The following is a 57,037-nucleotide window of genomic DNA, read 5'->3' as shown; positions in this document are numbered from 1 at the left end:
GTCCGTACGGGCGCCCCTGCCGGACGCGGCGGCCGGTGCGTAGCGTCGTCGGCACGACCGAGGGGACCGCGCCGTCGTACCGGCGGTCCGGACCCGCCGTACGGAACGGGGAGCAGAGTGATGATCTGGTTACGCAGGGGACCGCGCCGATTTCGCAGGGGATCAGGCCGATTTCACGGAGGATCGTGCCAGGGGGACGCGGTGTGGCAGGCCGGCGAGTGCACCGCGCAGCCGGCCGGGCTGGTGGCCGAGGATCCCGGCCCGCCCGCCTCCGGCTTCTCGCTACTGCCCTGGCTGCTGATGGGGATGGGCGCGTTCTCCAACCTCTTCCAGGGCCAGACCGCCAACCCGTGGATCGGCGGCCTGGGCCTGCTCACCTTCAACTCGCTCTACATCTACGTGGCGTTCCGCTCCTTCGTGAAGGAGACGCGGACGGCGCTGTCGACGCGGGCGGCGCTGGCCATGATGGCGCTGCTGACCTGCGGTCTCGCCATCGGCTACGGCGGCAACTGGCTGCTGTTCTTCCCGCTGCTGGGCCTCGCGACGGGGGCGGCGCTGCGCGGGCCCCGGCTGCGCTGGACCGGCATGGGCGTCGCCGTCCTCGCGGCGTCGGTCTGCTGCGCCCGCGAGGGCTGGAGCGGTCTCGGCGTCGCCTACGCCACCTGGATCTCGACGATGGTGACGGCGGCGATCCTGTCGCTGTCGGAGGCGGTACGGGAACTGCGTGCCGCCCGTGAGGAACTGGCCCGGCGCGCGGTCGAGAAGGAGCGGCTGCGGTTCTCCCGCGACCTGCACGACCTGCTCGGGCACACGCTGTCGGTGATCGTGGTGAAGTCGGAGGCGGCGCGGCGGCTCGCGCCGCGTGACCTGGACGGGGCGCTCACGCAGATGACGGACATCGAGTCCGTCGGCCGGCAGGCGCTCACGGAGATCCGCGAGGCGGTGACCGGGTACCGCGAGGGCAGCCTCGCCACGGAACTGGACCGGGCCCGCTCGGTGCTGACGGCGGCCGGTGTCGAGCCCGTGATCACGCGGTCCGGCCCGCCGCTGGCCCGGCAGACGGAGGCGCTGCTGGGGTGGGTGGTGCGGGAGGCCGTGACGAACGTCGTACGCCACAGCGGGGCGAGCCGCTGCGAGATCACCCTCGACGGCACCCCCGAGCGGGCCGGCCTGACGGTCGCCGACAACGGCGGCACCCGGGGCGCGGAGACGCCGGGGACCGGTATCGCCGGTGGGGCCGGTGGCGCGGGGGGCGCCGACGGTGGCGCCGGCGCGGGCGGCCTGGGCGGGGCGGGCGGTGGCACGGGCCTGAAGGGCCTCATGGAGCGCCTCACGCTGGCCGGCGGAAGCCTGCGGGCGACCGCGTCACCGCACGGCTTCACGATCACCGCCGAGCTGCCGGCGGACTCCGCGGAATCTGCGGACTCCGCGAAGTCCGCGTCCCTTCCGCCCCAGCCGCAGTCGCCGCTGCCGACGGGCACCGCGCCCGGAACGCCGTGACCGACGGCGGCCGACGGGCCGACCCGTCGCCCTGCGCCCGGCAGCCCCACCTCGCCCGCGGAAAACCGGGAGACCTGGTCACCGCCGCCGATGGCACCGCGTCCCGGACAGGCGGGCCAGGACGCCGTGGGTCGGCCAGGCGCAACGGGCCGGGGCGCCGCGAGCCGGCCGGGCGAGCCGGAGTGTCACGGGCCGGACGGGCAGCCGGGACGTCACCGGCCGACCAAGCGGGCCGAGACGTCACGTGCCGGCCGGTGCTGGCGGGCGCGTCCCGGACAGGCGGGCCGGGAAGCCACAGGCCGGAGGAACGGCCGGAATGTCACGGGCCGGAGGGGCGGCCCGGGGTGTCACGTGCCGGATCAGGACGGGCGGGGGCGCCGCGGGCGCTCTACGCTTGGGCCGTGGACGAGATACCCCGGGATCGCCGGCCGGGTAAGTGCGTGCGGGTTCTGCTCGCCGAGGACCAGGGAATGATGCGGGGCGCCCTCGCCCTGCTGCTCGGCATGGAGGACGACATGGAGGTCGTCGCCCAGGTCGGGACGGGCGACGCCATCGTGGACGCCGCCCTCCTCCACCGCCCGGACGTGGCTCTGCTGGACATCGAGCTGCCCGGCATGAGCGGTCTGGACGCCGCCGCCGCACTGCGCGACCAGGTGCCCGACTGCCGGGTGCTGATCCTGACCACCTTCGGGCGCCCCGGCTATCTACGGCGGGCCATGGAGGCCGGAGCTGCGGGGTTCCTGGTCAAGGACGGGCCGGTGGAGGAGTTGGCGGCCACGATCCGCCGGGTGCTGACCGGCGAGACCGTGATCGATCCCGCGCTGGCCGCGGCGGCGCTGAGCGCCGGGCCCAACCCGCTCACCCCCCGGGAGTGCGACGTCCTCAGGGCGTCCGCGGACGGCGCGACCGTCGCCGACATCGCCGCCCGGCTGCACCTGTCGGAGTCCACCGTCCGCAACTACCTCTCCTCCGCGATCGGCAAGACCGGCACCCGCAACCGCACGGAGGCGATGCGGGAGGCACGGCAGCAGGGGTGGCTGTAAGCGCACCCACGAAGCCCGTACGCCCCCTTCATCAGGCCCCGTCCGCCCGGCCTCCCCGCGTCATCTGGCGGAGCCCCGGCGCGGCAGCCACGCCAGCATCAGTACCGTCCCCGCGAGCAGCACGCCGGCCCCGGTGCGGAACACCAGGGCGTATCCGTCCGTCAGCGCCGCCGGGGTGTCGCCGCCCGCCGAACGGGCCGCCGCGATCGTCGACATCACCGCGAGGCCGAGCGAGCCGCCCATCGTGCGTGAGGTGTTGATCAGCCCGGAGACCAGACCCGCCTCCCCCGGCGCCGCCCCGGACGTGGCGAGCGCGGCGAGCGGGGTCGCCGTGAGGCCCGCGCCCAGCATCATCAGGATGCCGGGGAACATGATCTCCGTCAGGTACGCGCCCCGCGGGGTCATCGCCGACTGCCAGCCGAAGCCGGACGCCGCCACCAGGGTTCCGAGCGTGGCTACGGTGCGCGCGCCGAGCACCCGCATGAAGCGGGGCGCCGCCTTGGATCCGAAAAGCACGGCCAGGGAGCTCGGCACCAGGGCGAGACCGGCCTGGAGCGGGGTGTAGCCGAGCACGTTCTGGGCGTACAGCGTCATGAAGAACCACATGCAGAACATCGCCGAGCCGCACAGGAACATGGCGGCGTTCGCCGACGACACCGCCCGCGCCCGCAGCAGCCGGAGCGGCATCAGCGGGGCCGCCGTGCGCGCCTCGACGGCCAGGAAGAGCGCGATCAGGGCGAGCCCGGCGGCGAGCGGCGCCAGGGTGGCCGCCGCCGTCCACCCCTCGGCCTCGGTCTGCGAGATGCCGTACGCGAGGGTGGCGAGCCCGGCCGTCACCAGCACCGCGCCCGGCAGGTCCAGGCGCCGCCCGTCGCCGTCGCGGCTCTCCACCAGCCACCCGCGGGCCCCGGCGAGGACGACCGCCCCGACGGGCACGTTGATCAGCAGCACCCACCGCCAGGACAGGCCGTCCACCAGCAGTCCGCCGACGAGCCCGCCCGCAGCGCCGCCGCCCGCGCCCACCGCGGTCCAGGTGGCGATCGCCCGGGCCCGCGCCGGACCCTCGGGCACGGCGGAAGTGAGGATGGTGAGCGTGGAGGGCGCAAGAACCGCCGCCCCGAGCCCCTGCACGGCCCGCGCGAGCAGCAGTTGAGGGCCCTCCTCCGCCAGCCCGCCGCCCAGCGAGGCCAGGGTGAACAGGGCGAGCCCGACCAGGAACATCCGCTTGCGCCCGTACAGATCGCCGGCCCGCCCGCCGAGCAGCATGAACCCGGCGAAGGCGATGGCGTAGGCGTTCACCACCCATTGCAGCCCCGGGGCGCTCAGCCCCAGGTCGGCCCGCATGGACGGCAGCGCCACATTGACGACGGAGACGTCGAGGACGACCAGGAACTGTCCGGCGCACGCGAGCGTGACGACCAGCCAGGTGGGAGGCGCGGTGCGAGGACGTGGGGTGCGGGTGTCCGCTGCGGCTCCGAGCATGGGCTCCATGCTCTCAACCCGGCGGCGCACGGTGCATCGGGATTTGGCTCCGGAGCCGCCTCGGCCGCAGGACCTAGGACCCGGTCGGAGTGAGGGGTCACCGTGTCGCGTCCTCCGAGCTGTGGGCCGTCGCGCCGTGAGACCGGTAGGCGGTCACCTCCGCCGACTTGTAGGCCGTGTCCTGGGGGGCGAGGCACACGAACCAGTCGTCCGGTGATCCTCCGGCGGACCGGATGCCCTGCTGGACGCCGCCGTTCGCGCCGTTCACCGCGGTCCGGTGGAGGCTGGTGCTCGTGCCGTCCTTCCAGACGCAGGTGACCTGCCGGACAGCCTTGGCGACCCGGCCGACCACGAGGCGCGAGGCCCCGGAATCGGGCACCAGCGGCAGCGCGCCGGCGTCGAGGTCCGTGCCCGCCTGGACCTCCGTCCCGGGGAGCGTGTTCTCGATCACCAGGGAGCTCTTTCCGCCGTAGCTGCGGTGCACGAAGTACGCGCGCTTGCCGACCAGATCGGAAGCCCTGTCGACGTCCGGCGGGTTCTCGCCGCGCGCCCGCATCGCGTCCAGCTGGGCCTGCGCCTCGACCTCCGCGCTCGGTGCCGGCCACATGTCGAGGGTGACCTTCCATTCCTTGCCGTTCTCGGTGCCGGCCGCCAGCACGGTCCGCCGAGGCGCGTACAGCTCCGGCATGACGCCCGACGGCGGTGGACTGGTCGCCGGCTCCGCCCCGCGCCCGTCGCCGCCCGGCAGGCCCGCGAGTGCCAGAGTGCCCGTCGAGCCGACGATCGCCAGGGCCGCCGCCGTGGCCACCGCCCAGCGCCGGGCCCTGCGGCGGCGGCCGCCGCGGATCAGAGCCTGGGTGGGGGCTATACCGATCTCGGCCTCGTCCGCGGCCTCGGCCAGCAGGAAGGCGATGTCCCTGTCCGTCATGTTCGCCATGTCGTGGTTCGTCTCCCGGTGTGCGCTCATCGCTGCCGCCCTCCCCCGCTCGTCACCATGTCCGCCAGTCCCGGTATGGCGCGGAGCTTCGCGATCCCCTTGGCCGCGTTGCTCTTGACCGCGCCGACCGAGCAGCCCATCGCCTGCGCCGCCTGGGTCTCCGTGAGGTCCTCCCAGTAGCGCAGGACGACCGCCTCCCGCTGCCGCGGGGGCAGCTGGGCGAGCGCCGTCAGCAGGACGCCCCGGTCGTCGGCCTGTGCGATGCGGTCGCCGGTGTCGGCGACCTCGCGCACCAGGCCGGAGTCGTCCTTCGGCGCCAGGAACTCCCGGAGCTTTCTGCGGTGCTTGCGGGCATGCGCGTTGATCATGACTCGTCGTACGTACGCCTCCGGGTCGTCGGCCGAGCCGACCCTCCGCCAGGCCACGTAGACCTGCTCGAGCGTCGACTGGACCAGGTCCTCGGCGGCGTGCTGCTCCCCCGTGAGAAGAAATGCCGTCCGCATCAGCCGCGGCCAGCGGCCGGTGACAAAGCCCTGGAACTCCCTGTCCCGAGCCTGCTTGCGATCCCCCATGGGCACCTCCTAGATGTCAGAAGGAGTCCATGAGCCGCCCGGATCGTTGCCTCGGACCCGAAGCGGACCCCGAAGCGGACCCCGAAGTGGACCCCGAAGGGGACCAGAAGTGGACCCCGAAGCCTCCCGCCCGGGCCGATTCCAGGGCGGCGGCCGAACTGACCGCGGGTCAGATCTTCATGGGCAGGTCAAGGATTCGTTAGGGACCCGAAGCAACGGAATAGTTGCTCACGCATACGAGGTTTACCAGGCACTTATCTCACTGGAGGCCTCATCCCATGACCCACACGACGAACGACCAGCCCGCCCGGGCGGCGAGCGGGGCCGTGGTCCCGGTCCTCGCCTTCGCGGGGATCGTTGTCGCGGTGATGCAGACCCTGCTCGTCCCGGTCATCAAGGACCTGCCGCAACTGCTGGACACCGCGCCCAGCAACGCCACCTGGGTCCTGACCTCGACACTGCTCTCGGGCGCCGTGGCCACCCCGATCATGGGCCGCCTCGGCGACCTGTACGGCAAGCGGCGGATGCTCGTGGTCAGCCTCGCGGTGATGGTGGCCGGCGCCCTGGTCAGCGCGCTCACCAGCACGCTGCTGCCGATGATCGCCGGCCGTACCCTGCAGGGCTTCGCGATGGGCGCGATACCGCTCGGCATCGGTCTGATGCGCGACATGCTGCCCCGCGAGCGGCTCGGCTCGGCCATGGCCCTGATGAGCTCCTCGATCGGCGTCGGCGGCGGGCTCGCCCTGCCGCTCGCGGCCCTGATCGCCCAGCACGCCGACTGGCACGCCCTCTTCTACGGCGCCGCCGGCCTCGGCGCCCTCTCGATCGCCCTCACGCTCCTCGTCGTACCCGAGTCCCCGATGCGTGCCGAGGGCTCCTTCGACCTGCCGGGCGCGCTCGGCCTGTCCGCCGGTCTGGTGCTGTTCCTGCTGCCGATCACCAAGGGCAGCGACTGGGGCTGGTCCTCGGGCACCACGCTCGGCCTGTTCGGCGCGGCGGCCGTCGTCCTGCTCCTGTGGGGCGTGATGGAGCTGCGGGTCCAGGCCCCGCTGGTGGACCTGCGCACCACGGCCCGCCCCGCGGTGCTCTTCACCAACCTCGCCTCGATCATGGTGGGCGTCAGCTTCTACGTCGTCTCGCTCGTCCTGCCCCAACTGCTCCAGCTGCCGAAGGCGACCGGTTACGGCCTCGGCCAGTCGATGGTGGTCGCCGGTCTGATCGTCGCGCCGCTGGGCCTGACGATGATGTTCACGGCGCCGGTCTACGCCCGCCTGTCGGCGCGGTACGGCCCGAAGGTCACGCTCATCCTCGGCATGGTGATCATCGGGATCGGCTACGGCGCCGGCCTCGGCCTGATGAGCGCCCCCTGGCAGAGCCTCGTCATCTCGGTGATCCTCGGCGCGGGCATCGGCCTGGCCTACTCCTCGCTCCCCGCCCTGATCGTCGGCGCGGTCCCGGCCTCGGAGACCGGCGCCGCCAACGGCCTGAACACCCTGATGCGCTCCATCGGCACGTCCGTGTCGAGCGCCGTCATCGGCATGGTGCTCGCGAACACCGCGAACGACGTCGGCGGCGTCGCGGTCCCGACCATGCACGGTTTCCGGGTCTCCTTCCTGATCGCGACGGGCGCGGTCGCCGTCGGCCTGCTGATGGCCGTGTTCCTGCCCCGGCCCGACCGGGCGCCGCGGCTGCGCGCGAGCAGCGAGGAGGAGGCGAACCTGGCGCGCGCCGAGGAGGCGCTGCGCGGCTTCCGCGGCCGGGTACTGGACGCCTCCGGCGCCCCGGTGGCCCGCGCCAAGGTCACGCTCATCGACCGGCGGGGCCGCCAGGCGGGCGCGACGCTGTCCGCGGAGGACGGCGGCTACGCCCTCGTCGTGCCGTCCGGCGGGGCGTACGTGCTCGCCGTGCGGGCCGCCGGGCACGGCCCGCTGGCCTCGTCGGCGACGCACGGCGGCGACGAGGGCGCGGTGCAGCTGGACCTCCCGCTGCCGGGCACCGCGGTCTCCGCCTAGCCGGCCGGTCCCTCGCCGGTCCCTCGCCACACGGACCGAAGGCCCTCGCCGCACCCCCTGTCGCCCGGCGGCAGGGGGTGCGGCAGCATGGGGCGCCGAGACGACCGCTACCGAAAGGCGCATCCGATGCCCGCGGCACCCAAGCCGGAGATCCTGGCCGCGTTCGAGGCCGCCAAGGGGTTCATGCCCGTGCACGAGGGCCTCGCCCTGTACGCGGCGGCCGTCGAGGCGGGCGCGCTCGGGCTGCCGCTGCTCGAGGTCGGCACGTACTGCGGCCGCTCCACGATCCTGCTCGCCGACGCGGCCCGCCAGGCGTCGGTCACCGCGCTGACGGTCGACCACCACCGCGGCAGCGAGGAGCAGCAGCCGGGCTGGGACTACCACGACCCGGAGACGGTGGACCCGGAGCTCGGCGTGATGGACACCCTGCCGACGTTCCGCCGCACCCTGTACCGGGCGGGCCTGGAGGACCACGTGGTGGCCCTGGTCGGGCGCTCCCCGCAGGTGGCGAAGGTCTGGGCGGCTCCGCTCGGCCTCGTCTTCATCGACGGCGGCCACACCGACGAGCACGCCACCGCCGACTACGAGGGCTGGGCCCCCCAGGTGGCCGAGGGCGGCCTGCTGCTCATCCACGACGTCTTCCCGGACCCGAAGGACGAGTTCACCGGCCAGGCCCCGTACCGCGTCTACCTGAGGGCGCTCGCGTCCGGCGCCTTCACCGAGGTCTCGGCGACCGACTCGCTGCGCGTCCTGCGGCGAACGGGGGCGGGGATCTGACGGCGCGGTTAGAGTCGCAGACGTGTCGTACGTAGGACCGGACTTCGATCCGCCGCAGCCCCGCCGTTCCCGCCGTCCGCTGACCGTCGCCCTCGCCGCGCTGGTGCCGGGCGCGCTGCTCGGGTGGCTGGCGTACCAGGCCGTGGGCGCCCCCGGGGACGACGGCGGCCGGGACCGGGCGTCCGTCGCCACGTCCGGGTCCGCTTCCGCGCCGGCGTCGTCCGGCGGCCCGGGCTCCCGCACGGGATCGAAGGGGTCCGCGGGGTCCACGGCGTCCGCGACGGGCGACGACGAGCGGCCGGCGTCGCCCGCGCCGTCCTCCGCACGGTCCGCGCCCGCCGCCTCCGGCCCCCTCAAGGGCAAGGTCGTCGTCATCGACCCGGGGCACAACCCGGGCAATTTCCAGCACACCGCCGACATCAACCGCAAGGTGAACATCGGCACGAACCTCAAGGAGTGCGACACCACCGGCACGTCCACCAACGCGGGTTACTCCGAGGCCCGCTTCACGCTGGACGTCGCCCGGCGGCTGCGGACCGTCCTGCAGAAGCAGGGCGTCACGGTGAAGTTCACGCAGGACGGCGACCGTCCTTGGGGTCCGTGCGTCGACGAGCGCGCCCGCATCGGCAACGCCGCCCACGCCGACGCCGCGATCTCCATCCACGCGGACGGCGCCGCGGCCGGCGACCGCGGCTTCCACGTCATCCTGCCGGGCGCGGTGCACGCGGGCGCCGCCGACACCCGTCCGATCGTCGGCCCCTCCGCCGATCTCGGCGAGCGCGTCGCGGGCAATTTCGTCCGCGTCACCGGCAGCGCGCCGTCCAATTACATCGGCGACGGTACCGGTCTCGTCACACGTAAGGACCTGGGCGGTCTCAATCTCTCAACGGTTCCCAAGGTGTTCATCGAGTGCGGGAACATGCGCGATAGCAAGGACGCGGCACTGCTGACGAGCGGAGCCTGGCGACAGAAGGCCGCGCAGGGGATCTCTGAGGGAATCGTGAGTTTCCTGCGCGCTTCGTGACCAGCACGCGCGACTCGGCGAACACACGTGCCCGGCGGACGATACTGTCTACCGACGACGAGACGACCTGAGAAGGACCTGAAGTGAATATCCGCTCCCTCACTCGAGGCGACGGCGTGGTGATCGGAGCAGCGGTATTGCTGTTCATCGCGTCGTTCCTCAAGTTCTATTCCGCCGACGGGTTCAACTGGAACCAGAACGCGTGGGACAGCCTCGGCACCGGTTTCGGCCTCTACATGGGCGGAGTCATCGGTGCCGTTCTGATCGTCGTCAACCGTTCCCTGCCGCAGCCGCGCAAGGTCGCGGGCCTGGACCTGGGTGCGGCGGGCGCGGCGTTCGCGATCCTCACCGCGTGGACGCTGTTCTGGACCCTGGTGGACGTGCCGGACGGCGTCAGCGCCGGCGCGGGCCTCGTCCTCGGCTTCATCGCCGCTCTCGTCCTGGCCGGCGCGGCGGTCGCCACCCCGTTGGTCCCGGCGCTGCAGGCCGCGCTCGTCCCCGCTCCCGGTCCCGCCGCACCGCAGCCCTACGGCGGTCAGCCGCAGGGCGGTTACGGCTACCCCGGCGCCGGAGCCGGCGCCCCGGCGCAGCCGTACGGCGGCCAGCCGCAGCAGGGCCAGCCGGGGCAGCCGGTGGGCGGCCAGCCGCAGCAGACCCCGCCGCCGGCCGCCGACTTCTCGCCGTTCTGGTTCGCCGTGCCGGTGGCGCGGCCGCTGTTCGCCGAGGACGGCTCGCCCACGCCGATCGCCGAACTCGCGCCGGGCACCTGGTACCTGGCGGTCGAGCAGCGCGGCCCGGGCCTGATCGCGCAGACGCAGGACGGCCGTCGCGGGGTGCTGCAGGACACCTCCGGCATCCAGCGCGGCTGACCGCCGCGGCCGTCGTACGGCCCCTCGCCCTTCCGGGCGGGGGGCCGTTGTCGTACAGTCGCAGCCCCGGCGATTACTGACGGTCCGTCAGAAAGGTGGGCGCCATGCGGCTCGGTCTCGCGCTCGGCTACTGGGGACGCGGTCCCCGCGCCGACCACCTGCCGCTGGCCCAGGAGGCCGAGCGGCTCGGCTACCACTCCGTGTGGACCGCCGAGTCGTGGGGGTCGGACGCCTTCACCCCCCTGACCTGGATCGCCGCGCACACGTCGACGATCAAGCTGGGGACGGCCGTTGCCCAGATGGCCGCCCGTCCGCCGACCACCACCGCCATGCACGCGCTCACCCTCGACCACCTCTCCGGCGGCCGCCTGATGCTCGGCCTCGGACTGTCCGGGCCGCAGGTGGTGGAGGGCTGGTACGGCAGGCCGTTCCCGAGGTCGCCGCTGACCGCGACCCGGGAGTACGTCGACGTCGTACGGCAGGTGCTGCGGCGCGCGGCGCCGGTCGCGCTCGACGGCCGGTTCCACGCCCTCCCCTACCGGGGCGACGACGGCACCGGGCTCGGGAAGCCGCTGAAGCCCATCACCCACCCCCTGCGGTCCGGCCTGCCCGTGCTGCTGGGCGCGGAGGGCCCGAAGAACGTCGCGCAGACGCTGCGGATCGCCGACGGCTGGCTGCCGCTGTACTGGTCGCCGGCCCGGCCGGAGGCGTACGGGCCCGCCCTGGAGAAGGTGCGTCCCGGATTCCTCGTCGCCCCGCTGGTCCAGGTCCGGGTCTGCGACGACGTGGCGGAGGGCCTCGCGCCGGTCAAGGCCATGCTCGGCTTCTACATCGGCGGCATGGGCCACGCCGCCCGCAACTTCCACGCCGACCTGATGGCCCGCATGGGGTACGAGGAGCAGGCGCGCCGGATCCAGCGGCTGTTCCTGGACGGCAGGCGGGAGGAGGCCGTGCGCGCGGTGCCGGACGCCTTCGCCGACGAGATCTCCCTGGTCGGGCCGCCGGAACGGATCGCCGAGCGGCTTCAGTCGTGGCGCGCGGGCCCGGTGACGGACCTGCTGGCGCTGGTCCCGGACCGGCGGACGCTGCGGGTGCTGGCGGAGCTCAACTCCTAGCCGCTCAGCGGAAGATCGCGACCGGGTCCAGGGTCAGTTCGCGGGCCTGCCGGTTCCAGCTGCGCACCTTGCCCAGGCAGCGGGCCTGGAACTCGATGCCGTCGGAGTACTCCTCGTCCCGGAACTGCTCGCGCACGTCCCGCACCGCGCAGGTCATCCGGATGTGCGCGGGCTGCGGGTCGTCGCCGTAGCCGGCGCGCAGCACGATGTCGCCGCCGTCGGGCCGGCTCGCGGTGAACCGGGCGGTCACCCACACGAACTCCGACATCACCTCGCTCAGCGCCATGTCCTCACGGCGCCGCTGGCGCAGTCTCGCGGCGACCGCGCGGTTGGGCTGCAGCACGCCCGTGGTGAGGTCGGCGTCGACCAGCACCTTGCCGTTGGCCGGGGCCCGGCCCCGGTGCCGGCGGAGACGTTGTTGCGGTCGGCGACCTCCTGCAGCAGGGACAGCGGCCCGGCCGCCGCCACCAGCAGCGCGGCCCACAGGCGGTGCGGTAACCGGCCTCTGGTTCTTCGGCGTACGGTGAGCCGTGGCTCGTCGACGGTGACGGATCTGGCGTCGGACACCTGCGCTCCTGCCTTCCGGGGGCACGATCGTCGGGGACGACGTCGAACGCCCGGCGCCGGAACGGTCAGCTCCACGTGTACGGCGGTGACATGGCCGCCGTACGAACGATACGCACAGGGGAACGAGCGGGGAACACCCAGGGGAACGCGCGGCAGCGGTCCGGGTTTGGTCCGCGCTCCGGCGGCAATCCGAGGGTTATGTCCCCTCGATATCGCAACGGTTCGAATTCGGCCGGGACGGTCATCGCGATCGTCGCCGACGTCATGGCCGGCATCCTGGGCCTGTGGATCCTGATGTACCTGCTGGACGCCAACCGGGCCAACGACTTCGTGCAGTTCGTGCACGACGCCGCCCGCTGGCTGGCGGGCTGGTCGTACGACCTGTTCACGTTCGACGCGGCGTGGGCACGGGTGGTGGCCGGCTACGGCCTGGCCGCGGTCGTCTACCTGTTCGTGGGCCACGCCATCGCCAACCGCGCCCAGCGGCACTGACCGCGCCGGGGTACTGACCCCGCCCGGCGGCACCCACGGCCGCCCGGTGACACCGACGGCCCGGCGGCACCGACGGCCGGGCGGCGTCACCGACAACCGGGCGGCGGCGGTCTCAGTCGCAGCAGTCGGGGTCCAGGCCGGACGGCAGGAGGTCGCCGCCGAAGACCGTGCAGGTCGCCTCGTGGCCGCCCAGGGCGGCGACCGCGAGGAGCAGTGAACCCGCGGTCCAGGTGGTCAGCTCCTGGGGCCAGATCACCTCGTCCTCGAAGACGTACCCCGTCCAGTACAGGCCGCTGTCCGCGTCCCGCAGGTGCTGGATCGCCTGCAGCACCTCCAGCGCCCGGTCGGACTCGCCCATCGCCCAGAGCGCCAGGGCGAGTTCGGCCGACTCACCGCCGGTCACCCAGGGGTTGGGGACCACGCAGCGCACCCCGAGGCCGGGGACCACGAAACGGTCCCAGCCCTCCTCGATACGGGACTTGGCCTCCGCGCCGGTCAACGCGCCGCCCAGCACCGGGTAGTACCAGTCCATCGAGTAGCGGTCCTTGTCCAGGAACCGCTCCGGGTGACGGCGGATCGCGTGACGCAGCGCGCCGACCGCCAACTCCCAGTCGGGCTGCGCCTCTTCACGCTGCTCCGCGATGGCCAGGGCGCAGCGCAGGGCGTGGTGGACGGAGGAGCACCCGGTCAGCAGGGCGTCCGTGACGGCCGTGCCGTCGTCCTCGCGCTTCCAGCCGATCTGGCCGCCGGGCTGCTGCAGCCGGAGCACGTACTCGATCGCCGCGTACACGTGCGGCCACATGCGGTCCAGGAAGGTGTCGTCGCCGGTCGACAGGTAGTGGTGCCACACGCCGACGGCGATGTAGGCGACGAAGTTGGTCTCCCGGCCGCGGTCGGTGACGTCGGCGAAGTCGCCGTCCGCGTAGGCCGCGTACCAGGAGCCGTCCTCGTTCTGGTGCCGGGCGAGCCAGTCGTAGGCCCGCTCGGCGGCCTCGTGCTCGCCCGCCGCGTCCAGCGCCATCGCGGCCTCGGTGTGGTCCCACGGGTCGAGGTGGTGTCCCCTGAACCACGGGATCGCCCCGTCCTCCCGCTGCTCGGCGAGGATGCCGCGGACGGTCGCGGCGGCCTGCTCGGCGGTGAGGACCCCGGGCAGGACGAGGTGTTCCGTCCGGGGTGTGGTCACTTGGCGTCCACCCGCGGCAGGTGGGGCTTGGTCGCGTACGCCACGAAGCTCTTGCCGATCAGCGGGTTCAGCGCCTGCTCGGCGACCCGGGTGGCCAGCGGCTTCTTCATGATGTCCCAGACCAGCAGCTTGTGATACGCCCGCACCGGCAGCACCTTGTCGTTGTCGACGCCGAACGCGCACTTCAGCCACCAGTACGGCGAGTGCAGCGCGTGCGCGTGGTGCGTGCCGTACGGCTTCAGGCCGGCCTCGCGGATCTTCGCGAGCAGCTCGTCGGCCTTGTAGATGCGGATGTGGCCGCCCTCGACCTCGTGGTAGGCGTCCGACAGCGTCCAGCAGACCTTCTCGGGGCCGTAGCGCGGCACGGTGATCGCGATGCGGCCGCCGGGCTTGAGCACCCGCACCATCTCGGCGAGCACGCCCTTGTCGTCCGGGATGTGCTCCATCACCTCGGAGATGATCACGACGTCGAAGGACTCGTCGGGGAAGGGCAGCGCCAGGGCGTCGCCCTCCATGGCGGTCGCGGTGGCGCCCTCGGGGGCCTCGCCGGCCTCCTTCATCGCGGCGAACCACTTCGCGACCTCGCGGATCTCCTCGCCGTTCTGGTCGAGCGCCACGACCTGCGCGCCGCGCCGGTAGCACTCGAACGCGTGCCGGCCGGCACCGCAGCCGAGGTCCAGGACGCGGTCGCCCGGGGCGAGCGGGAACCGGGAGAAGTCGACGGTCAGCACGTGGCCCTGCTTTCGCGGTTGGTATCGACGTCGGTCAGGTAGGCGGCGGCCTCCGCCCGAGTGGCCGCTTCCGCTTCCACCTGGGCGGCCGGTTCGGCGTGCGGACGAGCGGCGGCCGCGGGGTTCGGCCGTGCGGCGGCTTCGACGTTCGGCCGTGCGCCCGTTTCCGTTTCCGTTTCCGGCCGGGCGGCCGCTTCCCCGGCTTCCGCCCGGGCGGCGGTGGCCACCGCGCCCGCTCGGCCGCTCGCCTTCACGGCCGCGGAGCGGCCGGAGGCGGTGCCGGAGGTGGCGGTGGCGGGACCGGAGGTGGCGGTGGGGGGAGTCGCGGAGCGGGCGATCGCCTCGCGGTAGCGGGCCACGGTGCCCTCGGCGGCCCGGGCCCAGGTGAAGCGCCGCAGCACCCGCTCGCGTCCGGCGCGGCCCAGCCGCGCCTGCAGCTCCGGGTCGCCGAGCAGCCGGCTCAGTCCGGCCGCCAGCGCCCCGGAGTCGCCGGGCGGCACGGCCAGGCAGGTCTCGCCGTCCCGGCCGGCCACCTCCGGGATCGCCCCGCCGGTCGTCGCGACCAGCGGCGTCCCCGTGGCCATGGCCTCCGCCGCCGGCAGCGAGAAGCCCTCGTACAGGGACGGCACGCAGGCGGCCTCGGCCGAGCGCACCAGGTCGACCAGTTCGGCGTCCGAGATGCCCTTGACGAACTCGACGGCGCCCTCCAGGCCGTAGCGCTCGACCGCCTGCGCGACCGGCCCCTCCGCGGGTCGCTTGCCGACGACGACGAGGTGGGCCGCCGGGTGCTCGGTGCGCACCTTGGCGAGCGCCTCGACCAGGAAGACCAGGCCCTTGAGCGGCACGTCCGCACTGGACGTCGTCACGATCCGGCCCGGCACGACGGGCACCGCCGGGTCGGGCGAGAACAGGTCGGTGTCGGCGCCGATGTGGACGACGTGGATGCGGTCGTCGCGCACGCCGAGGTGGTCGACGATCTCCTGGCGCGAGGTGCCGGAGACGGTGAGCACGGACGGCAGCCGGCGCGCGACGCGCTTCTGCATGCGGGTGAAGGCGTACCAGCGGCGCACGGAGTACCTGCGCTGCCATCCCTCCGCCGCGTCCAGCTCCAACTGCCGGTCGACGGTGATGGGATGGTGGATCGTGGTGACCAGGGGCGCGCCGATGTCCCCCAACAGGCCGTAGCCGAGTGTCTGGTTGTCGTGCACGATGTCGAACTCGCCGCGGCGGGAGCGCAGATGGCGGCGGGCACGCAGGGAGAAGGTCAGCGGCTCGGGGAAGCCGCCGGTCCACATGGTGCCGACCTCCAGCGCGTCGATCCAGTCGCGGTACTCGTCGCGCTTCGGGGTGCGGAAGGGGTCCGGCTGGCGGTAGAGGTCGAGGCTCGGCAGTTCGGTCAGGGACAGCCGGCCGTCGTAGTCCTCGGCCTCGTCCAGAACGGGGTACGGTTGCGAGCCGATGACCTCGACCCGGTGCCCGAGGCGGGCCAGTTCGCGCGACAGGTGCCGTACGTAGACGCCCTGGCCGCCGCAGAACGGGTTCCCTTTGTAGGTGAGGAGCGCGATGTCGAGCGGTCGCTCGCCGTCTGCGGCACGGTCCCCGAGAGGGCCCGCCTGACTGGCCTCAGCGGTCACTCTGGGCCCCCTTCTGGCTGCACTGTCCCGCGAGATTACGCCGGGACGCTAATCTAGAACAAGTTACAGACTTGATCGTCCAGGAGGCTCTGAATCTACCGGCAGGTAGGGGTGCTGTGACCAGTGGATCAGGTGATTCGCGCCACGGCCGACGCCCTGTCATGCTCGGTCCGATCACCTGCCCTCACCGAATGTCACGGAACGGTGCCCATGCCCGCGGAAGCCAAGGTGTCCAAGGTGTCCAAGGCGGAGACCAGTGCCGCGCGGCCGGCCTCCGCGCCGCTCACCGAGCGCCAGGAGGCCCGGCGCCGCCGCATCCTGCACGCGAGCGCCCAACTGGCCAGCCGGGGCGGTTTCGACGCGGTGCAGATGCGGGAGGTCGCGGAGTGCTCGCAGGTGGCGCTGGGCACCCTCTACCGGTACTTCCCGTCCAAGGTGCACCTGCTGGTCGCCACGATGCAGGACCAGTTGGAGCACATGCACGGCACGCTGCGCAAGAAGCCGCCGCAGGGCGAGACGGCGGCGGAGCGGGTGGCGGAGACCCTGATGCGGGCCTTCCGCGCGCTCCAGCGTGAGCCGCACCTGGCCGACGCGATGGTCCGCGCGCTCACCTTCGCCGACCGCAGCGTCTCGCCGGAGGTCGACCAGGTCTCCCGCCAGACGACGGTGATCATCCTGGACGCGATGGGTCTGGACAGCCCGACCCCCGAGCAGCTCTCCGCGGTCCGGGTCATCGAGCACACCTGGCACTCGGCCCTGATCACCTGGCTCTCGGGCCGCGCCTCCATCGCCCAGGTGAAGATCGACATCGAGACGGTGTGCCGCCTGATCGACCTGCCGGAGACCGGCCCGGAGAGCTAGTGCTGTGACCGCATAATTTCGCCGGGTTGGTGGTCGGAGCGGTTGGATGTTGCGTGACGTCCGATCCGACCGCTGGAGGCGTGGTGGCCGAGCCCGTCCGTGTGCGCAGACTGACCGACCAGGAGGGGCAGAAGCCGCAGCAGATCGTGCGCCGCGGCAGCACCAACTCGGTGCGTTACCGGCGCGCGATGATGCTGCTGGCGTCGAGCCGGCGGGAACCGGGTACCGGTGATCGCGAAGCTGGTGCAGGCCGACGAGGACACCGTCCGCGACGTGATCCACCGGTTCAACGAGATCGGCCTGGCCTGCCTGGACCCTCGGTGGGCGGGAGGCCGTCCCCGCCTGCTCAGTCCTGACGACGAGGACTTCGTCGTCCAGACGGCCACCACCCGCCCGACCAAGCCAGGCCAGCCCTTCACCCGCTGGTCGCTGCGCAAACTCGCCGCCTGCCTGCGGAAAGTCCACGGCCGGGTGATCCTCATCGGCCGCGAGGCGTTGCGCGGCCTGCTCGCCCGCCGCGGCATCACCTTTCAGCGCACCAAGACGTGGAAGGAGTCCCCGACCCGAACCGCGAGGAGAAGCTGGACCGGATCGAGGAGGTCCTGGACCGCTTCCCGGACCGGGTGTTCGCCTTTGACGAGTTCGGACCGCTCGGGATCCGTCCCACCGCAGGCTCGGGCTGGGCCCGGAAGAAACACCCCGACCGGGTACCGGCCAGCTACCACCGCACCCACGGGGTGCGCTACTTCCATGGCTGCTACTCGGTGGGCGACGACCGGCTGTGGGGTGTCAACCGCCGCAGGAAGGGTGCCGCGAACACGCCGGCCGCGCTGAAGTCGATCCGCGCCGCCCGGCCCGACGGCGCACCGATCTACGTGATCACGGACAACCTGTTTGCCCATAAGGGCGCGGACATCCGGCGCTGGGCGACAAAGCACAAGGTCGAGTTGTGCTTCACCCCGACCTACGCCTCCTGGGCGAACCCCATCGAGGCCCACTTCGGACCGCTGAGGCAGTTCACCATCGCCAACTCGAACTATCCCAACCCCACTGTGCAGACCCGGGCCCTGCACGCCTACCTGCGCTGGCGCAATGCCAACGCCCGCCACCGCGACGTCCTGGCCGCCGAACGCAAGGAACGCGTGCGCATCCGCAGCGAGAACTCAGGTGGGTCCTCACGTCACCTTCGCCAGAACAGGTGGTGCGTCACGCCGCTCGGGCTGGGTACGACCTCCAGGTGGAAGCGGTCGAGCAGTTCATCGGGGGACTCCCAGAGCCGCAGTCCGGATCCGAGCTTCACCGGCGCTACCGCCACGTGCATGGTGTCGACGAGGCCGGCGTCGAGGAACTGCCGGACGGTGGTGACCCCGCCGCCGAGTCGGACGTCCTTGCCCTGTGCCGCTTCCCGCGCCCGTTGCAGGACCGTGGCCGGGTCGCCGTCGACGAAGTGGAACGTGGTGTCGGAGAGCGTGAACGACGGACGCTCGTGGTGCGTCATGACGAACACCGGTGTGTGGAAAGGGGGTTCCTCACCCCACCAGCCGCGCCACTCGTGGTCCTGCCAGGGCCCGCGTTGGGGCCCGAACTTGTTGCGGCCCATGATCTCGGCACCGATGTTGCGCGTGAAGTCTCGCGTGAAGTAGTCGTCGAGGCCCCGGCTCCCTCCGGGATCCGTGCGCATGGGCCAGCTCGCCGTGGCTCCGGCCCAGGCGAACAGCCTCTCGGGATGGTCGTGGCCGAACGGCCGCTCGAGACTCTGGTGCTCACCAGCACCGATTCCATCACTCGAGACGTTGAAGTTCATGACTCTCAGCAGTTGATCCACGTGTGTCCTCGTCAGGTCCTGTCGCGTCGTCGCGCGGCGAGGCGCCGCACATCATGACGTCGAACGGGACGTGGCCGGATCGACAGCGGCCCGCAACTTTTTTCCAAGGCGTGTCAGGAAGCGGCCCATGCGTCGCACCGGACGTCACCGCCCATCCAATCGCTCCCATACCAACCCGGTGAACGTACGCGGTCAGAGCACTAGCGGCGCCGTCCCGGGCACGCGCCCACCGCCCCTGACCGCTCGCCGGCCCGCACCGGCGCGCGCGGCACCGCATCGGATCCGTCCGGCGCCCGCCCCGCCGCCCCGCCGCGCCCGCCCCGCCGTCCCCGCTCCTCACTCCTCCGGCGGGAACACCGGCTCGCCGCTGCCCAGCAGGGTGATCACGATCGCCTCCACCGGGCAGTTCTCCGCCGCCGCCAGTACCCGCTCGTCGGCGTCGGCGTCCGGCTCGACGGGGTGGGACTGGCGGCCCGCGTCGAGGCGGAAGCCGTCAGGGGCCTGGTGGACGCACTGGGCGGAGCCGATGCACAGGGAGCGGTCGACGTCGACGTGCCAGCGGTCACCCATCCCCGCTCACGCCTCCCAGCCGGCCGGCAGGTGGATCATCTTGTGCTCGAGGTATTCGCCGTAGCCCTCGGGCCCGAACTCCCGCCCCAGACCGGAGTTCTTGTAGCCGCCGAACGGGCCGAGCATGTCCAGGCTGAAGGTGTTGACGGAGTAGGTGCCGGTACGGACCCGCCGCGCGACCTCGATGCCGTGGGCCACGTCCGCCGTCCAGACGCTGCCGGACAGCCCGTAGTCCGAGTCGTTCGCGATCTTCAGGGCCTCGGCCTCGTCGCCGTACGGCAGCAGGCAGATGACCGGACCGAAGATCTCCTCGCGGGCGATCCGCATGGAGTTGTCGACGTCGCCGAACAGCGTCGGCTCGACGTACCAGCCGCGGTCCAGGCCCGCCGGGCGGCCGCCGCCGGTGAGGATCTTGGCGCCCTCCTCCTGGCCGATGCGGATGTAGTCGAGGTTGCGCTGCTGCTGGCGCCGGGCCACCAGCGGGCCGACCTGGGTCGCCGGGTCCAGCGGGTCGCCGACCACCAGCGCGCTCGCGGCGGCGGCGAAGGCGTCGGCGAACTCGTCGTAGCGGGAGCGGGGCACCAGGATGCGGGTCTGGGCCACGCACGCCTGGCCGTTGTTCATCCAGGCCGCCGGGACGATGCCCGCGACGGACGTCTCCAGGTCCGCGTCCGGCAGGACGACCGCCGCCGACTTGCCGCCCAGCTCCAGGGTCACCCGGGTCAGGTTGCGGGAGGCCACCTCCATCACCCGCTTGCCCGCCGCGACCGAGCCGGTGAAGGACACCTTGTCGACGCCCGGGTGGCCGACCAGGTACTCGCTGACCTCGCGGTCGGCGGGCAGGACGGACAGGACGCCCTCGGGCAGCCCGGCCTCGCGGGCGATCCCGGCGAGGATGTAGGCGTCCAGCGGCGACTCCGGCGACGGTTTGAGGATCACCGTGCAGCCGGTGAGCAGGGCCGGCGCGAGCTTGGCGGCGGCCACGAACTGCGGAACGTTCCACGGCACCACGGCCGCCACCACCCCGACCGGCTCGCGGCGCACCAGGATCCTGCCGAGCACGCCGTCGCGTGTCTCCTCGTACCGGAAGTCCCGGGCGACCTTGATCGCCGCGTCCCACACCATCATCGCGCCGAGCGCCTGCGCGAGGACGCTCCAGGAGTACGGCGAGCCGTTCTCGGACGAGATCACGCGGGCGATCTCCTCGTGCCGTGCCGCGATCCCGTCCTTGATGCGGGTGACCACCGCGATCCGCTCGTCGAGGGTCGTCCGCGGCCAGGGGCCATCGTCGAACGCCGTCCGCGCCACCGCGACCGCCCGGTCCACGTCCGCCGCCGAGGCGTGCGGCACCCGCCCGAGGACCTGCTCCGTGTGCGGCGAGATCACCTCGATGACGTCCTCGCCCAGGGGATCGGTCAACTCCCCGCCGATGAACAGCTGTCCGTGTTCCACGAGCTCGGTCATGACCGACTGCCTCCTACGGGGTCGGGCCGGTACCGTTTCTGACGCATAATCAGGAACCGCTCCAGGAACTGATACCAGTTCTAGTTATAGTGGGCAATGGCTTCGCAGCGGGGTCAGTCGACGAGCGACCAGGACGGGGCGGCCCATGGCGCAGGTGCACGACCACGGCGGTGGCGTACGGTCCGTCGAGGTCCCCATCCCGGACAATCCCCTCGGACACACGCTCGTGCACGTCGTCGACACCGACCGCGGCCCGGTGCTGATCGACACCGGCTGGGACGACCCCGGCTCCTGGGACGCCCTCGCCGAGGGCCTGACCGCGTGCGGCACGGCCGTCGGCGAGATCCACGGGGTGGTCATCACCCACCACCACCCCGACCACCACGGCCTGTCGGGCAGGGTGCGGGAGGCGTCCGGCGCGTGGATCGCCATGCACGCCGCGGACACCGCCGTCGTGCGGCGCACCCGGGACACTCGTCCGGGCCGCTGGTTCGCCTACATGGCGGCCAAGCTCACCGCCGCCGGCGCCCCCGAGGAGCACGTCGCGCCGCTGCGCGCCGCAGTCCCCCGCACCGCCCTCCCGGGCTTCTCCCCCGCCCTGCCGGACCGCGAGATCGTCCCCGGCGAGCTACTCGACCTGCCCGGCCGCCGGCTGCGCGCGATCTGGACGCCGGGGCACACCCCCGGCCACGTCTGCCTGCACCTGGAGGAGGAGCACCCGGCCCGACTGCCGGGCCGCGGCCGCCTGTTCTCCGGCGACCACCTGCTCCCGGAGATCACCCCGCACATCGGCCTGTACGAGGATCCCGAGGACACCACAGTCACCGATCCCCTCGGCGACTACCTCGACTCCCTCGAACGCGTCGGCCGGCTCGCCCCCGCCGAGGTGCTCCCGGCCCACCAGCACGCCTTCACCGACGCCCCCGCCCGCGTACGGGAGTTGCTGGCGCACCACGAGACACGGCTCGCCGGTCTGCGCGCCCTGCTCGCCGAACCGCTCACGCCCTGGCAGCTCGCCGAGCGCATGGAGTGGAACCGGCCCTGGGACGAGATTCCCCACGCATCGAGGAACATCGCGGTCTCGGAGGCCGAGGCCCACCTGCGGCGGCTGGTGAAGCTGGGCCGGGCGGAGGCGGTGGCGGGGAGCGACCCGGTGGCGTACGTGGCCGTGGGGCACGTATGAACACGTACTCGTGGCCCCATGGAGAGACTGGGCCGGGGTGACGGGGGCCACTCACAGCCGCCGCTCAGGGCGTTCCTACGGGCCGGTACAGTAGCCGGGTCGTCATCACACCCGTACGGGGGGAAGCCGGTGCAATTCCGGCGCTGACCCGCAACCGTGAACCGCCCGCCGAGGGCGGCCAGCCGGACTGCCCCGTACGGTCGTGACCGGCTCAGGTGCGTCGGCGGTCCGCCGGCGTACGGCACCGTCGAGGCATACGGAGCCGAGCCGCCCGGGGTGTCCCGTGCTGCCCGCTCCCATAGGGGAAGGCACCCGCCGAGCATGAACGTCGTCCGCCGCACCGCCGCGGCCCTGGCAGCCACCGCCGTGATCGGCACGGCCGCGCCCGCCGTCGCAGCGACCTCGTCGCCGTCCCCGTCGGCGGCGATACCCGACGGCCTGTACGGCTCCTCGGACCCGAAGTACGACGGCGTCTGGCGCCAGTCGCTGGCGCTGCTCGCGCAGGACACCGTGGGCGTGCGCCCGGCGGCGAAGGCGGTGGACTGGCTGGTCGGCCAGCAGTGCGCGAACGGCGCCTACGCACCGTTCCGCGCGGATGCCACCAAGGCCTGCGACGCCAAGGTCGTGGTCGACACGAACAGCACGGCCGCCGCCGTCCAGGCCCTCGCCGCCCTCGGCGGCCACGACGCCGCCACCGGCAAGGCGGTCGCCTGGCTGAAGTCCGCGCAGAACAAGGACGGCGGCTGGGGCTACGCACCGGGCGGGGCGAGCGACGCCAACTCGACGTCCGTCGTCATCGGCGCCCTCGCCGCCGTGGGTGAGCAGCCCGCGCGGGTGACCAAGGGCGGCAAGTCCCCCTACGACGCCCTGCTGAAGCTCGCCCTCCCGTGCGACGCGAAGGACGCGGGCGCCTTCGCCTACCAGCCGGACAAGAAGGGCACGCTCGCCGCCAACGCGGACGCGACGGCCGCGGCCGTGGTCGGCGCCCTCGGCAAGGGCCTGACCGGGGCCGCCGCGAAGCCGACGGGCACCGCCCCGGCCTGCGCGGACGCGAGCGATCCCGGGCAGGCCGCGCGCAACGGCGCCGCGTACCTCATCAAGACGCTGGCCAAGGGCCACCACCTGACCTCGGCCATGCCCGGCGCCAAGCCCCAGCCCGACTACGGCAACACCGCCGACGCCGTCCTCGCCCTCGCCACCGCGGGCCAGGGCGACAAGGCGGCCGGCGCCGTGCGCTGGCTGGAGGCGAACTCGGCGCAGTGGGCGCGGGCGAGCGGACCGGCCGCCTACGCGGAGCTGATCCTGGCCGCGAACGCGGCATCCGGCGACGTCCGCGACTTCGGCGGCCAGGACCTGGTCGGGCTCCTGAACGCCACCGGCCCCACGCCGGCGTCCGTCCCGGCCTCCGCCAAGGCCCAGCCGGCCAAGGCCGACTCCGCCGAGGCCGGCAAGAAGGACGACTCCGGCTTCGGCGTCTGGTGGATCGTCGGCGTGTTCCTCGTCGCCGGCATCGGCATCGGCTTCCTGCTCAGCGGCCGCGGCAAGAGGCAGCAGCCGTGACACGCCGTCTCGCCGTCCTGCTGACCACCGTGCTGCTCGCCCTGGCCGCCACCGGCCAGGCCCGGGCCACCGGCTACCGCTACTGGTCCTTCTGGGAGTCGGAGTCCGGCCGGTGGACCTACGCCACCCAGGGCCCCGCCACCACCCGCCCCTCCGACGGCGACGTCCAGGGCTTCCGCTTCTCGGTGAGCGAGGACTCGGGCGACGCGGCGAAGCCGCGCGGGACCACCTCCTTCTCGACGATCTGCGCGCGGACTCCGGCACGGGAGGGCGAGAAGCGGGTGGCTCTCGTCCTCGACTTCGGCACGGCCGCCGACGCCCCGTCCGGCGAGACGCCGCCGGCCGGCCGTACCGCCTGCGCGCGGGTGCCGGCCGACGCCACCACGGCGGACGCCCTGGCCTCGGTGGCGAAGCCGCTGCGCTACGACACCAACGCCCTGCTGTGCGCGATCGCCGGGTATCCGCACAAGGGGTGCGGGGAACAGATCGCCGGCGCGAAGAAGCCGGCGGCGGGCACGGCGGCGGACAAGACGGGCGAGAACGACGGCACGGACGGCGGCGGCCCGTCGGTGGGGCTGTTCGCCGGTGCCGGAGCGGTCGTGCTGCTGGGCGCGGCGGCGGTGTGGCAGACCCGGCGACGCGGGCATGGCGGGTAAGCCCTCGCTGCACCCGGGCGCCTGGTGGCTGTGGTCGCTCGGTCTGGGCACCGCGGCCACCCGCACCACCAACCCCCTGCTGCTCGGCCTCCTCGTCGCGACGTCCGCCTACGTCGTCGCCGTCTGCCGCACCGAGGCACCCTGGGCACGCTCCTACTCCGCGTTCGTCAAGCTGGCGCTCGCCGTCCTCGGCGTCCGCCTCTTCTTCGCCGTCGCCCTCGGCTCCCCGGTCCCCGGCACGCACGTGATCGTCGCCCTCCCCGAAGTCCCCCTGCCGCACTGGGCGCAGGGCGTCCGGCTGGGCGGCGAGGTCACCGCCGAGTCACTCGTCTTCGCCTGCTACGACGGCCTGAAACTGGCCGCGCTGCTGATCTGCGTGGGCGCCGCGAACGCCCTCGCCAACCCGTCCCGCCTGCTGAAGTCCCTCCCGGGCGCCCTGTACGAGACGGGCGTCGCGGTGGTCGTCGCCCTGACCTTCGCGCCGAACCTCATCGCCGACGTCCAGCGCCTGCGCGCCGCCCGCCGGCTGCGCGGCCGTCCCGACAGCGGCGTCCGCGGCCTGCTGCACGTCGGACTGCCCGTGCTGGAGGGCGCGTTGGAGCGGTCCGTCGCGCTCGCCGCCGCGATGGACGCCCGCGGCTACGGCCGCACCGCCGAGGTCCCGCCCGCCGTGCGCCGCACCACCGCCGCCCTCACCCTCGGCGGCCTGCTCGGCGTCTGCGCCGGAACATACGGGCTGCTGACCGCCGCGGGCGGCGCCTACGGGCTGCCGCTGCTGCTCGCCGGGACCGCCGCGGCCCTGGCCGGGCTGCGGCTGGGCGGCCGCCGCAGCCCGCGCACCCGGTACCGTCCGGACCGGTGGGACGTCCGCGCCTGGCTGGTCGCGGGCTCCGGGGCCGCGGTGGCCGCGCTGCTCACCCTCGCCGCCGCCGGCGACCCGGAGGCGCTGCACCCCGGCGTCGTCCCGCTGGTCGCCCCCGCCCTGCCGCTGTGGCCCGCGGCGGCCGTACTGCTCGGCCTGCTGCCGTCGTTCGTCGCCCCCAGGGAGCCGTCGTCCCCGCGGGGTCGCCGTGATCAAGGAGCCGTCGTGACCGAGGAGTCGCCGTGATCGAGGAGTCGCCGTGATCGAGGAGTCGCCGTGATCCGCTTCGAGGATGTCTCCGTGACGTACGACGGCGCGTCCGAACCGACCGTCCGCGGCGTGGACTTCGAGGTCCCGGAGGGCGAACTGGTGCTGCTGGTGGGCCCGTCGGGGGTCGGCAAGTCCACGGTCCTCGGCACGGTCAGCGGCCTGGTGCCGCACTTCACGGGCGGCACGCTGCGCGGCCGCGTCACGGTCGCGGGCCGCGACACCCGCACGCACAAGCCGCGCGAACTCGCGGACGTGGTGGGCACGGTGGGGCAGGATCCGCTCTCGCACTTCGTCACCGACACCGTCGAGGACGAACTCGCCTACGGCATGGAGTCGTTGGGCCTGCCGCCGGCGGTGATGCGGCGCCGCGTGGAGGAGACCCTCGACCTGCTCGGGCTGGCCGGCCTCCGCGACCGCCCGATCGCCACCCTCTCCGGCGGCCAGCAGCAGCGCGTCGCCATCGGCTCGGTCCTCACCCCGCACCCCAGGGTGCTGGTCCTCGACGAACCGACCTCGGCCCTCGACCCGGCGGCCGCGGAAGAGGTCCTCGCGGTCCTGCAACGCCTCGTCCACGACCTCGGCACGACGGTCCTGATGGCGGAACACCGCCTGGAACGCGTCATCCAGTACGCCGACCAGGTCGCCCTGCTCCCCGCCCCCGGAGCGCCCCCGGTGCTCGGCGACCCGGCCGGAGTGATGGCCGTGTCGCCGGTGTGTCCGCCGGTCGTGGAGCTGGGACGCCTGGCCGGCTGGTCCCCGCTGCCGCTGACGGTGCGGGACGCGCGGCGCCGGGCCGGTGACCTCCGGGAGCGGCTGTCCCGACGGGCGCGGCCCGGGGTCACCCCGCAGGCGCCGGCGAGCGTGCCGCCCCCTCGCCCGGCCCCCGCCGGCCGGTGGCGGCCGGCCTTCCGCAGGCACCGCGCCCCCGCTGTCACGGCGCTCACCGCGCCCACCGTCGCCGAAGTCCGCTCCCTCTCGGTCCGCCGGGCCCGGGTGGACGCCCTTCGCCGGATCGACCTCACCGTCGCCCCCGGCGAGACCATCGCCCTGATGGGCCGCAACGGCGCGGGCAAGTCCACCCTCCTCGGCGCCCTCGTCGGCCTCGTCGCCCCGACCACCGGCTCGGTGCTGACCGGCGGCGTGCCCCCGCACCGCACGCCCCCCGCCGACCTCGTGCGCCGGGTCGGCCTGGTCCCCCAGGAACCCCGTGACCTGCTGTACGCCGACACGGTCGGGGCCGAGTGCGCCGCCGCCGACCGGGACGCCCACGCCGACCCCGGCACCTGCCGCGCCCTGGTCTCCGAGCTGCTCCCCGGCATATCCGACGACACCCACCCGCGCGACCTGTCGGAGGGCCAGCGCCTCACGCTCGCGCTCGCCGTCGTGCTGACCGCGCGCCCGCCCCTGCTGCTGCTCGACGAGCCGACCCGGGGCCTGGACTACGCGGCCAAGGCCCGCCTCGTCACCCTGCTCCGCGCCCTGGCCGCCGAGGGCCACGCGATCGTCCTCGCCACGCACGACGTCGAACTCGCAGCCGAGCTCGCCCACCGGGTGGTCCTGCTCGCCGAGGGCGAGGTGATCGCGGACGGTCCGACCGCGGAGGTCGTCGTCTCCTCCCCCTCCTTCGCCCCGCAGGTCACCAAGATCCTCGCCCCGCAGGAGTGGCTGACGGTCGCCCAGGTGCGGGAGGCGCTGGAGACAGTGGAGGCGCTGGGATGACCGCACAGGCCAGAGCGGTCCGCCTGGGCCCCCGTTCCGTCGCCGCCCTCGTCCTGGTCGGCGCCGTGGGGGTGGCCGGCTTCGGCTGGCCGTTCCTCGCCCCGCCCGACTCGCAGCTCGGCGCCCACGCCCAGGACGCCCCGTGGCTCTTCGCCGGGCTGCTGGTGCTGCTGGTCGCCGTCGTCGCCGCGACGATCGCCGAGTCGGGGCTCGGGCCGAAGGCCGTGGCCATGCTCGGGGTGCTCGCGGCGGCCGGCGCAGCACTGCGTCCGATCGGCGCCGGAACCGCCGGGATCGAGCCGATGTTCTTCCTGATGGTGCTCAGCGGCCGGGTGCTGGGCCCCGGGTTCGGCTTCACCCTCGGCTCGCTCACGATGTTCGCGTCGGCGCTGCTCACCGGCGGGGTGGGCCCGTGGATGCCGTTCCAGATGCTGGCGATGGGCTGGTTCACCATGGGGGCGGGCCTGCTGCCGGGTCCGGACCGGCTGCGCGGCCGGGGCGAGACCGCCCTCCTCGCCGCCTACGGCTTCCTCGCCGCGTTCGCCTACGGCACGATCATGAACCTCGCCGGCTGGCCCTTCATGGGCGCGCTCGCCTCGGGCATCGCCTTCGACCCGCACGCGGCCGTCCCCGCCAACCTGGCCCGCTTCGTCGCCTACTGTGCGGCCACGTCCCTGGGCTGGGACATGGGCCGGGCCGTGGTCACCGTGGTGCTGACGCTCACCCTGGGCCCGGCCGTGCTCAGGGCACTGCGCAGAGCCACTCGCCGGGCGGCGTTCGAGACCGCGGTCACCTTCGAGGCGCCCCCGAACGGTGAACGCAGATCAAGTGGGGCCTGCGGTACCTGAACTCCCGCTACGGCAGCCCCGCCCCCTCCCCCGCGCCCACGGTGGACCTGGATACACCGCGCCCCGGCCGGCCGGGGCCCCGGCCTCGGCGCCCCCGGGACGAGAGCGACCGGGTCGGGGACTACGCCTGCTGCGGGACACCGCCCTCCTTCGCCTTCGCCGCTCTGTGGGCTCTCCACTCCTTGCGGAACATGTGGGCGCGCAGCACGGCGATCGCCAGGAACAGCAGGCCGAAGCCGCCCCTGGCCAGGCCTCCCACCATGACGAACCAGTAGAGGGCCAGGCCTGCGAAGCCGAGGCAGACGGCGACCATGACGGGTTCGCGGATGTAGAAGGGCAGGACGCGGAGGATCACGTTGATCAGCACCGGCCAAGTTGATCAGTTCGCGTCAACCCCGGCAAGCGGTTATCACAGCCGCTGGAGGATCGTCCCGGTGGCCAGGCCGCCGCCGGCGCACATCGTCACCAGCGCGAACTCCTTGTCGGTGCGCTCCAGTTCATGGAGGGCGGTGGTGATCAGCCGTGCTCCGGTCGCGCCGACGGGGTGCCCGAGCGCGATCGCGCCGCCGTTGACGTTCACCTTCTGGAGGTCCTGTTCGAAGACCTGGGCCCAGCTCAGCACCACGGAGGCGAAGGCCTCGTTGATCTCGACGACGTCGATGTCCTTCAGCGACATGCCCGCCTTGCCGAGCACCGCGCGCGTCGCGTCGATGGGACCGTCGAGGTGGAAGTGCGGGTCGGCGCCCACGAGGGCCTGGGCCACGATCCGCGCCCGCGGCCGCAGCTTCAGCGCCCGGGCCATCCGTTTCGAGGCCCACATGATGGCCGCCGCGCCGTCGCTGATCTGCGACGAGTTGCCGGCCGTGTGGACGGCCGTGGGCATCACCGGCTTGAGGCGCGCCAGCACCTCGAGGGACGTGTCGCGCAGCCCCTCGTCGCGGTCGACGAGACGCCACATGCCCTGACCGGCCTGCTGCTCCTCCTCGGTGGTCGGGACCTGGACGGCGAACGTCTCCTTCTTGAACCGCTCCTCGGACCAGGCCACGGCGGCCCGCTCCTGCGAGATCAGACCGAGCGAGTCGACGTTCTCCCGGGTCAGGCCGCGCCGGCGGGCGATCCGCTCCGCCGCCTCGAACTGGTTCGGCAGGTCGACGTGCCACTCGTCGGGGAACGGCTTGCCCGGCCCGTGCTTCGAGCCCGAGCCCAGCGGCACCCGCGACATCGCCTCGACGCCGCACGAGATGCCGACGTCGATCACGCCCGTGGCGACCATGTTGGCCACCATGTGCGCCGCCTGCTGCGAGGACCCGCACTGGCAGTCGACCGTCGTCGCCGCGGTCTCGTAGGGCAGCCCCATGGCCAGCCACGCCGTGCGCGCGGGGTTCATGGACTGCTCGCCGGCGTGCGTGACGGTGCCGCCGACGATCTGCTCGACGCAGTCGGCGGGTATGCCGGTGCGGCCGAGGAGTTCACGGTAGGTCTCGCCCAGCAGGTAGGCGGGGTGCAGGTTGGCGAGCGCGCCGCCGCGCTTGCCGATGGGGGTGCGTACGGCTTCGACGATCACGGGTTCCGCGGCCATGGGGGGTTGATCCTCTCCTCCGGTCCGCGCGAGGGGGGCGTCCCGGCCCACCCGCCACGCAGAACTAGTACGCGTTCTAGTTCTAAGGGCAGTGTGCTGACGTCGCACGCGCCCCCGCAAGGGTCGTGCAGCGCCCGATGTCTTGATCTGCAGATCTGCACGGATCCCGCACGCAATTGACGGCGCCGCACCCCTTGCCAGTTGTAGAACCCGTTATTACCTTCACCGCAATTCCTGATGGTCCGTCAGATGGCTGGAGTGAGTTGCCGATGCCCTGTCCAGCGCTCCCCGACGGGTTCGACTTCACCGACCCCGATGTGCTGCACCAGCGCGTGCCCCTGCCGGAGTTCGCGGAACTGCGCCGGGCCGAACCGGTGCGCTGGATCCCGCAGCCGGGCAACGTGGCCGGCTTCCGGGACGAGGGCTACTGGGCCGTGACCCGGCACGCCGACGTCAAGTACGTCTCCACTCACCCGGAGTTGTTCTCCTCCACCCTCAACACGGCGATCATCCGCTTCAACGAGCACATCGAGCGCGACGCGATCGACGCCCAGCGGCTCATTCTGCTGAACATGGACCCCCCGGAACACACCAGGGTGCGCCAGATCGTGCAGCGCGTGTTCACCCCGCGCGCCATCCGCGCCCTCCAGGACCGGCTGCGCGCCCGCGCCGGCGCCATCGCACGCGCCGCCGAGGCCCGCCCGGGCCCGTTCGACTTCGTCACCGAGGTCGCCTGCGAGCTGCCCCTGCAGGCGATCGCCGAGCTCATCGGCATCCCGCAGGACGACCGGGCCAAGATCTTCGACTGGTCCAACAAGATGATCGCCTACGACGACCCCGAGTACGCCATCACCGAGGAGGTCGGCACCGAGTCGGCCACCGAGCTCATCGCCTACGCCATGAACATGGCCGCCGACCGCAAGCAGTGCCCGGCGAAGGACATCGTGACGACGCTGGTGGCGGCCGAGGACGAGGGCAGTCTCAGCTCCGACGAGTTCGGCTTCTTCGTGCTGATGCTGGCCGTGGCCGGAAACGAGACCACCCGCAACGCCATCACCCACGGCATGCACGCCTTCCTCACCCATCCGGACCAGTGGGAGCTGTACAAACGTGAGCGCCCGGCGACGGCGGCGGAGGAGATCGTCCGCTGGGCGACCCCGGTCAACGCCTTCCAGCGCACCGCCACCCAGGACACCGAACTCGGCGGCAAGCGGATCAGGAAGGGCGACCGGGTCGGCCTCTTCTACGCCTCCGCCAACCACGACCCCGACGTCTTCGACGACCCCGACGCCTTCGACATCACCCGCGACCCCAACCCGCACCTCGGCTTCGGCGGCGGCGGCCCGCACTTCTGCCTCGGCAAGTCCCTGGCCGTACTGGAGATCGACCTCATCTTCGACGCGATCGCCGGCGCCCTGCCGAACCTCACCCTGGCCGGCGAGCCGCGCCGGCTGCGCTCCTCCTGGATCAACGGCGTGAAGGAACTAGGCGTCCAAGCGGGCTGACCCGTCTCGGGCCGGCGGCATCCCGGCGCCGCCGGCCCGTCCGCGGGGGAGGCAGGAGCACACCTCGCCCCTACGCCCCGCCCCTGCCTCCCCCGGGGGCCACCGCCGTCAGCTGGGTGCGGGTTCCTTGGCCGGCACACGTTCCACGCCGGCCGCCGGGACCGCGGCCGACGCGGCGCGCGGCCCCTGCAGCAGGTACGTCAGCCCGAAGCCCGCACCCACGACCACCGCGCCGCCGACCGCGTCCAGCACCCAGTGGTTGCCGGTCGCCACGATCGCAGAGACGGTGAACAGCGGGTGCAGCAGGCCGAGCGCCTTCATCCACCACCGGGGAGCGATGACCGCGATGGCCAGTCCGCACCACAGCGACCAGCCGAAGTGCAGCGACGGCATCGCCGCGTACTGGTTGGTGAGGGCGGTCAGCGTGCCGTAGTCGGGTTTGGAGAAGTCCTGCACGCCGTGCACGGTGTCGATGATGCCGAGGCCGGGCAGCAGGCGCGGCGGCGCCAGCGGGTAGAGCCAGAAGCCGACCAGCGCCAGCAGCGTGGCGAAGCCGAGGGAGGCGCGGGCCCAGCGGTAGTCGACCGGGCGGCGCCAGTACAGCACGGCGAGGACGCTCAGCGGGACGACGAAGTGGAACGACTCGTAGTAGAAGTCGAAGAAGTCGCGCAGCCAGCCGACCTTGACGACCGCGTGGTTGGCCCAGTGCTCGATGTCGATGTGCAGGACCCGCTCGAGGCCGAGGATCTGGTGGCCGTGCGCCTCCGCCCGCGCCCGGCCGCCCGAGATGGTGCCGCCGGTGGCCGCGAGGCGGACCTGCTGGTAGGCGGCGTAGGTGACGCGGATGAGGAGCAGTTCCAGGAGCAGGTTCGGGCGGGTCAGCACCCGGCGCAGGGCCGGCAGCAGCGGCACGTGGCGGAAGCGGGCCGGGACCGGAGCGGCGTACTCGGTGGGGACGGGCGAGCGGTAGTGCGGCGAGGTGCGGGACAGGAACGGCACGACGGTCGCCGCGGCGAGGGCGGCGAGCAGCACCACGTTGTCGCGCAGGACGTACAGGGCCGCCATGTTCGGCAGCATCATCCTGGCGGGCAGCGTCATCACCAGGACCACGGCGACCGGCCACACGTACCGGTCGGAGGCCCGCTTGCCGACGCGGCCGACGACGGCGAGCAGCACCCACAGCAGCTGGTGCTGCCAGGCGGTCGGCGACACAGCGATGGCCGCGCAGCCGGTGATCGCGACGGCGAGCAGCAGTTGCCCCTCGCGGGCGTAGCGCACGGCGCGGCGCAGCCCGAGGAAGGCCACGGCGGCGCCGAGCACCAGGAACAGGGCGATCTCCAGCGGCCCGGCGAGGCCCAGCCGGAGCAGGGCGCCGTGCAGGGACTGGTTGGCGAGGTCGTCGGCCGCGCCGCCGAGCCCGGTGCCCGCCATGTGGTGCACCCAGTAGGTGTACGAGTCGTGCGGCATCGCCGCCCAGGCCAGCGCGGTGCACGCGGCGAAGGCGGCGCCGGTGGTCAGGGCGGCGCGGCGGCGGCCGGTGTACCACAGCAGCGGTGCGAAGAGCAGGACCGTCGGCTGGAGGGCGGCGGCGAAGCCGATGAGCAGGCCGCCGGCGTACCGGCCGCGTACGACGAAGCAGCCCAGCAGTACCAGCAGGACCGGGATGATACTGGTCTGGCCCAGCCAGAGCGTGTTGCGCACCGGCAGCGACAGCATCAGCAGGCTGATCGCGACGGGCGCGGCGAGCAGGGAGGTGCGTCTGCTCACCGGCGGCGGCAGCGCGCGGGCGGTGACCAGCCCGAGCGCGACGACCAGCAGCAGCGTGCCGAAGGTCCAGCCCCAGCCGAGGGCCTGCTCGGCCGCCCGGGTGAGCGGCTTCATGACGAGGCCGCCGAAGGGTGTGCCGGTGAAACGGGTGGAGTCGTACAGCGACCCCTTCACGTGCAGGACGCCGTCGGGGCCGACCCAGGTCTCCAGGTCCGTCAGCCGGTCGCCCCGGGGGGTGCCGAGGACCACGGCCACCTGCCGTACCGCGAGGACCGCCGCGATCAGCCACAGGCCCAGCCGCGTCGCGCGCAGACCTCCTCCGGCCCCGCCGGCGGCCGTCGCCCCGAAGGCTTCCGCCGGTCGCCCGCTGTGCTCCACGTTCGCCACGCCTGGTCGGCCTCCCGCCCCGTCGTTCCTATGCGCACCCTATGGCTCGCACCGCCCCCGGAGGGAGACGCAGGCAACCCCTGCTTCACCTGGCGTCGATCCCCCTTTTATCGGGATGACGATAGTCGGCCGGGGGTTGTGCCGCTGCCGGCGGGCGCGAGGTGGATCACATCCGAACCCGCACGAACCCCGCCGGGACCGGCGATCGGGCCGGTTCGGGACCGCGTCCGTCAGGACAGGCCGCCCGGCGACCGGTCGCTCGTCCGGGGGAAGACCATGAACGGGGGTTCCGGGCGTCGGCGGCGGTGCCGGGGCGGGCTGCGGCGGCTCGGGCCCGGTGGCCCGGTACCGGGGGGAGGCGCGCAGCCGAGGCCGGGACGGGACAGCGCCGGAACAGCCGATCGGCCGCCCAGCCCGTCCCGCGCGGGAACGGCCGGACGGCCGAAGGCGACTGCCGTGGCCGGTCAGGCCTCGTGGTAGAAGCCGACGTTCACGCTGCGCGGCGCGGTGCGGTCCTGGATGACGACCTCGCCGTTGCCGCCCGGGGGCAGCGCCACATGACCGCCGTAGGCGATGGTCTGCGCGTACTCCCCGACGATCAGCCGGACCTCGGAGGACGGGTCGGGCTGCGAACCGCGCAGCCAGGTCACCTGCCAGGTCCCCTCCGGGCCGCACCGGAACTCCAGGTGCACACGGGAGACGAACAGCCAGTCCTCGGGGGGCGCCAGACGGCACACCGCCTTGTCCCGCCCCACCCGCAGCACGGCGCCGGGCTCACTCGGCGCGTCGGCCATGAGCATGCCGGCCGTGGCACCCTCTTCCTCCCCCGAGACGGTGGCCATGGTGAGTTCGAGCACGTGCGCTCCTCCTGAACGATCCCTCGACGGCCTGCAACCGCCTCGTACGCCTGCCTGGTCGGCGCACCGCGGAATGATAAATCGCCCGGCCGTGTCCCGTCCGGCACAATGAACTCTTGACTTCCCCCCCTCCTGAAAGAGGGGGATTCCTACAGCTCGCGCCGTGGGGTTTTCTGCTTCATCGCCGACTGCCCGCCCGGAGTTCTCCGTTGAGGTCTTACGCCAGCTCCACAGACAGACACCGTCAGCCCGACGGCCAGAAGGTTCTTCGCAGCGTTCACGTCCCGGTCGTGGGTCGTCCCGCAGTCGCACGTCCACTCGCGGACGTGCAGCGGCATCCTGTCCCGCAGGCTGCCGCAGCAGGAGCAGAGCCTGGAGGAGGGGAACCAGCGGTCGACCGCGACCACCTCGCGGCCGTACCACTTCGCCTTGTACTCCAGCATGCTCCGGAACTCCGACCAGGCCGCATCGCTGATGGCCCTGGCCAGCCTGCCGTTCTTCATCATGTTCCGGACGGCGAGGTCCTCGATCACGATCGTTTGGTTTTCACGAACGAGCCGAGTGCTGAGCTTGTGCAGGCTGTCGCGTCGCCGGTCGGCGATGCGGGCGTGGATGCGGGCGACCTTCCTGCGGGCCTTGGCCCGGTTGGCGCCGTCGCCCTCGGCCTTACGGGCAAGCTGCCGCTGGGCTCGGGCCAGGCGTGCGCGGTCGCGACGCTCATGCCGGGGATTGGTGATCTTCTCGCCGGTCGAGAGGGTCAGCAGGTGGTCGAGTCCGGCATCCACGCCGATCGCTTCACCGCCTGCGGCAAGCGGCTGGACGGAAGGGTCCTCACACAGCAGGGACACGTACCAGCGGCCCGCGCTGTCCTGGGAAACCGTCGCCGTGGACGGCGAAGCCCCCTCGGGCAAGGGTCGGGACCACACGATGTCCAGCGGTTCCGCCATCTTCGCCAGGGTCAGCCCACCGTCCCGGAACCGGAACGCGCTGGTGGTGTACTCCGCCGACTTCCGCGAATTCTTCCGCGACTTGAAGCGCGGGTACCCTGCGCGCCTGGCGAAGAAGCCGGCGAACGCCGTCTGCAAGTGCCTGAGGGCCTGCTGGAGCGGGACGGAGGAGACGTCGTTGAGGTACGCCAGTTCCTCGGTCTTCTTCCAGGCCGTCAGCATCGCCGACGTCTGGTTGTAGTTGACCCGCTCCTGCCGCGTCCATGCTTCCGTGCGCGCCGCGAGCGCGAGGTTGTAGACCTTCCGCACGCAGCCGAACGTGCGCGACAGCTCGGCCGCCTGCGCATCGGTCGGATAGAAGCGGTACTTGAACGCCCGCTTCACAATGACCCTCATGGCTCACACACTAGCCCATCACCTTGTGATCGAGAGAAAGCCGTCCGGCGTCCCGCTCGCATCCTGGGTGGACAAACAGATCGGCGACGAACAGGCGCGCCGTGACTTCGCCGCCCTGCCCGGCACCGGCAAGCCCCCTGCCGAGCGGTGGACACCTCGTACGACGAACCCTGTCGGGTCAGGCAGAAGATGGCACGCGAGGGGCTGTCGGCCTGCCGCCGGCCCTTGCCCTGCGCAAGGAGGCCGAGCACGCAGATCACCCGTGTAGCAGGCGTTCGGCCGGCGCGCGGTAGTCCCGCGGGGCGAGCCACACTTGCTCGGTGTCGCCGCCGCTTGCTCTGCCTCCGCAGCCGAAAATCGCTGCGCCCGAACTCTCTTCGCGCACCCCGGCGCGAATTGCCCTCCACTGGCGGGCGTTATGCAATTGGCCTCCAGGCATTCCATAACGTGCATGCCTCCGGCAGAGAAAAGGGTTGGTTTGACCGGGCCGGGCCGAGGAGGCCGCGGAGTTCGTCGCACTCGTCGGCCAACTCGGCCATATAAACGATTACTTCACCCTCCAGCACAGCGGCCGCCTTCCGTCTCGTGCCCTCCCGGATGATCCCATCGATCAAGGAGGAGCCGTTTGCAGTGGCGTCGTAGTCGTTCACTGCGCTGAGCACGGACGTGCTTTCCCGACCGGTGCCGCGAACACCGATCCTGCTCGGCAACCTATCGATCACCTGGTAAGGCACGTCCTCCCCGAGCCAATCCACAAGCCCTGAGCATTGCTCTCCCTCAGGAGAGAAGGACGACCCGCAACCTCCAGTCCTGTGAACCCAGACGTCCCCGTCCTCCGACACAGAGGACGGGGACGGGGACGGGGACGGGGACGGGGACGGGGACGGGTGAACAGTGACACCGATCGGTGGCGGAAACCCGCTGGTGAATCAAGGTTTGCCATCTATTGGATCAAGGTAGCTTCACGACTGCGTCACATACGTGAAGCTGTCATGTCAAAAATTGGAGATCTGTGATGGTTCGTAAGCCTGCGTCTGGTAGACGCAGACGTCCTTGGTCCGGGGGCGGCTGGATAGCGGGGACCGTGGCCCTTGCCCTGACCGTCACATTGCTTGATGGCGCGTACGCTGCGGCCGCCTCCGCCCCTCAAGGCTCAAAGGCTCCGAGGAAGAGGGCGGCGGCTACGCAGGCGGCTGACATTCCGTCCGCGCGTGTGGCGGCCCGGCTGTCGGGCAGGCGGGTGGAGGCGCTGTCAGAGCGTACGGAGACCTCGACGACCTGGGTGAACAAGGACGGTTCGCTCACCACCGCACTCACCGCCGGCCCGATCCGATTCAAGGACGAGGCCACGGGAGAGTGGCGCAACGTCGATGTGAACCTGGTCCAGAACCCGGACGGGACGGTCGAGGCCAAGGCGCATCCGCGCGGGCTGCGTCTGGCGGGCAAGTCCGGGGCTCCGGCGCAGTCGCTGCAGGCTGCGCGCACGGCCAAGGCCACCGATCTGGTGACGCTGGGCGAGGGTGACCAGCAGGTCACGCTGCAATGGAAGGGCGGTCTGCCCAAGCCGAAGCTGGACGGTACGCGGGCTGATTACGTCAACGCCGTTCCCGGTGCCGACCTGGTCTTACAGGCCACGCGGACGGGCTTCGAGCAGTACGTGCGGATCAAGCAGCGCCCCGGGGCCGGCGACTACTCCTATACGCTGCCGCTGAAGGCCAAGGGGCTGAAGGCCAAGCAGTTGTCCGATGGCAGTGTGCTGTTCACGGACAGGAAGAACAAGAAGCGGGCGGTGATGCCCGCTCCGGTGATGTGGGACGCCACCGTCGACAAGCGGTCCGGCGAGCACACCCACAAGTCCAGGGTCGGCCTGAAGGTGGTGCGGAAGGGTTCCTCCATCGACCTGGTGGTGACCCCGGACGCGAAGTTCCTCGCCGACCCGGACACCAAGTACCCGGTCACCGTGGACCCGTCGACCTCCTCGCTGTCGAACGTCTTCGACACCTACGTGCAGCGGGGCGAGACCGTCGACTGGTCCAGCGACACCGAGCTGGACCTGGGTAACCCTGGCACCACGAACGCGGACGGCACCCCGCGCACCGCGCGGTCCTTCATCTCCTGGGACACCACGCCGATCCGGGACGCGCTGGTCCAGAGCGCGACACTGTCGTTGTGGAACTTCCACTCGGCCGACACCGACTGCCAGCCCTACCCGTGGGAGGTGTGGTCGACCGACGCGGCGTCCACGTCCTCGCGCTGGACCGCGCAGCCGTCGTGGATCGCGAAGAAGGCCACTTCCACCGAGACCACCGGCAACCCGGGCTGCTCGACCCAACCGGATGGCTGGATCAACGCTGATGTGTCCACGCTGGTGCAGGAGTGGGCCTCGGCCAAGGCCACCCGTAGCCACATGGGCCTGCGAGCGTCGGACGAGTCGGTGGTGGAGCAGTGGAAGCGGCTGAACTCCGCCAACGCCGTCTCCAACCCTCCGAAGCTGGTCGTGAATTACAACTACCGGCCCAGGACCGGCACCGACCGGCAGGCAGGCCCGCCGTTCTTCCAGGACACCGACGGCACCTGGTACGTCAACACGACCACCCCGACGCTGCGCGACACCTTCGCCGACTCCGACGGTGACAAGGTCGACGGCACCTTCGAGATCAACGACGCGGCCACGAACACCCGGGTCGGCAACTATCTGGTCTCTCCGTACGTCCCGTCCGGGCAGCCCGCGTCGGTGACCGTGCCGTCCGGGCTCCTGACCAACGGCACGACATACAAGTTCCGTACCAACCCCTATGACGGCACGCACTACAACACCGCATGGTCGGCGTGGGAGACCTTCACCGTCGACACCTCCGCCCCTTCAGCGCCCACGTCGGTGACCTCCACCGACTACCCCACCAGCCAGTGGGTCAAGGGCGCCGGCCAGGCCGGCACGTTCACCGTGACCCCGCCCAGCGGGGACCAGAACGGTATCGAGTGGTCGCTGGACGGCACCACCTGGACCAAGGTCGCCACCGGCGGCACCACCAGCCCGGTGTCCTTCTCCGTGACCCCGCCCAAGGACGGCACGCACACGCTGCGGGTCCGCTCAGCGGACAAGGCGGACAACAAGTCCGAGGCCAAGGAATACGTCTTCCACGCCGGACCGGGTGGCTTCCTCCAGCCGTCCGAAGGTGAGCGGACCGCACGTCGGCTGCCGCTCGTCGCCGAGGCCGAGTCGGGCAAGTACGACGAGGTGTCGTTCTCCTGGCGGCGCTCGGAGGCCGACGACTGGGTGAAGATCCCGGTCGGTGACGTCACCTCCGGCGGCACTGCGCTGACCGCTTGGCCGGTGGCCCTGACCAACGGCAGGAATTCCGCGCTCGTGTGGAACACGACCAACACCGTGGACCCAGACGGTTCGGTCCAGATCAAGGCCGACTTCACCGGCCCGGACTCGGCCGCCGGCAGCACAGATCCGCTGACCGTCGTCGTGGACCGCAATGCCGACGCGGCGTCGACGACCGACATCGGACCCGGCTCGCTGAACCTGCTCACCGGTGACTACACACTCTCGGCCGAGGATGCCTCGTTCTTCGGCATGAGCGTCACCCGCGGCATCTCCTCACGCGCCCCCGGCGAGGGCGCCCAGCAGGAGGGCCAGGCCGCCATCTTCGGCAAGGAGTGGACCTCCGGCACGGTCGCGGCGGTATCCCAGTCCGACTACACCTACCTGGAGAAGATCTCCGACACGGCCGTGCGGGTGGTGACGCAGGACCAGCGGCAGTTGAGCTTCACCGCGAACGCGGGGCAGACCGGCTGGGTCGGAGAACCCGGAGCCGAGGCACTGACACTCAAAGGCGCCTTCTCCGGGTCCTTCACCCTGACCGACACCAACGGCACGGTGACCACCTTCGCCAAGCCGGCCACTGCCTCGACGACCTGGCAGGTGACCGGCTCGCTGCTGAACGGCCTCGCCAACTCGACCACTACAGTCTCCTCCGAGACCGTGGAAGTCGACGGCAAGACACTGGCCCGCCCCAAGCAGATCATCGCCCCGACGTCCGCTGCCACCACGGCCGCGTGCGAAGCCGATCCCGCGACCAAGGGCTGCCGCGTCCTGGAGTTCGTGTATGCCACGTCCACCACGGCCACCGGCACGGAAACCGATGCCGAATTCGGTGACTTCACCGGCCAGGTCAAGCAGATCCGGCTGTGGGCCACCGAGCCCGGCGCGAGCGCTGCGAGCGCTACCTCCGTGGCCGCCTACCGCTATGACTCCCAGGGACGGCTGCGCCAGACCTGGGACCCGCGGATCGGTCAACAGGCGAAGACTCAGTACGCCTACCAACAGGACCGGATCACCTGGCTCGACCCGGCCGGGCAACTGCCGTACACCTTCTCCTATGGCAATGCGGGCAGCGGTTCCGCGGCCGGCGAGGGCATGCTGTTGGCTGTCTCTCACCCGCGCCTGAAGCAGGGGTCGACCGACGAGACCGACGGCAACTCCGTCACCAGCGTGGTCTACGGCGTTCCGCTCAGCGGCACCAAGGCGCCGTACTCGATGGGCGCCACGAGCATTGCGGCCTGGGGTCAGAGCGATGCGCCCACCGACGCCACCGCCGTGTTTCCGGCCGACTCCGTGCCCGCCTCGAACTCAGGTGACGACCTGGGCGACAACGACTACCAGCGGGCGGACGTCTACTACCTGAACGCCTCTGGCCGTCAGGTGAACGCGGGCGCCCCGGGGGGGCACATCTCTACCGTCGAATACAACCGTTTCGGTGGCGTCGTACGCGAACTGTCTGCAGCCAACCGCGAGTTGGCACTCGGCGGAACCACCGCGCGGGACGCGGCCCTGACCGACCTGGGCATCATCGCCCTGTCCTCGGCCGAGCGGGCGCACCTGCTCTCCACCACGACGCTCCACAACGAGTCGGGCACCCGCGTGGAGGAGGTGTTCGGTCCCCTGCACCGATTGGACCTGACGGAGGACCTCAAAGACGGCGGCACCGTGCTGGCCGAGGCGGGCTCCTCGATTCCCGGCCGCAGCTGGACGGTCAACGAATTCGACGAGGGCCGTCCCACCGACGGAACGGCGGTCGCGAAGAACCAGATCACCCTTGCCATCACCGGCGTGCGGGTGCGCGACCACTACTCGGTCATGGGTGACAAACGGGTCACCGAGACCCAGTACGACTGGACCAAGGGTCTGCCCACCCACACCATCGAGGACCCGGGAGGCCTGAACCTCACGACTACTACGGCGTACAACGCCGAAGGCCGAGTCACGGACGTCGTGCCGCCCGGCGGGACGGGCGAGGACGCCGCGTCCAGGGTCGTCGCGTATTGGAAGGCGACCGGTACCGGCTGGTGCGAGGGACGTCCCGAATGGGCGGGCCTGGAGTGCTGGGCCGGACCCGCGGGCGCGATCACAGGCGGCGGCGGCAACCCCACCGAGGCGCCCGGCGCGACCAGCGAGTACAGCTACTACGGCAACGTCACCAAGCGCACCGAGAGCGCCAACGGCGAGGCCCGTACGACCGTCGTCGAATACGACGCGGCCGGCCGACCCACCACGACCACGGTGACCGGCAGCCTGGGCAACGCAGTGCCGGTGTCCACCACCACGTACGACCCGGAATCCGGCCAGGTCACCAAGATCAGCTCGAACACCGGAGGGACGGTCACCAAGGCCTACGACGCCCTCGGCCGGCAGATCTCCTACACCGACGCCGATGGCGGGACCACCACAACCGAGTACGACCTGCTCGACCGGGTCGTCAAAGAGTCCGACAGCGTCCCGTCCACCGTCACGTACACCTACGACACCGCGGTCGACCCACGCGGTGTGCTGACGAAGGTGAGCGACTCGGTCGCCGGTGACTTCGGCGCCACGTACAACGCGGACGGTGCCGTGACCGCGGAGAAGCTGCCAGGCGGCTACACGCTGGCCGTCGGCACGGACCCCACGGGAGCGGTCGTCAGCCGCGCCTACACCCGCGACAGCGACGGTGTCTCGGTCTACACCGACACCGTCGCCCGGTCCGCGCACGGACAAGTGCTGCGGCACGCGGGCTGGTCGGAGCAGAACTACCGATACGACGCCGCCGGTCGTCTGTCGTCGGTCGACGACACGGTCGGAACCCTCTGCACCAGGCGCTCCTACACCTTCGACAAGCGTGCCAACCGCACCTCGCTGAGCACCGCAACCGCCGACGCCGGCGCGGCATGCCCCACCGCCGGAGGAACCACTCAGAGCCACACCTACGACAGTTACGACCGCATCACCGACTCGGGCTACACCTACGACGCCCTGGGCCGGACCACGGCGGCGCCGGGCAACGGCACCATCAGCTACTACACCAATGATCTCGTCCGGCAGCAGACCTCTTCGGGCAACCGTCAGACCTGGTCCCTGGACGCCCTGCACCGCTTCCGGGGCTGGACGCTGGAGACCTCGGCCGACGGCAGCACCTGGAGCGAGACCGCGTCGAAGCTCAACCACTACGACGACGACGGCGACAACCCCCGCTGGATCGTGGAGAACGCGTCGAGCGGTCTGGTGACCCGGAACGTCCGCTCTGCGAGCGGTGATCTGGGTGCTACGACCGCCAAGTCCGGCGGAACGGTCATCCAGTTCACCTCAGTGCACGGGGACGTCGCGCTCCGGCTCCCGCTGGACGCCTCGACGGCGCCCGTCGCCCTCGACAGCGACGAGTACGGGAGGAGCAGGGAGGGACAGCAGGCCACGCGTTACGGCTGGCTGGGCAACCACCAGCGGTCATCCGAGACGGTGAGTTCACTCATGCTCATGGGTGTACGCCTCTACAACCCGGACACCGGGCGCTTCCTCTCGGTCGACCCCGTCTACGGCGGGAACGAGAACGCCTACGAGTACTGCGGCGGCGATCCGATCGGGTGCACCGACCTCACCGGCAAGCTGCGCGTTCGCTGGTGGAAGCCGTGGTGGTCCCCGCAGTACTTCATCAAGCTCGAGCTGAACAAGTCCGAGACCCGCTGGGTGGCGTTCGGCACCGGAAGCGCGGCGGCGTTCGTCGGCTGGGCGAAGGACATCAAGTGGATTCCCGGTACATGGAAGCACGCCATCACCGTCATCCGTGGCTACCTCTGGTACTTCACCACAGTGGCCGCGTACGCGGTGGCTCGCGGAAAGTGCACCTCCATCATCTCCGGGGTCGTCAGACTGGGAGGCAATGTGTTCATTCCCATCCCGCCGACCATCTGGACGCGTAAATGCTGAATCAACCGACTGACGCGGCGAAGCGTCGGCTCGCGCTGACCGCCGAGATAGGTGCCGCCGCCGTCCTGGCGACGCTGGCCATCACCCTCGCGGTCCAGCACGAGGCGGCCCTCGCTGTGGTCCTGGCCGTGGGCTGCGCTTCGTTCGTCGTCGACGCGACGCGACGCTTCCGCAGGACCGGCAGGGACTGACGTCGGAAACCGGCCGGGGCGCCCCACTCGTGGAGCGCCCCGGTTCTCGTTGCCCACGGTCATGGACCTGCGGCACGGTCGCCCAGGTCCCCACGCCACCGCTGGGGAACGCTGCGAAGCACAGGTTTCGTGCGCCTGCGTGTCGGCCTGTGCCCAGGTGGCGTCGGCCTGGAAGGTTCGCCAGACGAGCCCCTGGTAATGACGCACTCACGACAGGTCGAAGCCTGGCATGAAATTCAGTGGGGCTGTGGCTGCCGTCAGCTCCGCCGGGTGGTTACGACAACGTGACCGAGACTGCTGGTTCTCGCGGTCGCGGAAGCCCGAGGCGTTACGCCCTTCGCGACCGGGCGTGTCACGTCGGACATCTGTCTCAGCCCTCCTTCGGGTGACGTCGGCCGAACCCCCACGGCGCGGCCTTGCGCTCGGCGGGCGCCCGGCCCGCCCGACTCTCCTGGTCGTCGCTCCCTGCGCGGCGCAGGCCGCCCTCGTGCCGGGAGTCGGTCATCAGTTCCTCGAACAGGGAGCGCGCCTCGACCATGGCCGCGCGCATCTCCTCGGTGCCGGCCCGCTCGCCCTCGCCCCCGGCGTTCACGGGCAGCTGGGCGGCGCGGTGCACCCGGCGGTAGCCGTGCACCTGGTGGGCGTGGTGGACGGACAGGGCGGCGAGCTGTTCCTCGTACTGGCCGCCGTCGGGGAAGCCGCGCTCCGCGGCGAGTTCGGCGACCAGCCGGTCGGCCTCGGCGACCGCCTCACGCGGCGAGTCGACGAAGCGCTCCTGCGCGGCCGCCCAGCGCGCCTCGAACTCCTGCCGCCGCGCCGTCTCCAGCGGCCGCTTCCGCAGCGATCCGTGCCGCTCCACCCGCTCGGTGAGTTCGCGTTCGGCGGCCTCGGCGTCCCCGCCGTGCCGGGCCACGACGCGGTCGTACTCGGGCCCGAAACGCCGCTTCAGGTCCCGGCCGCCGCGCGGGCTCCGGGAGCGCAGGGTCAGGACGGCCGCGACAACGACCACGGCCGCCACGATCACGATCAAAGCAACGATCATGCCTGTGGACATGGATGCCTTCCGTTGTGTCGGCCCAACGGGCCGGTTCTGCAATCGGGTTGCCCGCGAGACACCGCTCAAACTGCGGCCCCGGCGCGCCCCGCCCGAATCCGGTTGCGCCCACCGCCCACCGCCTCCGCAGAATGAACGGCATGACCTGGACCATCGCCCCGGAAGCCCCCGACTCCCCGGCCGCGGTCGCCCTGTGGCGGGCGTACTACACCGAGGTCAGCGACCGCTGGTACCTGCTGCACGAGGGGCGCCGGACCGACCCGGCCGAGCTGGAGCGCGAGATCGCCGCCCACACCGGCGCCGAACTGGTCCCGCCCACCGGCAGGTTGCTGATCGCCCGGCACGACGGCGAACCGGCCGGCTCGGCGGGCGTACGCATCCTGGACCCGGCCACCGCCGAACTGACCCGCGTCTTCGTGCGCGAGGAGCTGCGCGGCAGGGGCGGCGCCCCGCTCCTGGTCCGCGCGGCGGAGGAGGCCGCCCGCGCGCTGGGCGCCACGCGCCTGATCCTCGACACCCGCGGCGACCTGGTGGAGGCCCGCGCCCTGTACGCCCGCCTCGGCTACACCGAGACCGAGCCGCACAACGACGACCCGTACGCCGAGCACTGGTTCGCCAAGGAGCTGCTCAACCGAACCGCGGCGGGGCCCCGTTCTGCGGCTGCTCACGGTCCGAGCCGCACAGTTCCCCGGTCAACTCCCTGACCAGCTGAGCCAGATCGGTCGGCCGGCCCGGCCCCCACCAGTCGCCGAGCAGTGCGGCCAGGGACTCCTCCCTGGCCAGCGCCAGCCGCTCGGCGACCTCCAGCCCTTCCGCGGTCAGCACCAGGTCCAGGCCCTCGCGCTCGGCCAGCCGCCGCTCCTCCACCTGCCGGACGGCGGCGATCACCACCGCCAGCGGCAGGGAACTGCGTTCGGCGAGCAGGCCCGGCTCGACCGTCCCGTGCTTCTTGATCCGCAGCAGCAGCCAGCTCGCGGCGGGCAGCAGGTCGTACCCGGCCCGCTCGGTGATCTCCCGGTAGATCTGGCGCCGTCCCTCCCGGGTGCCGAGCACGGACAGCGCGCGGCACACCTCGTCGTACGACGACCGCTCCACCGGATTGCTGGCCAGCGTCTCGGTCACGTCGGGGGCGGTGACCGACCCGCGCAGCCGGTCCTCCCTCAGGAACCAGGCGAGCACGAAACCGAGGAAGGCGACGGGGGCGGCGTACAGGAAGACGTCGGTGATGGACTGCGCGAACGCGTGCAGGGCGGCCGGGCGCAGGGAGGCCGGCAGGGCGGTGATCCCCCGCGGGTCGGACTTGAGCGCGTCGGCGGAGACCCCCGCCACGCCCCGGAAGGCGTTGGTCAGCCTGTCGTCCAGCCGGCCCGCGAACACCGTCCCGAAGACGGCGACACCGAACGAGGCCCCGATGGACCGGAAGAAGGTCGCGCCGGAGGTCGCGACGCCGAGGTCCTCGTACGACACGGCGTTCTGCACGATGAGCACGAGCACCTGCATGACGAGCCCCAGCCCCAGCCCGAACACGAAGAAACAGGAACTCATCTCAGCCGTGGAACTGGTCTCGTCGAGCCGGTGGAGCAGCAGCAGCCCGATCGTGGTGACGGCCGTGCCGGTGACGGGGAACACCTTCCACCGCCCGGTGCGGCTGACGATCTGCCCGGACAGGGTCGACGACAGCAGCATGCCGGCCACCATCGGCAGCATGTGCACACCGGACATGGTCGGCGTCACGCCGTGGACGATTTGAAGGAAGGTCGGCAGGTAGGTCATCGCCCCGAACATGGCGAAGCCGACGATGAAGCTGATGACGGCGGAAAGGCTGAAGGTGCGGAGGCCGAAAAGCTTCATCGGCAGCACCGGCTCGGCGGCCCGCCGCTCCACGAGCACGAACGCCACGCCGAGCCCGACGCCCAGCACCACGAGCCCGACGATCTCGGCGGACCCCCACGCCCACGTGGTGCCGCCCAGCGAGGCGACGAGCACCAGGCAGGTGGCCACGGACGCGATCAGGAACGTACCGAGGTAGTCGATCACGTGCCGGGCGCCCCTGCGCGGAATGCGCAGCGCGCCCGCGATCACGGCCAGCGCGACCACGCCGACCGGCAGATTGACGTAGAAGACCCACCGCCAGCTCAGCTGCTCGGTGAACAGCCCGCCGAGCAGCGGCCCGAGCACACTGGTCGTCCCGAACACGGCCCCGAACAGCCCCTGGTAGCGGCCCCGGTCGCGCGGCGGCACGATGTCGCCGACGATCGCCATGGACAGCACCATGAGCCCGCCGCCGCCCACACCCTGGAGTGCCCGGAAGGCGATGAGCTGCCCCATGCCCTGCGCCGTGCCGCACAGCGCGGAACCCACCAGGAAGATCACGATCGCGGTCTGGAACAGCCGCTTGCGTCCGTACTGGTCGCCCAGTTTGCCCCACAGCGGGGTGGCGGCGGTCGAGGCGAGCAGGTAGGCGGTCACCACCCACGACAGGTGCTCCAGCCCGCCGAGGTCGCTGACGATCGTCGGCAGCGCGGTCGACACGATCGTCTGGTCCAGGGCGGCGAGCAGCATCCCGAGGAGCAGGGCGCCGATCGACGCCGGCACGTTCCCCGGCACGTGCGGCGCGTCCCGCACGTCCGTCACACCCTGCGCGCTCACGGCCATGGAGCCCTCCCGAGGAGTCGGAAGCCGGCTTCCATCGTCGTTCGGATGGCCGGTTATGGCCTGTCGAGCCCCGGCCGTGAAGGAGATCTGCATAATCTCTGGAGGGGGAGGGACCAACACGTGACGGAACCGAACGGCTGCCCGGAATGCGGCGCGCCGAGGACGGCCGAGAACACTCCGTCCTGCCCGTGCGCCCAGCGCGCGTCGCAGGCCCTGCGGGAGGCCCGGAAGGCGGAGGCGGCAGCGGCGGAGGACTTCGACCCGCTGCGGATACGCCCGTACGTGAACCTGGCCGCCGACACGAAAGAACCGCCCCCGCCGACCCTCCTGGCCTTCCCGCCGGACGAGCCGGAAGCGGACGGACTCTTCGACGACCAGCCGCCCGAGCAGGAGAACCGCCCGCACCGCGGCCGCCGCGCGGCACTGGTCGTCGTCGCCGCGGCGGTCGCCGCCGTCACCACGGCGACGGTGGCCAGTGGCTTGTTCTCGTACGACACGCCGTCCCGCGACACCGCGCTCCCCGACGACATACGCGCGAGCGTGCCGGACCCGACGACGAGCGAGCCGACCACCACCCCGTCCACGCCCGCACCCCCCGCCGCACCCCCGTCCCCGTCGGCATCCCCGTCGGCGACGACCGCCTCACCGACCCCCACCACCACGCCCTCCCCCTCCCCCACGCCGACCGGCACCCCCTCGACGATCATCGCGACCGGCACCGTCCAGGCGGCCACCGTCTCCCCCCAGCCGGTGCAGGTGCTGCGCCTCGGCGACCAGGGCCCCGAGGTGACCGACCTCCAGCTCCGCCTGCGCCGCCTCTACCTCTACGACGGCGACACCGGCGGCGACTTCGACGCGCGGGTGGAGAACGCCGTACGCGTCTACCAGTGGAGCCGCGGCATCACGACGGACGAGCTGGGCGTCTACGGCCCGGAGACCCGTACGAGGCTGGAGGCGGAGACCCCGGACGGCTGACAGCCGCCCACGGCGGGAAGGGGACGGGGCGGGGGTGTCCGCCCGCAGCGGTTGGCGCGTCAACCCCAGCACCTCCGAGCCCACCGATTCCGCGCCGTTCCGAGGACGGACGCCCCCGGCCCGGCCCCGACTTCCCCCCACCGTCGGCGCAACGCGCACCCCCCGAGACCCGCACAGGCGCCGCAGGCACTGGCGCACCCACCGCCCGCGCCCGCCCGCCCGCCGCAGGCACCCCCTACCGAACGGCCACCCGCACCCCGCCGCCGACCCGTTCCACCCGCACCCGCGTCAGATCCGGCACCACCACATCGGGCCGGTGCAAGCCGGCCCGCGCCCCCACCCCCACGACCCGCATCCCCGCGGCCCGCCCGGCCTGGATACCGGCCGCGGAGTCCTCGAAGACGACACACTCCTCAGGCCGGACCCCCAACGCGGCGGCCCCCTTCAGGAACCCCTCGGGATCGGGCTTGCTGGCCCCCACACACTCCGCGGTCACCCGTACGTCCGGCAGCGGCAGCCCCGCCGCGGTCATGCGGGCCGTCGACAGCGCGACATCCGCCGAGGTGACCAGCGCGTGCGGCACCCCCCGCAGCGACGCGAGGAACTCCGCGGCGCCGGGCACGGCGACGACGCCGTCCATGTCGGCCGTCTCCTCCGCGAGCATCCGCGCGTTGTCCGCGAGGTTCTGCTCCATCGGCCGGCCGGGCAGCAGCAGCGCCATCGAGGCGTACCCCTGCCGCCCGTGCACCACCTTCAGGACCTCGTCCCCGTCCAGCGCGTGCCGCTCGGCCCAGCGCCGCCAGCAGCGTTCGACCACCGCGTCGGAGTCGACGAGCGTGCCGTCCATGTCCAGCAGCAGGGCGCGGGCGGTGAGGACGCTGGGCACGGTGGTGACCGTCATCGGCAACTCCAGGGCGCAGTCATGAGGACGGGGCGGGTGGACACGGCCGGGGCGCCCCGCGGAGACAAGGCGGCCCCGCCCGCCGGTCAGGGAAAACGAGCGGGAGCCACTTTGTTCCCTCACGATACAAAACCCAGCGGAATCCCGCCACCACCCACAGCGAGAGTTCACCCGGCGTTCAGCCACCACCGCAGCCCGAGCCCGCACCCCAGCCCCGCAGCCCGCACCCCACCCCCGCAGCCCGCGCCTCACCCCCGCACCCCGCCCCCGCGCCTCACCCCCGCACTCGGCCGCCGTCAGCCGAGCACTCAGCCGAGCGCTCAGCCCCGAACCGCCTCCCAGAGGCTCCACACGCCGAGCCCCGTCATCAGCAGCGCCGCGACCTTCGTGATCAGCGAGAACGGCACCCGCCGCATCAGCGCCCGCCCGCCGACGATGCCTATCCCGGCCACCGACCACAGCGCCAGCACGGCCCCCAGCCCCACGGACAGCGGATTGTCGTACCGCGCCGCGAGGTTGGCCGTCATGATCTGCGTGAGGTCCCCGAACTCGGCGACGAGGATGAGCATGAAACCGGCGCCGGCGACCTTCCAGAAGGACTGGTCCTCCGGCTTGCGGATCTCCTCGTCGTCGTCCCCCTTCTTGAAGAGCAGCATCGCGGCGCCGCCCAGGAACAGCACGCCGGTCAGCGCGTGCACGATCCGCTGCGGCAGCAGCGTCAGCACGCTGCCGGCCGCGACGGCCAGGGTGACGTGCAGCACGAAGGCCGCGGCGACGCCGGCGAAGACGTAGGAGGCGCGGTACCGGGTGCCGAGCACGAGTCCGGCGAGGGCGGTCTTGTCCGGGAGTTCGGCGAGGAAGACGACGCCGAACGTGAGCGCCAACACGGTGAAGCTGATCAAGGTTCCTCAATCGGTCGGGGCCGCCCCGCCGAGAGTGCTGGACCTTCCGGGAGGACACCTCGGCGCGGCAGCACACTGGGCGCCCGTGCCGTAGGACACGGGCGTGCACTGCTGGCCGAAGGTCTCGCTGGCGAGGTCCACGGGACCTGCCTCCGGGCGCCGGCTCAGGCGAGCTGAGCAGTATGTCGACGGTCCGGCGAAGAGCTACTCCCCTTCTGCACGGCCCATGGTACGCGACGCCCCCGCGACCGAATTCCCCCGCACGCCTTGTCATGTCATGCACGCGTCATTAGCTTCTTACCCGCCACACACCTCCCCGCAACACGGCGTCGCGAGCATTCCCTCGCTCGCACCCCAACGCCCCCACGACTCCAGGGAGTTCGCATGCCGAAGTTCTACGCGCGTCGACGGCTCAGCATACTCGCGGCACTGACCGGCCTGATAGCCTCCGCCGCGCTGTTCAACTCCCCGAGCGCCTCCGCGGCCCTCCCCACACCGGTCAGCGCGTCCACCGCCCGCAGCTACCTGGCCTCCCTCACGGTGGCCACCGAGAACCGGACCGGCTACAGCCGTGACCTGTTCCCGCACTGGATCACCATCAGCGGCACCTGCAACACCCGCGAGACCGTGCTGAAGCGGGACGGCTCGAACGTCGTCACCGACTCCTCCTGCGCGGCCACCAGCGGCAGCTGGTACTCCCCCTACGACGGCGCCACCTGGACCGCCGCCTCCGACCTCGACATCGACCACCTGGTCCCGCTCGCCGAGGCCTGGGACTCCGGGGCAAGCGCCTGGACCACCGCCCAGCGCCAGGCCTTCGCCAACGATCTGACCCGCCCGCAGCTCATCGCCGTCACGGACAACGTGAACCAGGCCAAGGGCGACCAGGACCCGGCCACCTGGGTCCCGTCCCGGTCGGCGTACGTCTGCACGTACGTACGCGCCTGGGTCCAGGTCAAGTACTACTACGACCTCTCGGTCGACTCGGCGGAGAAGACGGCGCTCACGAACTACCTCTCCGCCTGCTGACCGACGCCACGCCACGCCGGACCACCGGACCGCAGGACCGCAGGACCGCAGGACCGGACCGCAGGACCGGACCGCAGGACCGGACCGCAGGACCTCCGGAATCGACACGTGACCGCCGGTACCTCCCCGTTCCCTCCGTCGCCCCGTACCGTACGGGGCGACGGAGGAGGGCGATCACGTGTCCGGACTGCGCCTGGGACCGCTGCTGAGGTACGTCGACGGCTCGTCCGCGACCGTCTGGGTCGAGACGAGCCGCCCGTGCACCGCCGAGGTGCGCTGCGCGGACGGCGCACGCGGCGCGGCCCGCACCTTCCAGATCGCCGGCCACCACTACGCCCTCGTCCCGGTCACCGCCCTCGCCCCGGGCACCGCGACGCCGTACGAGGTGTTCCTGGACGGCACGCGCGTGTGGCCGCTGCCCGACGCCCCCTTCTCCGGCTTCCCGCCCTCGGTCATCCGCACCCCGCGCCCCGACGACGCCCTCCGCGTCGCCTTCGGCTCCTGCCGCTGGGCCGCCCCGCCCGCCGCCGCCCGCCAGGACCCGGTCGGCCCCGACGCCCTCGATTCGCTGGCGGTCCGCATCGCCGCCGACCCGGACGGCGAGCGCCCCGACGTACTGCTCCTGCTGGGCGACCAGGTGTACGCGGACGAGACCTCGGACGCGACCCGGCGCTGGCTGGCCGCCCGGCGGGACCTGCGCGAGCCTCCCGGCAGCCAGGTCGCGGACTACGAGGAGTACACCCGCCTGTACCACGAATCGTGGCTCGACCCCGAGGTGCGCTGGCTGCTGTCCACCGTGCCCAGCTGCATGATCTTCGACGACCACGACGTCATCGACGACTGGAACACCTCCGCCGCCTGGCTCGCCGGCATGCGCGCCACACCGTGGTGGCGGGAGCGGCTGCTGAGCGGCCTGATGTCGTACTGGGTGCACCAGCACCTCGGCAACCTCGCGCCCGCCGAACTCGCCGCCGACCCGCTGTACGCGGCCGTCCGCGCCGCCCCGGACGGCACGGACGCGCTGCGCGCCTTCGCCTGCCGCGCCGACGCCGACCCCGCCTCGGCGCGCTGGAGCTACCGGCGCGACTTCGGCCGCGTCCGGGTGCTGATGGTGGACTCGCGGGCGACCCGGGTCCTCGACGAGGACGACCGCGCGATGCTGCACCCCGGCGAGGCGCGATGGCTGCGCGAACAGGTCCTCGACGGGCCGGACTCCTACGACCACCTGCTGCTCGGCACCTCCCTGCCCTGGCTGCTGCCGCACCTGGTGCACGACGCCGAGGCGTGGAGCTCGGCCCTGTGCCGGGGGGACCGCGGCGCGCGCTGGGCCCGGATCGGGGAGCGGCTGCGGCAGGCGGCCGACCTCGAACACTGGGCGGCCTTCCCCGCCTCCTTCGACGCGCTGTGCGGACTGATCGCCGAGACCGGCAACGGCCCCGGGGCGCCCGCGACGGTGCTGGTGCTGTCGGGGGACGTCCACCACGCGTACGTCGCGGAGGCGACCTGGCCGGCCGGCTCCCCGTCCGCCCGGGTCATGCAACTGACCTGCTCCCCCGTCCACAACTCCGTCCCCCTGTCGATGCGGCTCGGCTTCCGCTTCGGCTGGAGCGCGCCGGCCCGCGTCCTCGGCCGCGGCTTCGCCCGGCACGCGGGCGGCGAGCGGCCGCCGGTCAACTGGCGCAAGACGGGCGGCCCCTGGTTCGGCAACCAGCTGATGACACTGACACTGCAAGGCCGTTCGGCCCGCCTGCGGCTGGAGCAGGCACAGGCGGACGGGTCGCTGAGGACCGTCCGCGACTCGATCCTGACCACCTGACCGACGGCGACCCCGTACCGCGGCCCCGAACCGCAGCGCAACGGAACGCAGCGGAGTGAACATTCCGTGCCGGACACACGCAGCCCCCGTGAACCTCCTGTCACACCCCGGGCGTACGCTGTATGGCTGTTGTTCGGCCGCCCCTGCCGCTCCCCCGCGACGTCGCGGCACGGTCTGGCCGACGGGGGAGTTCACGGGGAGTTGCGGTGCTGGAGAGTATGGGGTCGCTGACCGGCAGCCCTTGGATATACGCCATGGTGGCGCTGTCGGTCCTGCTGGACGTGTTCCTGCCGGTCCTGCCGAGCGGCGTGCTGGTGATAGCCGCAGCCACGGCCGCCGCGGCGGGCTCGGCGACCGGCCAGGTGCCGCACGACGTCCCCGACATCCTGGCGCTGACCCTGTGCGCGGCCCTCGCCTCCGTCCTCGGCGACCTGGCGGCGTACCGGCTGGCCTGGCGCGGCGGCGAGCGCCTGGCGAACACCATCGCCCGCTCCCGCCGGCTGACCAGCGCGCAGGAGCGTCTCGGCGCGGCCCTCGCCCGCGGCGGCGGCGCCCTGGTCGTCCTCGCCCGGTTCGCCCCGGCCGGCCGCTCGGTCGTCTCCCTCGGCGCCGGCGCCGCCCGCCGCCGGGCCCGCGACTTCCTGCCCTGGTCCGCCCTGGCGGGCCTGACCTGGGCCGCCTACAGCGTCGCCCTGGGCTACTTCGGCGGCCAGTGGCTGGGCGCGACCTGGCTGGCCACCGGGGTGTCCGTGGCGGCGCTGTGCGCCGCGGGCGCGGGCGCGGGGTACGTGGTGCGCCGGCCGGTGAAGGTCTCCTGACCTCTCCTGACCGGGTCCCGGGACAGCACGCCTAACCGCTCACCCGCTGCCCCCGTACCTCCAGCCCGGTGAGCAGTTCCGCCGTGGCCGCGGCGACCGCGTCGACGGCCCGGTCGAATACCTCCCGGTTGTGCGCGGCGGGCGCCCGGAACCCGGACACCTTCCGTACGTACTGCAGGGCGGCGGCCCGGATCTCCTCCTCCGTCGCCTCCTCGGGCAACGCGGGCGGGCGCAGGGTCTTGATGCTCCGGCACATGGCACCAGTCTCCCGCACGCCCGCGAATCCTGCGATGATCCCTGCCGAGGCGGCCACCGCTACGGGGCCGACCGACGAAGGGAACCTGCACACCATGGCGAACGACGAACTCACCGTGGCCGTCCTCGGCCCGGGCGGCATCGGCGGCCTGCTCGCCGGACTCCTGGCGCGCGCCGGGCACCGGGTGATCTGCCTGGCCGGCGAGGACACCGCCGACGCGCTGCGCACCTCCGGAATCCGCGTCCGCAGCGGCCTGTACGGCGACTTCACCGCCCGCGTCGAGGCCGACACCGTGCTGCGCGAACCGGTCGACGCGTGCCTGGTCGCCGTGAAGCACACCGCCCTGGACGCCGCGCTCGACCGCGTGCCGCCCGGAACACTGGGCGACGGCCTGCTCGTACCGTTCCTCAACGGCGTGGAGCACCCCGCGGCGCTGCGCGCCCGCTACCGCCCCGGACTGGTCGCCCCGGCCGTCATCCGGGTGGAGTCCACCCGCGTCGCGCCGGGCGTCATCGAACACGGCAGCCCGTTCGCCGAGATCGACCTGACCGGCGACGCCGTGGACCGGGCGCGCCTCGACGCGCAGGCCCGGGTCCTGGGCGACGCCGGGCCGGTGACCCGGGTGCTGGACGACGAGACGGCGGCGCTGTGGGCGAAGATGTCGTTCCTGGCGCCGTTCGCGCTGCTCACCACCCGCTACCGGCTCCCGCTCGGCGAGGTGCGCACCCGGCATCGCGAGGAGCTGACGGCGCTGGTGGAGGAGACGGCGGCGGTCAGCCGCGCGTGCGGCGGACCGGCCGGTGCGGCGCAGGCCCTGGCCCGCTACGACGCCTTCCCGCCGCAGACCAGGTCGTCCATGCAGCGCGACGCCGAAGCGGGACGCGCGCTCGAACTGGACGCCATCGGCGGCGCGTTGCTGCGGGCGGCCGAGCGGCACGGGGTGGACGTGCCGGTGACGTGCCGGCTGGTGCGGGAGCTGGCCGGGGGCTGACGGTCACCCGGCCGACAGGTCGATCCGCCAGTCGTTGGACGTGATCCAGCGCCCCTTCGGGTACTCGAAGTCGACCGGGCCGAGGAGGGTGAACCCGGCCCGGCGGCACACGGCGTTCGACGCGCCGTGCGCCACGCTCGGGAAGGCGTGCAGACTCCGGGGCCCGCCGGCGGCCCGGGCCTCGTCGACGACGGCCCGGGCCGCCCGCACGGCCAGCCCCCGCCCCTGGAACTCGGGCAGCACGCCCCACCCGGTCTCCCACACGGCGCCGCCCTGCCAGTCGTGGCCCCAGAAGCCGATCGAGCCGACGGTCCGCCCGCTGTCCGCCAGCGCGACCCGGTACATCCGTCCGTCGTCGAGTTCGAGATAGCGGCGATGCCGGTCGAGCAGCTTCTCCTCGCTCTCCGGTCCGCCCAAGTACTCCGTCATCTCCGGGCTGTTGAGCCGCCGCAGCAGCCAGAGATCCTGCTCGCCCCACGGCTCCAGCCGCGCCCGTTCCCCGCCCGCGCTGTCCATGCGGCCGACCCTAGCCGCCGCCTCTGACAACGGCCCCACTCGTTCGCGTGAACCGCCGGAAGGAAACTCGCATCCCAAATTCGAACAGGCGTAGCATTGCTTCGTGGCTACGACCTATGACTTTCCGAGTGACCTTCTCGCCGGTCAGGAGGAGCTGCACCAGGTCAGGGCCGAGCTGTCGGCCCTGCTCAAGCGGCTGCCCTGGTCGGTCGAGCCCCTGGACGGTTTCAGCGACGGCGGCGGCTGGCGCAAGGTGGAGCGCCCCGCCTCCCCCGGCTGGTCGGCCGACGAACAGGCCGAGGTCGAGAAGCTCCGGCAGCGCGAACACGAACTCGCCGTCTTCGTCACCACCCACCGCTTCTGGGCGGACGTGGCGTCCGCGGAGCGCGTGGACGCCCGCACGAAGCTGAAGCACACCCACGAGGAGCCCGGCGAGCAGAAGGACGCCTGAGCCCCCACACACGAGAAGACCCCGGCCGCACCCGGCCGGGGTCTTCCCATCACGTGGGCGCGGACGGTTTCGAACCGCCGACATCCTGCTTGTAAGGCAGGCGCTCTACCCCTGAGCTACGCACCCGAGACGAGTCGACAGCCTACCTTGCCCTGCGCCGTGCCCCGCAATCCCGTATCGCCGCACGGCGAACTGATCGGCTCGTGTGTTCGTCCTCCACCAGTGGGACAATGAATGCGGGCACCGGCCTGGCCGGATGACAACACGGGGAGAGGGAAGTGACGGCGACACCTTCGCAGCCGTACCCGCCGACGGTGCCGCGCGCACGTCGCCGTTCCGCCCTGTCGGACGCGCTCGCTCTCGTCGCCCTCCCGCTCGTCGCCGCGCTGGCGTTGCCCGCGGCGTTCGCCGGCGGGGGCACCCGGCGCTGGTTCGGCGGGCGTTCGGAGAGCCAGCGGGCGGAGGCGCAGGCCGCCAAGGACGCCGCGGCGGCCGCGTTCTACGAGCTCGACACCGCCCAGCGCGACCTGCGGATCTCGATCGAGACGATCACGGCCGTCGACGACTCCCCGGCCGCCCGGCGCGCGGTCTCGGACTTCGAGGCGATCAGCCGTCGTATCGACGAGGCCAGTCACCGCTACATCGACGCCGTCGACGCCCACGATCTGGACCGGGACGACCTGGAGGCGTCGGTCGCCGCACGCGCGCGCGCCGAACTGACCGCCGCGAAGGACGAGCTGACCCGCGTCAAGCAGGAGCTGGACCGGTTCGGGGAGGGGCTCGGCCCGCTGCTGGGGAAGGCGGAGACCCAGCTCGCCCGGCTCGCCCCCGCGGTCGAACGGGCGCGGCAGGGTCTGCTGGCCGCGTCGAACGCCCTGGACGCGGTGCGGGAGTCGGGGCTGAAGGCGGACGACCTCGCGGCCCGCCTCGCCGCTCTCGGCCCGGAGCTGACCAAGCTGAACCAGGGCGCCGGGAAGCACGGCGTCCCGCAGACCCTGGAGCGGGCCGAACGGGTCGCGCGGGAGGCCGGGGCGATCCGCGCGGAGGCGGAGCGGCTGCCGGAGACGGCGGCCGAGACCGACCACCGGCTGGTGTCGCTGCGCACCCGCGCGCAGGCGCTGACCACGCGGGCCGAGCAGGTAGAGCCGGTGCTGAGCGAGCTGCGGCGACGGTTCACCGCGGCGTGCTGGCAGGACCTGCAGCACGTGCCGGAGCAGGCGGCGCAGAGCGTGCGGCAGGCCGAGCTGAAGCTGCGGGAGGCGCAGGCGGCGCGGGACGCGCAGCGCTGGCCGGACGCGACCGCGCTGCTGGCGACCGTGCGGGCGCTGCTGAACACGACCGACGAGTCGGTGTCGGCGGCGGGTGACCGGCTGCGGCGGCTGAACGCCGTGCAGAAGGATCCGCGGCAGGAGATCGACCGGACGCGGTTCGCGATCCGCGACGCGCAGCGGCTGGCGATGTCCGGGCGGAACACGCCCGACCCGCGGCACGCGCGTCCGCTGGACGACGCGGTGGCGCGGCTGGAGCGGGCGATCGGCACGCTGGAGGGGCGGCACCCCGACTACTGGCACTTCCTGACGGAGACGGAGGCGGTGCGGCAGACGGTGGCGCGGGTGGTGGCGCAGATCCGCGAGGAGCGCGGGACCGGCCACTGAGGCCCTGTGGCGATGGCGCCCGGCCGGTTAACCTGTGCGCATGCCTCGCTACGAGTACCGCTGCCGGACCTGCGGCGACACCTTCGAACTGAGCCGTCCGATGGCGGAGTCCTCCGCCCCCGCCGATTGCCCGGCGGGTCACGACGACACGGTCAAGCTCCTGTCGACGGTCGCGGTGGGCGGCACGGCCGCCACCCCCGCGACGGCCCCCCGCGCCGGTGGCGGAGGCGGCTGCTGCGGAGGCGGCTGCTGCGGCTGACGGCACGACTCTGTCGAGCCGGGGCGGGGGGGGGGGGGGGGGGGGGGGGGGGGGGGGGGGGGGGGGGGGGGGGGGGGGGGGGGGGGGGGGGGGGGGGAGGGGGGGGGGAGAGGAGGGCGGATCCTTCG

48 protein-coding genes, 1 tRNA gene, 1 pseudogene and 1 riboswitch are annotated in these 57,037 nt (G+C 72.5%); of the genes and pseudogenes, 28 read left to right on the top strand and 22 right to left on the bottom strand.

Annotated elements, in window-relative coordinates; all coding sequences use genetic code 11:
• Positions 1-120 precede the first annotated feature (120 nt).
• Positions 121-1,500 carry a sensor histidine kinase gene (locus tag ACZ5GT_RS29520; protein ID WP_469032052.1) on the top strand — a complete coding sequence of 460 codons (1,380 nt, stop codon included), beginning with the start codon at positions 121-123 and terminating at the stop codon, positions 1,498-1,500.
• Between the two features lie 410 nt (positions 1,501-1,910).
• Positions 1,911-2,543 (top strand): response regulator, encoded by a 633-nt coding sequence (locus ACZ5GT_RS29515; protein WP_469032103.1) that lies wholly within the window; start codon positions 1,911-1,913, stop codon positions 2,541-2,543.
• Between the two features lie 60 nt (positions 2,544-2,603).
• Here the strand turns inward: ACZ5GT_RS29515 and ACZ5GT_RS29510 are convergent, their stop codons facing one another.
• The 3 genes from ACZ5GT_RS29510 to ACZ5GT_RS29500 all read right to left on the bottom strand — a co-directional run bounded on the left by ACZ5GT_RS29510 (position 2,604) and on the right by ACZ5GT_RS29500 (position 5,534).
• Entirely contained in the window at positions 2,604-4,025 is a 1,422-nt protein-coding gene (locus tag ACZ5GT_RS29510) for an MFS transporter (protein WP_469032050.1), read from the bottom strand.
• A 97-nt stretch (positions 4,026-4,122) separates the two neighbouring features.
• On the bottom strand, positions 4,123-4,992 hold the full coding sequence (locus ACZ5GT_RS29505) for a hypothetical protein (RefSeq protein ID WP_469032048.1): 870 nt from the start codon (positions 4,990-4,992) through the stop codon (positions 4,123-4,125).
• Positions 4,989-5,534: a SigE family RNA polymerase sigma factor gene (locus ACZ5GT_RS29500; RefSeq protein ID WP_469032046.1), complete on the bottom strand. Its 546-nt coding sequence runs from the start codon at positions 5,532-5,534 to the stop codon at positions 4,989-4,991. The genes ACZ5GT_RS29505 and ACZ5GT_RS29500 overlap by 4 nt, the downstream gene beginning before the upstream one ends.
• A 278-nt stretch (positions 5,535-5,812) precedes the next feature.
• Between ACZ5GT_RS29500 and ACZ5GT_RS29495 the strand changes: the two genes are divergently transcribed.
• From ACZ5GT_RS29495 to ACZ5GT_RS29475, 5 genes are all read left to right on the top strand, one after another.
• Complete coding sequence (locus ACZ5GT_RS29495) at positions 5,813-7,546, top strand: MFS transporter (protein WP_469032044.1); 1,734 nt, start codon at positions 5,813-5,815, stop codon at positions 7,544-7,546.
• Between the two features lie 126 nt (positions 7,547-7,672).
• On the top strand, positions 7,673-8,323 hold the full coding sequence (locus ACZ5GT_RS29490; protein ID WP_469032041.1) for a class I SAM-dependent methyltransferase: 651 nt from the start codon (positions 7,673-7,675) through the stop codon (positions 8,321-8,323).
• Positions 8,324-8,345: 22 nt separating this feature from the next.
• A complete protein-coding gene (locus ACZ5GT_RS29485) occupies positions 8,346-9,347 on the top strand; it encodes an N-acetylmuramoyl-L-alanine amidase (RefSeq protein WP_469032039.1) in 1,002 nt (333 codons plus the stop codon).
• A gap of 83 nt (positions 9,348-9,430) precedes the next feature.
• Complete coding sequence (locus ACZ5GT_RS29480) at positions 9,431-10,216, top strand: hypothetical protein (RefSeq protein ID WP_469032037.1); 786 nt, start codon at positions 9,431-9,433, stop codon at positions 10,214-10,216.
• A gap of 104 nt (positions 10,217-10,320) precedes the next feature.
• Positions 10,321-11,331 (top strand): LLM class F420-dependent oxidoreductase, encoded by a 1,011-nt coding sequence (locus ACZ5GT_RS29475; protein WP_469032035.1) that lies wholly within the window; start codon positions 10,321-10,323, stop codon positions 11,329-11,331.
• A 4-nt stretch (positions 11,332-11,335) separates the two neighbouring features.
• Here ACZ5GT_RS29475 and ACZ5GT_RS29470 read toward each other — a convergent pair whose 3' ends face one another.
• Positions 11,336-11,704: a hypothetical protein gene (locus ACZ5GT_RS29470; protein ID WP_469032034.1), complete on the bottom strand. Its 369-nt coding sequence runs from the start codon at positions 11,702-11,704 to the stop codon at positions 11,336-11,338.
• A 392-nt stretch (positions 11,705-12,096) separates the two neighbouring features.
• Between ACZ5GT_RS29470 and ACZ5GT_RS29465 the strand changes: the two genes are divergently transcribed.
• Positions 12,097-12,390: a hypothetical protein gene (locus ACZ5GT_RS29465; protein ID WP_469032030.1), complete on the top strand. Its 294-nt coding sequence runs from the start codon at positions 12,097-12,099 to the stop codon at positions 12,388-12,390.
• A gap of 112 nt (positions 12,391-12,502) precedes the next feature.
• On the opposite strand, the gene ACZ5GT_RS29460 is transcribed toward ACZ5GT_RS29465, so the two are convergent.
• Genes ACZ5GT_RS29460 through ACZ5GT_RS29450 form a run of 3 tightly spaced genes read right to left on the bottom strand, consistent with a single transcriptional unit; the run spans position 12,503 to position 15,938 of the window.
• Positions 12,503-13,573, bottom strand: a complete 1,071-nt coding sequence (locus ACZ5GT_RS29460) for a prenyltransferase/squalene oxidase repeat-containing protein (protein ID WP_469032026.1) — start codon at positions 13,571-13,573, stop codon at positions 12,503-12,505.
• Positions 13,570-14,304 (bottom strand): class I SAM-dependent methyltransferase, encoded by a 735-nt coding sequence (locus ACZ5GT_RS29455; RefSeq protein WP_469032024.1) that lies wholly within the window; start codon positions 14,302-14,304, stop codon positions 13,570-13,572. Before ACZ5GT_RS29455 ends, ACZ5GT_RS29460 begins: the two co-directional genes overlap by 4 nt.
• Entirely contained in the window at positions 14,298-15,938 is a 1,641-nt protein-coding gene (locus ACZ5GT_RS29450; RefSeq protein WP_469032022.1) for a glycosyltransferase family 4 protein, read from the bottom strand. The genes ACZ5GT_RS29455 and ACZ5GT_RS29450 overlap by 7 nt, the downstream gene beginning before the upstream one ends.
• A 210-nt stretch (positions 15,939-16,148) precedes the next feature.
• Here ACZ5GT_RS29450 and ACZ5GT_RS29445 point away from each other — a divergent pair, with 210 nt between their 5' ends.
• The gene (locus ACZ5GT_RS29445) at positions 16,149-16,799 is read left to right on the top strand and encodes a TetR family transcriptional regulator (RefSeq protein ID WP_469032020.1); all 651 of its coding nucleotides are present in this window, start codon (positions 16,149-16,151) and stop codon (positions 16,797-16,799) included.
• A gap of 83 nt (positions 16,800-16,882) precedes the next feature.
• Positions 16,883-17,959 (top strand): annotated as a pseudogene (locus tag ACZ5GT_RS29440) (IS630 family transposase); the annotation flags it as partial.
• A gap of 20 nt (positions 17,960-17,979) precedes the next feature.
• Here the strand turns inward: ACZ5GT_RS29440 and ACZ5GT_RS29435 are convergent.
• From ACZ5GT_RS29435 to ACZ5GT_RS29425, 3 genes are all read right to left on the bottom strand, one after another.
• Entirely contained in the window at positions 17,980-18,624 is a 645-nt protein-coding gene (locus ACZ5GT_RS29435; protein ID WP_469032100.1) for a dihydrofolate reductase family protein, read from the bottom strand.
• A 336-nt stretch (positions 18,625-18,960) separates the two neighbouring features.
• Positions 18,961-19,194 (bottom strand): ferredoxin, encoded by a 234-nt coding sequence (locus ACZ5GT_RS29430; protein WP_469032017.1) that lies wholly within the window; start codon positions 19,192-19,194, stop codon positions 18,961-18,963.
• Positions 19,195-19,200: 6 nt separating this feature from the next.
• A complete protein-coding gene (locus tag ACZ5GT_RS29425) occupies positions 19,201-20,658 on the bottom strand; it encodes an aldehyde dehydrogenase (RefSeq protein WP_469032014.1) in 1,458 nt (485 codons plus the stop codon).
• Positions 20,659-20,803: 145 nt separating this feature from the next.
• Here ACZ5GT_RS29425 and ACZ5GT_RS29420 point away from each other — a divergent pair, with 145 nt between their 5' ends.
• From ACZ5GT_RS29420 to ACZ5GT_RS29395, 6 genes are all read left to right on the top strand, one after another.
• Positions 20,804-21,841, top strand: a complete 1,038-nt coding sequence (locus tag ACZ5GT_RS29420) for an MBL fold metallo-hydrolase (protein WP_469032013.1) — start codon at positions 20,804-20,806, stop codon at positions 21,839-21,841.
• Positions 21,842-21,912: 71 nt separating this feature from the next.
• A riboswitch (cobalamin riboswitch) is annotated at positions 21,913-22,042 on the top strand.
• 120 nt (positions 22,043-22,162) lie between these two features.
• Positions 22,163-23,401 carry a prenyltransferase/squalene oxidase repeat-containing protein gene (locus ACZ5GT_RS29415; protein WP_469032011.1) on the top strand — a complete coding sequence of 413 codons (1,239 nt, stop codon included), beginning with the start codon at positions 22,163-22,165 and terminating at the stop codon, positions 23,399-23,401.
• Positions 23,398-24,057 (top strand): SCO2322 family protein, encoded by a 660-nt coding sequence (locus ACZ5GT_RS29410; protein ID WP_469032008.1) that lies wholly within the window; start codon positions 23,398-23,400, stop codon positions 24,055-24,057. Before ACZ5GT_RS29415 ends, ACZ5GT_RS29410 begins: the two co-directional genes overlap by 4 nt.
• A complete protein-coding gene (locus ACZ5GT_RS29405; protein ID WP_469032005.1) occupies positions 24,047-25,165 on the top strand; it encodes an energy-coupling factor transporter transmembrane component T in 1,119 nt (372 codons plus the stop codon). The genes ACZ5GT_RS29410 and ACZ5GT_RS29405 overlap by 11 nt, the downstream gene beginning before the upstream one ends.
• A gap of 30 nt (positions 25,166-25,195) precedes the next feature.
• Entirely contained in the window at positions 25,196-26,908 is a 1,713-nt protein-coding gene (locus tag ACZ5GT_RS29400) for an ABC transporter ATP-binding protein (protein WP_469032001.1), read from the top strand.
• Positions 26,905-27,756: an ECF transporter S component gene (locus tag ACZ5GT_RS29395; protein ID WP_469031998.1), complete on the top strand. Its 852-nt coding sequence runs from the start codon at positions 26,905-26,907 to the stop codon at positions 27,754-27,756. Before ACZ5GT_RS29400 ends, ACZ5GT_RS29395 begins: the two co-directional genes overlap by 4 nt.
• A gap of 121 nt (positions 27,757-27,877) precedes the next feature.
• Here ACZ5GT_RS29395 and ACZ5GT_RS29390 read toward each other — a convergent pair whose 3' ends face one another.
• Positions 27,878-28,123, bottom strand: coding sequence for a hypothetical protein (locus ACZ5GT_RS29390; RefSeq protein WP_469031995.1), 246 nt, complete (start codon positions 28,121-28,123; stop codon positions 27,878-27,880).
• A 42-nt stretch (positions 28,124-28,165) separates the two neighbouring features.
• A complete protein-coding gene (locus ACZ5GT_RS29385) occupies positions 28,166-29,335 on the bottom strand; it encodes a steroid 3-ketoacyl-CoA thiolase (protein ID WP_469031992.1) in 1,170 nt (389 codons plus the stop codon).
• A gap of 269 nt (positions 29,336-29,604) precedes the next feature.
• On the opposite strand from ACZ5GT_RS29385, the gene ACZ5GT_RS29380 reads away from it, so the two are divergent.
• The gene (locus ACZ5GT_RS29380) at positions 29,605-30,840 is read left to right on the top strand and encodes a cytochrome P450 (RefSeq protein ID WP_469031989.1); all 1,236 of its coding nucleotides are present in this window, start codon (positions 29,605-29,607) and stop codon (positions 30,838-30,840) included.
• Positions 30,841-30,948: 108 nt separating this feature from the next.
• Here the strand turns inward: ACZ5GT_RS29380 and ACZ5GT_RS29375 are convergent, their stop codons facing one another.
• The 3 genes from ACZ5GT_RS29375 to ACZ5GT_RS29365 all read right to left on the bottom strand — a co-directional run bounded on the left by ACZ5GT_RS29375 (position 30,949) and on the right by ACZ5GT_RS29365 (position 35,194).
• Entirely contained in the window at positions 30,949-32,994 is a 2,046-nt protein-coding gene (locus ACZ5GT_RS29375) for a bifunctional glycosyltransferase 87/phosphatase PAP2 family protein (protein WP_469031987.1), read from the bottom strand.
• 464 nt (positions 32,995-33,458) lie between these two features.
• The gene (locus tag ACZ5GT_RS29370) at positions 33,459-33,851 is read right to left on the bottom strand and encodes a hypothetical protein (protein WP_469031985.1); all 393 of its coding nucleotides are present in this window, start codon (positions 33,849-33,851) and stop codon (positions 33,459-33,461) included.
• Positions 33,852-34,000: 149 nt separating this feature from the next.
• Positions 34,001-35,194: an RNA-guided endonuclease InsQ/TnpB family protein gene (locus ACZ5GT_RS29365; RefSeq protein WP_469031983.1), complete on the bottom strand. Its 1,194-nt coding sequence runs from the start codon at positions 35,192-35,194 to the stop codon at positions 34,001-34,003.
• 1,096 nt (positions 35,195-36,290) lie between these two features.
• On the opposite strand from ACZ5GT_RS29365, the gene ACZ5GT_RS29360 reads away from it, so the two are divergent.
• Both ACZ5GT_RS29360 and ACZ5GT_RS29355 read left to right on the top strand, forming a co-directional pair.
• A complete protein-coding gene (locus ACZ5GT_RS29360; protein ID WP_469032098.1) occupies positions 36,291-42,440 on the top strand; it encodes a DNRLRE domain-containing protein in 6,150 nt (2,049 codons plus the stop codon).
• Positions 42,434-42,631 carry a hypothetical protein gene (locus ACZ5GT_RS29355; RefSeq protein ID WP_469031981.1) on the top strand — a complete coding sequence of 66 codons (198 nt, stop codon included), beginning with the start codon at positions 42,434-42,436 and terminating at the stop codon, positions 42,629-42,631. The genes ACZ5GT_RS29360 and ACZ5GT_RS29355 overlap by 7 nt, the downstream gene beginning before the upstream one ends.
• 370 nt (positions 42,632-43,001) lie before the next feature.
• On the opposite strand, the gene ACZ5GT_RS29350 is transcribed toward ACZ5GT_RS29355, so the two are convergent.
• Entirely contained in the window at positions 43,002-43,685 is a 684-nt protein-coding gene (locus ACZ5GT_RS29350) for a hypothetical protein (RefSeq protein WP_469031979.1), read from the bottom strand.
• Positions 43,686-43,825: 140 nt separating this feature from the next.
• On the opposite strand from ACZ5GT_RS29350, the gene ACZ5GT_RS29345 reads away from it, so the two are divergent.
• On the top strand, positions 43,826-44,389 hold the full coding sequence (locus ACZ5GT_RS29345) for a GNAT family N-acetyltransferase (protein WP_469031977.1): 564 nt from the start codon (positions 43,826-43,828) through the stop codon (positions 44,387-44,389).
• Here ACZ5GT_RS29345 and ACZ5GT_RS29340 read toward each other — a convergent pair.
• On the bottom strand, positions 44,313-46,340 hold the full coding sequence (locus ACZ5GT_RS29340; protein WP_469031975.1) for an MDR family MFS transporter: 2,028 nt from the start codon (positions 46,338-46,340) through the stop codon (positions 44,313-44,315). The two genes, ACZ5GT_RS29345 and ACZ5GT_RS29340, sit on opposite strands and share 77 nt — an antisense overlap.
• A gap of 120 nt (positions 46,341-46,460) precedes the next feature.
• On the opposite strand from ACZ5GT_RS29340, the gene ACZ5GT_RS29335 reads away from it, so the two are divergent.
• A complete protein-coding gene (locus ACZ5GT_RS29335; protein WP_469031973.1) occupies positions 46,461-47,315 on the top strand; it encodes a peptidoglycan-binding domain-containing protein in 855 nt (284 codons plus the stop codon).
• Positions 47,316-47,550: 235 nt separating this feature from the next.
• On the opposite strand, the gene ACZ5GT_RS29330 is transcribed toward ACZ5GT_RS29335, so the two are convergent.
• Complete coding sequence (locus ACZ5GT_RS29330; protein ID WP_469031971.1) at positions 47,551-48,216, bottom strand: HAD family hydrolase; 666 nt, start codon at positions 48,214-48,216, stop codon at positions 47,551-47,553.
• Between the two features lie 320 nt (positions 48,217-48,536).
• Entirely contained in the window at positions 48,537-49,118 is a 582-nt protein-coding gene (locus tag ACZ5GT_RS29325) for a TMEM165/GDT1 family protein (protein WP_469031970.1), read from the bottom strand.
• Between the two features lie 384 nt (positions 49,119-49,502).
• Between ACZ5GT_RS29325 and ACZ5GT_RS29320 the strand changes: the two genes are divergently transcribed.
• The 3 genes from ACZ5GT_RS29320 to ACZ5GT_RS29310 all read left to right on the top strand — a co-directional run bounded on the left by ACZ5GT_RS29320 (position 49,503) and on the right by ACZ5GT_RS29310 (position 52,781).
• On the top strand, positions 49,503-50,147 hold the full coding sequence (locus ACZ5GT_RS29320) for an HNH endonuclease family protein (RefSeq protein ID WP_469031967.1): 645 nt from the start codon (positions 49,503-49,505) through the stop codon (positions 50,145-50,147).
• A gap of 178 nt (positions 50,148-50,325) precedes the next feature.
• Positions 50,326-51,963, top strand: coding sequence for an alkaline phosphatase D family protein (locus ACZ5GT_RS29315; RefSeq protein ID WP_469031963.1), 1,638 nt, complete (start codon positions 50,326-50,328; stop codon positions 51,961-51,963).
• A gap of 206 nt (positions 51,964-52,169) precedes the next feature.
• Complete coding sequence (locus ACZ5GT_RS29310; protein WP_469031960.1) at positions 52,170-52,781, top strand: DedA family protein; 612 nt, start codon at positions 52,170-52,172, stop codon at positions 52,779-52,781.
• A 31-nt stretch (positions 52,782-52,812) separates the two neighbouring features.
• On the opposite strand, the gene ACZ5GT_RS29305 is transcribed toward ACZ5GT_RS29310, so the two are convergent.
• A complete protein-coding gene (locus tag ACZ5GT_RS29305; protein WP_469031956.1) occupies positions 52,813-53,037 on the bottom strand; it encodes a DUF2277 domain-containing protein in 225 nt (74 codons plus the stop codon).
• Positions 53,038-53,131: 94 nt separating this feature from the next.
• Here ACZ5GT_RS29305 and ACZ5GT_RS29300 point away from each other — a divergent pair, with 94 nt between their 5' ends.
• Positions 53,132-54,028, top strand: coding sequence for a ketopantoate reductase family protein (locus tag ACZ5GT_RS29300; RefSeq protein ID WP_469032095.1), 897 nt, complete (start codon positions 53,132-53,134; stop codon positions 54,026-54,028).
• Positions 54,029-54,031: 3 nt separating this feature from the next.
• On the opposite strand, the gene ACZ5GT_RS29295 is transcribed toward ACZ5GT_RS29300, so the two are convergent.
• Positions 54,032-54,544 (bottom strand): GNAT family N-acetyltransferase, encoded by a 513-nt coding sequence (locus ACZ5GT_RS29295; protein ID WP_469031954.1) that lies wholly within the window; start codon positions 54,542-54,544, stop codon positions 54,032-54,034.
• Between the two features lie 103 nt (positions 54,545-54,647).
• On the opposite strand from ACZ5GT_RS29295, the gene ACZ5GT_RS29290 reads away from it, so the two are divergent.
• Positions 54,648-54,995 carry a hypothetical protein gene (locus ACZ5GT_RS29290; protein WP_469031953.1) on the top strand — a complete coding sequence of 116 codons (348 nt, stop codon included), beginning with the start codon at positions 54,648-54,650 and terminating at the stop codon, positions 54,993-54,995.
• A 54-nt stretch (positions 54,996-55,049) separates the two neighbouring features.
• Here the strand turns inward: ACZ5GT_RS29290 and ACZ5GT_RS29285 are convergent.
• Positions 55,050-55,121, bottom strand: a tRNA-Val gene (locus tag ACZ5GT_RS29285).
• 152 nt (positions 55,122-55,273) lie between these two features.
• Here ACZ5GT_RS29285 and ACZ5GT_RS29280 point away from each other — a divergent pair.
• Entirely contained in the window at positions 55,274-56,650 is a 1,377-nt protein-coding gene (locus ACZ5GT_RS29280; RefSeq protein ID WP_469031951.1) for a hypothetical protein, read from the top strand.
• Positions 56,651-56,690: 40 nt separating this feature from the next.
• On the top strand, positions 56,691-56,909 hold the full coding sequence (locus ACZ5GT_RS29275) for an FmdB family zinc ribbon protein (RefSeq protein ID WP_469031948.1): 219 nt from the start codon (positions 56,691-56,693) through the stop codon (positions 56,907-56,909).
• The last annotated feature ends 128 nt before the right edge of the window (positions 56,910-57,037 follow it).

The sequence above is a fragment of the Streptomyces sp. NPDC031340 genome (assembly GCF_055569945.1).
Note: the sequence above shows the minus strand (reverse complement) of the source record. Positions and strands in the feature narration are given on the sequence as shown.

Coding starts and splice junctions, on each gene's coding strand:
- ACZ5GT_RS29520 (WP_469032052.1), top strand. CDS start 121: ATGATCTGGTTACGCAGGGGACCGCGCCGATTTCGCAGGGGATCAGGC.
- ACZ5GT_RS29510 (WP_469032050.1), bottom strand. CDS start 4,025: ATGCTCGGAGCCGCAGCGGACACCCGCACCCCACGTCCTCGCACCGCG.
- ACZ5GT_RS29505 (WP_469032048.1), bottom strand. CDS start 4,992: ATGAGCGCACACCGGGAGACGAACCACGACATGGCGAACATGACGGAC.
- ACZ5GT_RS29500 (WP_469032046.1), bottom strand. CDS start 5,534: ATGGGGGATCGCAAGCAGGCTCGGGACAGGGAGTTCCAGGGCTTTGTC.
- ACZ5GT_RS29495 (WP_469032044.1), top strand. CDS start 5,813: ATGACCCACACGACGAACGACCAGCCCGCCCGGGCGGCGAGCGGGGCC.
- ACZ5GT_RS29490 (WP_469032041.1), top strand. CDS start 7,673: ATGCCCGCGGCACCCAAGCCGGAGATCCTGGCCGCGTTCGAGGCCGCC.
- ACZ5GT_RS29475 (WP_469032035.1), top strand. CDS start 10,321: ATGCGGCTCGGTCTCGCGCTCGGCTACTGGGGACGCGGTCCCCGCGCC.
- ACZ5GT_RS29465 (WP_469032030.1), top strand. CDS start 12,097: ATGTCCCCTCGATATCGCAACGGTTCGAATTCGGCCGGGACGGTCATC.
- ACZ5GT_RS29445 (WP_469032020.1), top strand. CDS start 16,149: ATGCCCGCGGAAGCCAAGGTGTCCAAGGTGTCCAAGGCGGAGACCAGT.
- ACZ5GT_RS29430 (WP_469032017.1), bottom strand. CDS start 19,194: ATGGGTGACCGCTGGCACGTCGACGTCGACCGCTCCCTGTGCATCGGC.
- ACZ5GT_RS29425 (WP_469032014.1), bottom strand. CDS start 20,658: ATGACCGAGCTCGTGGAACACGGACAGCTGTTCATCGGCGGGGAGTTG.
- ACZ5GT_RS29420 (WP_469032013.1), top strand. CDS start 20,804: ATGGCGCAGGTGCACGACCACGGCGGTGGCGTACGGTCCGTCGAGGTC.
- ACZ5GT_RS29415 (WP_469032011.1), top strand. CDS start 22,163: ATGAACGTCGTCCGCCGCACCGCCGCGGCCCTGGCAGCCACCGCCGTG.
- ACZ5GT_RS29405 (WP_469032005.1), top strand. CDS start 24,047: ATGGCGGGTAAGCCCTCGCTGCACCCGGGCGCCTGGTGGCTGTGGTCG.
- ACZ5GT_RS29395 (WP_469031998.1), top strand. CDS start 26,905: ATGACCGCACAGGCCAGAGCGGTCCGCCTGGGCCCCCGTTCCGTCGCC.
- ACZ5GT_RS29385 (WP_469031992.1), bottom strand. CDS start 29,335: ATGGCCGCGGAACCCGTGATCGTCGAAGCCGTACGCACCCCCATCGGC.
- ACZ5GT_RS29380 (WP_469031989.1), top strand. CDS start 29,605: ATGCCCTGTCCAGCGCTCCCCGACGGGTTCGACTTCACCGACCCCGAT.
- ACZ5GT_RS29365 (WP_469031983.1), bottom strand. CDS start 35,194: ATGAGGGTCATTGTGAAGCGGGCGTTCAAGTACCGCTTCTATCCGACC.
- ACZ5GT_RS29355 (WP_469031981.1), top strand. CDS start 42,434: ATGCTGAATCAACCGACTGACGCGGCGAAGCGTCGGCTCGCGCTGACC.
- ACZ5GT_RS29350 (WP_469031979.1), bottom strand. CDS start 43,685: ATGTCCACAGGCATGATCGTTGCTTTGATCGTGATCGTGGCGGCCGTG.
- ACZ5GT_RS29345 (WP_469031977.1), top strand. CDS start 43,826: ATGACCTGGACCATCGCCCCGGAAGCCCCCGACTCCCCGGCCGCGGTC.
- ACZ5GT_RS29340 (WP_469031975.1), bottom strand. CDS start 46,340: ATGGCCGTGAGCGCGCAGGGTGTGACGGACGTGCGGGACGCGCCGCAC.
- ACZ5GT_RS29330 (WP_469031971.1), bottom strand. CDS start 48,216: ATGACGGTCACCACCGTGCCCAGCGTCCTCACCGCCCGCGCCCTGCTG.
- ACZ5GT_RS29320 (WP_469031967.1), top strand. CDS start 49,503: ATGCCGAAGTTCTACGCGCGTCGACGGCTCAGCATACTCGCGGCACTG.
- ACZ5GT_RS29305 (WP_469031956.1), bottom strand. CDS start 53,037: ATGTGCCGGAGCATCAAGACCCTGCGCCCGCCCGCGTTGCCCGAGGAG.
- ACZ5GT_RS29300 (WP_469032095.1), top strand. CDS start 53,132: ATGGCGAACGACGAACTCACCGTGGCCGTCCTCGGCCCGGGCGGCATC.
- ACZ5GT_RS29295 (WP_469031954.1), bottom strand. CDS start 54,544: ATGGACAGCGCGGGCGGGGAACGGGCGCGGCTGGAGCCGTGGGGCGAG.
- ACZ5GT_RS29275 (WP_469031948.1), top strand. CDS start 56,691: ATGCCTCGCTACGAGTACCGCTGCCGGACCTGCGGCGACACCTTCGAA.